Annotated in this window: 41 protein-coding genes; 34 read left to right on the top strand and 7 right to left on the bottom strand. The window is 48.7% G+C overall.

Annotation, left to right across the window (positions count from 1 at the left end):
* Positions 1–154: 154 nt before the first annotated feature.
* The 17 genes from BLV62_RS14735 to BLV62_RS14655 all read left to right on the top strand — a co-directional run bounded on the left by BLV62_RS14735 (position 155) and on the right by BLV62_RS14655 (position 22,626).
* A complete protein-coding gene (locus tag BLV62_RS14735; protein ID WP_089762717.1) occupies positions 155–790 on the top strand; it encodes a GntR family transcriptional regulator in 636 nt (211 codons plus the stop codon).
* A gap of 374 nt (positions 791–1,164) precedes the next feature.
* On the top strand, positions 1,165–4,239 hold the full coding sequence (locus BLV62_RS14730; protein WP_089762716.1) for a SusC/RagA family TonB-linked outer membrane protein: 3,075 nt from the start codon (positions 1,165–1,167) through the stop codon (positions 4,237–4,239).
* 18 nt (positions 4,240–4,257) lie between these two features.
* Positions 4,258–5,712 (top strand): RagB/SusD family nutrient uptake outer membrane protein, encoded by a 1,455-nt coding sequence (locus tag BLV62_RS14725; RefSeq protein WP_089762715.1) that lies wholly within the window; start codon positions 4,258–4,260, stop codon positions 5,710–5,712.
* Positions 5,713–5,776: 64 nt separating this feature from the next.
* Entirely contained in the window at positions 5,777–6,073 is a 297-nt protein-coding gene (locus BLV62_RS14720; RefSeq protein WP_089762714.1) for a hypothetical protein, read from the top strand.
* A 12-nt stretch (positions 6,074–6,085) separates the two neighbouring features.
* Positions 6,086–7,402 carry an aspartate aminotransferase family protein gene (locus BLV62_RS14715; protein ID WP_089762713.1) on the top strand — a complete coding sequence of 439 codons (1,317 nt, stop codon included), beginning with the start codon at positions 6,086–6,088 and terminating at the stop codon, positions 7,400–7,402.
* Positions 7,399–8,577, top strand: coding sequence for a galactonate dehydratase (gene dgoD / locus BLV62_RS14710; RefSeq protein ID WP_089762712.1), 1,179 nt, complete (start codon positions 7,399–7,401; stop codon positions 8,575–8,577). The genes BLV62_RS14715 and dgoD overlap by 4 nt, the downstream gene beginning before the upstream one ends.
* A gap of 19 nt (positions 8,578–8,596) precedes the next feature.
* Positions 8,597–9,364 carry an SDR family NAD(P)-dependent oxidoreductase gene (locus tag BLV62_RS14705; protein WP_089762711.1) on the top strand — a complete coding sequence of 256 codons (768 nt, stop codon included), beginning with the start codon at positions 8,597–8,599 and terminating at the stop codon, positions 9,362–9,364.
* An 11-nt stretch (positions 9,365–9,375) separates the two neighbouring features.
* A complete protein-coding gene (locus tag BLV62_RS14700; protein ID WP_089762710.1) occupies positions 9,376–10,764 on the top strand; it encodes a neutral/alkaline non-lysosomal ceramidase N-terminal domain-containing protein in 1,389 nt (462 codons plus the stop codon).
* Positions 10,761–12,332, top strand: a complete 1,572-nt coding sequence (locus tag BLV62_RS14695) for an SLC5 family protein (protein ID WP_089762709.1) — start codon at positions 10,761–10,763, stop codon at positions 12,330–12,332. Before BLV62_RS14700 ends, BLV62_RS14695 begins: the two co-directional genes overlap by 4 nt.
* A gap of 13 nt (positions 12,333–12,345) precedes the next feature.
* Positions 12,346–13,563, top strand: a complete 1,218-nt coding sequence (locus tag BLV62_RS14690) for an Nramp family divalent metal transporter (RefSeq protein WP_089762708.1) — start codon at positions 12,346–12,348, stop codon at positions 13,561–13,563.
* 17 nt (positions 13,564–13,580) lie between these two features.
* Positions 13,581–15,110 (top strand): PQQ-dependent sugar dehydrogenase, encoded by a 1,530-nt coding sequence (locus BLV62_RS14685; RefSeq protein WP_211117761.1) that lies wholly within the window; start codon positions 13,581–13,583, stop codon positions 15,108–15,110.
* 85 nt (positions 15,111–15,195) lie between these two features.
* The gene (locus tag BLV62_RS14680; RefSeq protein WP_211117763.1) at positions 15,196–16,476 is read left to right on the top strand and encodes a putative oxidoreductase C-terminal domain-containing protein; all 1,281 of its coding nucleotides are present in this window, start codon (positions 15,196–15,198) and stop codon (positions 16,474–16,476) included.
* Positions 16,477–16,493: 17 nt separating this feature from the next.
* Positions 16,494–17,531, top strand: a complete 1,038-nt coding sequence (locus BLV62_RS14675; RefSeq protein WP_089762706.1) for a Gfo/Idh/MocA family protein — start codon at positions 16,494–16,496, stop codon at positions 17,529–17,531.
* Positions 17,532–17,651: 120 nt separating this feature from the next.
* The gene (locus tag BLV62_RS14670) at positions 17,652–18,668 is read left to right on the top strand and encodes an NAD-dependent epimerase/dehydratase family protein (protein ID WP_089762705.1); all 1,017 of its coding nucleotides are present in this window, start codon (positions 17,652–17,654) and stop codon (positions 18,666–18,668) included.
* Positions 18,669–18,689: 21 nt separating this feature from the next.
* Positions 18,690–19,763: a dihydrodipicolinate synthase family protein gene (locus BLV62_RS14665; RefSeq protein WP_089762704.1), complete on the top strand. Its 1,074-nt coding sequence runs from the start codon at positions 18,690–18,692 to the stop codon at positions 19,761–19,763.
* The gene (locus BLV62_RS14660) at positions 19,756–20,943 is read left to right on the top strand and encodes a M20 metallopeptidase family protein (RefSeq protein WP_089762703.1); all 1,188 of its coding nucleotides are present in this window, start codon (positions 19,756–19,758) and stop codon (positions 20,941–20,943) included. The genes BLV62_RS14665 and BLV62_RS14660 overlap by 8 nt, the downstream gene beginning before the upstream one ends.
* 684 nt (positions 20,944–21,627) lie before the next feature.
* Positions 21,628–22,626, top strand: a complete 999-nt coding sequence (locus BLV62_RS14655; RefSeq protein ID WP_089762702.1) for an LLM class flavin-dependent oxidoreductase — start codon at positions 21,628–21,630, stop codon at positions 22,624–22,626.
* Between the two features lie 106 nt (positions 22,627–22,732).
* Here BLV62_RS14655 and BLV62_RS14650 read toward each other — a convergent pair whose 3' ends face one another.
* The gene (locus BLV62_RS14650) at positions 22,733–24,676 is read right to left on the bottom strand and encodes a lectin-like domain-containing protein (RefSeq protein ID WP_089762701.1); all 1,944 of its coding nucleotides are present in this window, start codon (positions 24,674–24,676) and stop codon (positions 22,733–22,735) included.
* Positions 24,677–24,757: 81 nt separating this feature from the next.
* Between BLV62_RS14650 and rluF the strand changes: the two genes are divergently transcribed.
* Together rluF and BLV62_RS14640 are read left to right on the top strand one after the other, a co-directional pair.
* A complete protein-coding gene (rluF, locus tag BLV62_RS14645) occupies positions 24,758–25,546 on the top strand; it encodes a 23S rRNA pseudouridine(2604) synthase RluF (RefSeq protein ID WP_225889586.1) in 789 nt (262 codons plus the stop codon).
* 27 nt (positions 25,547–25,573) lie between these two features.
* Positions 25,574–26,221 carry an ABC transporter permease gene (locus BLV62_RS14640; RefSeq protein ID WP_168927849.1) on the top strand — a complete coding sequence of 216 codons (648 nt, stop codon included), beginning with the start codon at positions 25,574–25,576 and terminating at the stop codon, positions 26,219–26,221.
* Positions 26,222–26,228: 7 nt separating this feature from the next.
* On the opposite strand, the gene BLV62_RS14635 is transcribed toward BLV62_RS14640, so the two are convergent.
* Positions 26,229–27,368, bottom strand: coding sequence for an epoxide hydrolase family protein (locus tag BLV62_RS14635; RefSeq protein ID WP_089762698.1), 1,140 nt, complete (start codon positions 27,366–27,368; stop codon positions 26,229–26,231).
* Positions 27,369–27,776: 408 nt separating this feature from the next.
* Between BLV62_RS14635 and BLV62_RS14630 the strand changes: the two genes are divergently transcribed.
* The 3 genes from BLV62_RS14630 to BLV62_RS14620 are packed head-to-tail and all read left to right on the top strand — an operon-like array spanning position 27,777 to position 33,756.
* Positions 27,777–30,908, top strand: a complete 3,132-nt coding sequence (locus tag BLV62_RS14630; RefSeq protein WP_089762697.1) for a SusC/RagA family TonB-linked outer membrane protein — start codon at positions 27,777–27,779, stop codon at positions 30,906–30,908.
* 10 nt (positions 30,909–30,918) lie between these two features.
* A complete protein-coding gene (locus tag BLV62_RS14625) occupies positions 30,919–32,424 on the top strand; it encodes a RagB/SusD family nutrient uptake outer membrane protein (RefSeq protein WP_089762758.1) in 1,506 nt (501 codons plus the stop codon).
* Between the two features lie 18 nt (positions 32,425–32,442).
* Positions 32,443–33,756, top strand: a complete 1,314-nt coding sequence (locus BLV62_RS14620) for a glucoamylase family protein (protein WP_089762696.1) — start codon at positions 32,443–32,445, stop codon at positions 33,754–33,756.
* Between the two features lie 64 nt (positions 33,757–33,820).
* On the opposite strand, the gene BLV62_RS14615 is transcribed toward BLV62_RS14620, so the two are convergent.
* Positions 33,821–36,244, bottom strand: coding sequence for a TonB-dependent receptor (locus BLV62_RS14615; RefSeq protein ID WP_089762695.1), 2,424 nt, complete (start codon positions 36,242–36,244; stop codon positions 33,821–33,823).
* 248 nt (positions 36,245–36,492) lie between these two features.
* On the opposite strand from BLV62_RS14615, the gene BLV62_RS14605 reads away from it, so the two are divergent.
* Both BLV62_RS14605 and BLV62_RS14600 read left to right on the top strand, forming a co-directional pair.
* The gene (locus BLV62_RS14605) at positions 36,493–37,635 is read left to right on the top strand and encodes a zinc-dependent alcohol dehydrogenase (RefSeq protein ID WP_089762693.1); all 1,143 of its coding nucleotides are present in this window, start codon (positions 36,493–36,495) and stop codon (positions 37,633–37,635) included.
* 16 nt (positions 37,636–37,651) lie between these two features.
* Positions 37,652–38,146 (top strand): hypothetical protein, encoded by a 495-nt coding sequence (locus tag BLV62_RS14600; RefSeq protein WP_089762692.1) that lies wholly within the window; start codon positions 37,652–37,654, stop codon positions 38,144–38,146.
* Between the two features lie 258 nt (positions 38,147–38,404).
* On the opposite strand, the gene BLV62_RS14595 is transcribed toward BLV62_RS14600, so the two are convergent.
* Positions 38,405–39,475 carry a zinc-dependent alcohol dehydrogenase gene (locus BLV62_RS14595; protein WP_225889587.1) on the bottom strand — a complete coding sequence of 357 codons (1,071 nt, stop codon included), beginning with the start codon at positions 39,473–39,475 and terminating at the stop codon, positions 38,405–38,407.
* Between the two features lie 197 nt (positions 39,476–39,672).
* Between BLV62_RS14595 and BLV62_RS14590 the strand changes: the two genes are divergently transcribed.
* Complete coding sequence (locus BLV62_RS14590; RefSeq protein WP_211117765.1) at positions 39,673–41,736, top strand: GxGYxYP domain-containing protein; 2,064 nt, start codon at positions 39,673–39,675, stop codon at positions 41,734–41,736.
* A gap of 27 nt (positions 41,737–41,763) precedes the next feature.
* Here the strand turns inward: BLV62_RS14590 and BLV62_RS14585 are convergent, their stop codons facing one another.
* Both BLV62_RS14585 and BLV62_RS14580 read right to left on the bottom strand, forming a co-directional pair.
* Positions 41,764–42,906 (bottom strand): FAD-dependent oxidoreductase, encoded by a 1,143-nt coding sequence (locus BLV62_RS14585; protein WP_089762691.1) that lies wholly within the window; start codon positions 42,904–42,906, stop codon positions 41,764–41,766.
* 7 nt (positions 42,907–42,913) lie between these two features.
* Positions 42,914–43,510: a TetR/AcrR family transcriptional regulator gene (locus tag BLV62_RS14580; protein ID WP_089762690.1), complete on the bottom strand. Its 597-nt coding sequence runs from the start codon at positions 43,508–43,510 to the stop codon at positions 42,914–42,916.
* A 166-nt stretch (positions 43,511–43,676) separates the two neighbouring features.
* Here BLV62_RS14580 and BLV62_RS14575 point away from each other — a divergent pair, with 166 nt between their 5' ends.
* From BLV62_RS14575 to BLV62_RS14555, 5 genes are all read left to right on the top strand, one after another.
* A complete protein-coding gene (locus BLV62_RS14575) occupies positions 43,677–44,084 on the top strand; it encodes an SRPBCC family protein (RefSeq protein WP_089762689.1) in 408 nt (135 codons plus the stop codon).
* An 81-nt stretch (positions 44,085–44,165) separates the two neighbouring features.
* Positions 44,166–44,744: a dihydrofolate reductase family protein gene (locus tag BLV62_RS14570; RefSeq protein WP_089762688.1), complete on the top strand. Its 579-nt coding sequence runs from the start codon at positions 44,166–44,168 to the stop codon at positions 44,742–44,744.
* A gap of 97 nt (positions 44,745–44,841) precedes the next feature.
* Complete coding sequence (locus BLV62_RS14565; protein ID WP_089762687.1) at positions 44,842–45,240, top strand: BlaI/MecI/CopY family transcriptional regulator; 399 nt, start codon at positions 44,842–44,844, stop codon at positions 45,238–45,240.
* A 9-nt stretch (positions 45,241–45,249) separates the two neighbouring features.
* Positions 45,250–46,728 (top strand): M56 family metallopeptidase, encoded by a 1,479-nt coding sequence (locus BLV62_RS14560; RefSeq protein WP_089762686.1) that lies wholly within the window; start codon positions 45,250–45,252, stop codon positions 46,726–46,728.
* 122 nt (positions 46,729–46,850) lie between these two features.
* Positions 46,851–49,301 (top strand): TonB-dependent receptor, encoded by a 2,451-nt coding sequence (locus tag BLV62_RS14555; RefSeq protein ID WP_168927850.1) that lies wholly within the window; start codon positions 46,851–46,853, stop codon positions 49,299–49,301.
* 41 nt (positions 49,302–49,342) lie between these two features.
* Here BLV62_RS14555 and BLV62_RS14550 read toward each other — a convergent pair whose 3' ends face one another.
* A complete protein-coding gene (locus BLV62_RS14550) occupies positions 49,343–49,873 on the bottom strand; it encodes an RNA polymerase sigma-70 factor (RefSeq protein ID WP_258522430.1) in 531 nt (176 codons plus the stop codon).
* Between the two features lie 233 nt (positions 49,874–50,106).
* Here BLV62_RS14550 and BLV62_RS14545 point away from each other — a divergent pair, with 233 nt between their 5' ends.
* Genes BLV62_RS14545 through BLV62_RS14530 form a run of 4 tightly spaced genes read left to right on the top strand, consistent with a single transcriptional unit; the run spans position 50,107 to position 57,541 of the window.
* Positions 50,107–51,114, top strand: coding sequence for a FecR family protein (locus BLV62_RS14545; RefSeq protein WP_168927851.1), 1,008 nt, complete (start codon positions 50,107–50,109; stop codon positions 51,112–51,114).
* A 20-nt stretch (positions 51,115–51,134) separates the two neighbouring features.
* Positions 51,135–54,434, top strand: coding sequence for a SusC/RagA family TonB-linked outer membrane protein (locus BLV62_RS14540; protein WP_211117767.1), 3,300 nt, complete (start codon positions 51,135–51,137; stop codon positions 54,432–54,434).
* A gap of 19 nt (positions 54,435–54,453) precedes the next feature.
* Positions 54,454–56,187 (top strand): RagB/SusD family nutrient uptake outer membrane protein, encoded by a 1,734-nt coding sequence (locus tag BLV62_RS14535; RefSeq protein WP_089762682.1) that lies wholly within the window; start codon positions 54,454–54,456, stop codon positions 56,185–56,187.
* 16 nt (positions 56,188–56,203) lie between these two features.
* On the top strand, positions 56,204–57,541 hold the full coding sequence (locus BLV62_RS14530) for an alkaline phosphatase family protein (RefSeq protein WP_089762681.1): 1,338 nt from the start codon (positions 56,204–56,206) through the stop codon (positions 57,539–57,541).
* The last annotated feature ends 130 nt before the right edge of the window (positions 57,542–57,671 follow it).

Here is a 57,671-nt window from a genome sequence, read left to right as displayed (position 1 = left end):
TTTTGAATATAAATTTGTTGGGTCAACCGATCCATAGAGACTGAGAAAGAGACCACGTAATTTGTTTGCCAATCATCAGCCTGCTGGTATATATATTATCGGATCTCTAAAAAATGTTTACTTTTGCCAAAAAATTTCGTTTACATAATTAACTATGAAGACAGACTCCTTAGCCAATAAAGTGTACGTAGAACTGCGCCGTAAGATCCTTGCTAATCAACTGGTGCCGGGGATGCGCCTGAAGGAAGATGTATGGGCCAAAAAAATGGAAGTAAGCCGCATGGCCGTGCGGGAAGCGCTTACCCGGTTGCTGGGCGAAAACCTGGTAGTGTTCGGGGAAAAAGGCGGGTATTTTGTCAAGACGATGAATGCCGAAGATATCAAACAGATCCGCCAGTTAAGGGAGCTGCTGGAACTGGGAGCGATCCGGCTGGCCATCCAGCATTGTACCGACGAGCATATCAGTGCCCTGGAGCGGATCTGCGAGGATTTCAGCAATATGGTGAAGAACGGGTACCTGGGCGGCGCCTGCGAAGCAGACGTCAAGTTCCATGAAACCCTGGTTGCCAGCGCCGTTAACCCTAAACTGATGGAACTGTACCAGTTCAGCAATATCCCCCTTTTCCATATGAAACTGGGTAAAATGCTGCAGATGGATGATTATGAACAGACAGATGAAGAACACCGCCAGATCGTTAACGCCCTGAAAGCAAGAGACCTCAGAATGGCTGAAGAAGCCCTGATCAAGCATTTGGTAAGAGGAGAACTTACTACTCTGGAAATCGATTAACCCCTTTTTATCTGCCCGCACACTGACTTAATAATTTCTTCATGTTTTCCTGAAAAATATTTTTTTGTTTACAAAACAACATTATATTTGTAAACATAATGATCAGCGCGCACCTGGTAAATGAAGTTTAGCCTGTAAGCGGTTATCATAACCTTGCTGACTTTTCAGATTTGTTTTACTTCCGGTGAACACGGGTATTTGACAGTTGTAACCTGCAATTGAATTGAATACCTATGCCCGTCAGTACCAGGTTTTTGCCCATTGATTTGCCCTCCATAAAAAGTGAAAATGTAAACAAATTACGGGTACGCCTTTTTTAGTGTATCTGTACACGTGGAAAAACTTATCTAAACATTTTATCTAACCAACGTATTATGAAAGGCAAGAACCTCTACCTTTTCGTATGGCTGTTCTCATTTGCCATCATGCTCTGCAGGCCGTTTCACCTGTTTGCACAGGAGGCGCAGGAAATCAAGGGTACTGTACTGGACGCACAAACGCAGTCGCCGATCCCCGGTGTAACTGTCATGATCAAAGGAAGCAAAACAGGCGCAGCTACCGACGCCAAAGGCCAGTTCTCAATCCGTGCAACGGCAACGGATATACTGGTTTTCTCCTTCATCGGTTACGACAAAGCCGAACAGGCTGCCGGGAACGGTAAACACATCTATATCTCCCTTCAACCATCAAAAACAACCTTGAACGAAACAGTAGTAATTGGTTACGGTACCGTTAAAAAATCGTCTGTTACTGCTGCTGTCGCAAAAGTAGAAAATACAAACCTCGACCAGATGCCGGCCGGCCGGCCGGAAGCCGCATTGGTAGGCCGCCTGGCAGGGGTGAACATTTCCCAGGCGAGAAGCCAGCCGGGCCAGGCTCCCAATATCCGCATCCGCGGCGCCGGCTCTATCAGCGCCGGCAACGAACCGCTGGTAGTGATCGACGGCGTACCCGGCGGCAACCTCGGCAACATCAATATGAACGACGTTCAATCCATCGAAGTGCTGAAAGACGCTTCCAGCGCTGCCATCTATGGCTCCCGCGCCGCCGGCGGCGTAATTATGGTGACCATGAAAAAAGGCGTGGCAGGCAAAACAAAGTTCAACTTCAATGGCTATGCAGGCTTGTCTAAAGCCATCGTACATAACGACTGGATCACCGGACAGGAATATTATGATTATGCAGTGAAATTCCAGAACAGGGAATATACCTGGGCCGGCGGCGATCCGACCATCCCCGTATGGGGCGATCCGAGAAGACCCGCCAGCTACCAGGTGAATGATACCATCATTTCTCCCAATCCCGTGATCTGGCAGGATGCCGTGTTGTCTACCGCCCCTATTCAAAGCTATAACCTGTCTGCCAGCGGAGGTACCGATAAAGTTACTTACTACGTAGCAGGTACCTATAAAGATGAAAAAGGAACCCTGCGCAATACCTGGTTTAAAACCTATGGTCTCCGCGCCAACGTAGACGTAAAAGCCAGCAAAGTAGTGGAACTGGGATTCATGCTCACTCCATCTTATTCTAAACTTCGCTCTCCGTCTGTCGACATTGCCAACTTCTCCAAATACCCAAGCTTCGTGCAAACCCGCCGTGCAGACGGTTCCTATCCTAAAGCACGGGACTACTGGGGCGCCGTTGTCAGCGGGCAGTTAAACCCGCTTGCCACGCTCGACGGTACAGAAAATTTCAGCTCTACTTTTGCCAACATCAGCGATATGTACCTGAAACTGAACCTGGCCAAAGGTTTGAGCTTAAGATCTTCTGTAGGAACAAACATTGCTTACAATACTATTGATAACTACCAGACTTCCTGGGGCAATGCTGCCGGCTCTACAGGCAGCCAGCGCAAGTCTTCCACTATCAATGTGATCAACGAAAACGTTCTAAGCTACAATACTACCTTCCGCGGAGGCCATGATCTCGCCGCTATTGCAGGCATGTCGCTCCAACGCAACTGGGGAGAGGCTTCCGGCATCTATGCCGTAACCGGTTCTTTCAATAATGATATCATTCATACATTAAGCAACGCTACTATAAACGCAGCTGCCAGCACTTTCACCAAATCGAGCTGGGGACTGGTTTCCTACTTCAGCCGCGTAAACTATGCCTACAAAGATAAATACCTGGTTTCCGCTTCCATTAGGACAGACGGCAGCTCCAGGTTTGGTCCGAATTCCAAATGGGGATATTTCCCATCCGCTTCATTGGCATGGAGAGTGAAACAGGAAGAATTCATGCAGGATATCAGGGCTATCAGCGACCTGAAACTCCGCGCCAGCTACGGTGTAACGGGCAACTTCAACATCGGCGACTTTGCCTATCTCGGCAAAATGAAAGATGCGCTGTATTCTCCCAACAATTCTACCGTTAAAGGCCAGGCGCAGGGCAACTACGGAAACCCCGATCTGACCTGGGAAAAAACCGCGGGTATCGACCTGGGCTTCGAACTCGGCGTATTGGATAACCGCATCAATTTGAACTTCGATTACTACAGCAAGAAAACCAAAGACCTGTTATACGAAGTTTCCGTTCCTATCACCACCGGCTTCACTACCGGTTTGTCTAACATCGGTTCTGTGAGCAACAAGGGTATTGAGCTGGAATTAACTACCCGCAACCTGGTAGGTAAATTCAACTGGTCAACCTCCTTCAACTTCTCTAAGAACGTGAACAAGGTAGAAGACCTGGGCGATGTGAAGGAAAGGATAGTGACAGACCAGTTCGGCATGTCGTGGATCCTCAGGGTAGGAGAGCCCATGTTCTCTTACTATGGTTACAAAACTACCGGCGTATTCCAGAATGCTAACCAGATCGCCAATACGCCTGCTTTAGGCAATACCAAACCTGGTCAGCCTATCATATTCGACCGCGACGGCAACAAGACGATCAATTCAGACGATAAAATGATCTTAGGCAATTTCCAGCCTAAGGCAATATTTGGAATGGTGAACAATTTCTCCTGGAAAAGCTTCGATCTGAGCATCGCTATGCAGGCTTCTGTTGGCGCCAGGATCTACAACTTCGAAAATGAATATTACTCAGGCACCCTGTTGGGAGCCATGAGACGTTCGCTGGTCGAAAACCAGTGGTGGTCCGAAGCCAGCCCCGGCAACGGTAAAACACCTGCTATCTCTTTAAACAACATCGCTTCCTGGGGAGCAACTGATGTGCTGGTAGAAGATGCTTCGTTCCTCGCTCTCCGCAACATCAACTTCGGCTACACGATACCTGAATCCTTTACCAGCAAGTTGCGCATGAACTCCTGCCGCGTTTACTTCTCTGTAAGCAATGCCCTTATCCTCACCAAAAAAGGCTTCCACGGTTATAACCCTGAAGGTTATACGAATGGAGAGATCGGGGGAGTGAACAGCAAGCCAGGCTATAACACAGGCTCTGAACCACTGAACCGTTCTTATGCACTGGGCTTCAACTTTAATTTTTAATCCGCAAACAGAAAAGAGATGAAAAAGACAATCATTGCTTCGATGTTACTTTTGTTTGGTGCGGCCAGTTGTACAGACAAACTGCTCAATCTGAAACCTGAAGATACCCTGACCACAGGGAACTACTATAAAACTGCCAATGATATGAACCTGGCGGTGCTGGGCGTATACAACGCGTTGCAGCAACGCAAGCAGACAGATTACCTCATCATGGAACTGCCGTCCGATAACCTTTACCTGGGTAATAATACCGCGGTAGCAGGGGGCTCGGAAATGGATGCCCTGGCAGTGAACCAGGATAACAATATCGTAGCCGACTTTTGGGAAGCTACTTACACGGGTATTGGCAGGGCCAACGCCATCCTGGAAAATATCAACGTGCCTACGGATTACCCGGCCAATATGAAAGACCAGTACACCGGGGAAGCAGAGTTTATGCGGGCATGTTTTTACTTCGACCTGGTACGCCTGTTTGGCGGAGTGCCTAAAGTGACGACATCCCTGTCGATCGCTGAAGCTAAAACCATGGCCAGGTCCAGCGCTGATGATATCTATGCTTTGATCATTTCCGACCTGAAAGATGCGGTAGAGAAACTTCCGAAAACCATTGCAAAGGGCAGGGCTTCCAAAGCCGCCGCCTTGGGGATGCTGGGTAAAGTATATGTATACCGTAAAGACTGGCCAAATGCGAAAACCTGTTTCGAAAGGATCAACAGCGAATTCAGTTTTATCCTTGAGCCTAATTTCTCAACGCTCTGGAGCCTGGCCACTGAAGATAACAATGAAGTGATCTTTACAATGAAATATGTTGAAAGCTCCAACGGGCAGACGCTTTCCACTGCTTATACGCCAAATGGAGGTATCTATGGGCTTGTAGACAGGGGTAACGAAGTGGCATTGCCTTCCTGGAGCCTGAATAAACGATACGAGGCAGGCGATAAACGCAAAGCGTCTACTATTTCAGATATGTATGTTCCTGCAACCGGCGGTACCCCTATCTTTTACCCATACGTTTCAAAATACGCGGTAAAACACCTGATAGGAACATCGGGGTTAGATATCCCGGTACTCCGGTATGCAGACGTGGTGCTCCTGTATGCTGAAACATTATACAATGCAGGCGATAAAGGTAATGCGCTGATCCAGTTGAATAAAGTGCGTGAAAGAGCGTTTGGCGATGCAAGCCACGATTATACGGCGGCGGATATTGCATCCGCAGATGCTTTCCTGGATAAGCTGTTGCTGGAAAGACAACTGGAATTTGCCTACGAAAATGAAAGATGGCTGGACCTGGTGCGTACAGGCAGGATGACCACTGTTATGACAAAAGAAGAACGTTTGTACAACAACGTTACCAACCAACCATTGGTCACTACCTTGTCGCCTAAAGACTACATGAACCTGTTCCCTGTTCCTAAACGCCAGATAGACCTCTATAACCCGGGCGTTTTACAACAGAACACCGGTTATTGATGATGGATAGATTTGAGTAAGAATTAATACGTGGAACATGTTAAGAAGGTCCGGGGTCTCGCTAATGAAAATTAAAATCCTGCTGGCATATGGATTAGTGCTGATGTATAGTGCAGTGAGGTCCCGGGCCCAATTAACAGCGGCCGTTAACTGCGATCCCATCCCGGCTTTAAAAGCTGTGGCTATTTATACTTTCGAAGGTAGAAAAGTGAGCAATATCAAAATAGACGGGGTGCATGGCTACAAAGCATGCGCCTCTGTTTTATTCTGCAGCCTGTTCACTAATATAAAAAATAATCAATACTGGCTTGCAGAGAGAGTAAGGCTGGTGACTATTTCAATCAATAAATTAAAATCTTAACAGTATCATATTATGAACGCATGGCCAAAATCATCAGCGCTGTTGAAGAACAACGAACAGTGGATTCCCGGTGGCGTGGTATCGCTTAACCGGAAGGCAGACCCGAATATTTGTTTTGAAAAAGGTTTGGGAAGCCGCGTGTGGGACCTGGAAGGAAACGAGTATATCGACTACCAGGCGGGGTTTGCAGCAACATTCCTGGGGCATAACGACCCGGATATCAATGCCGCAGTGTTGCAAACATTAAACCAGGACAGCTTGCTGATGAGCGCTGGGCCCACCAACCTGGAAGGCGAATTTGCCAGCCTTTTCTGCAAATGCGTACCCACCGCAGAAAGTGTGCAGATCACTACGACCGGTTCTGAAGCTACCTATCATGCTTTACGTATAGCCCGCGCCGTTACAGGAAAGGATCATATCATTGTAATGCAGGGCGGTTATAACGGATGGCATAACGATGTATCATGTAACGTAATCAGCAGCCTTGGCGATATAGGACCAAGAGTGAGCCCGGGCGAGTACCCCTACGACAGTTTGTCTGCCGGCGTACCCCAGGCGCATAAATCGCTGGTGCATATCGTGAACTACAACGATCTTGCTTCTGTTGAATATATTTTAAAACGTTATCCTGTTGCCGGTATATTGCTGGAACCCATCCTGCAGAATGTGGGTATCCTGAAACCGCAGCCAGGCTACCTCGAAGGGTTGCGCAAACTGGCAGACGAGCATGGCTTCCTGCTGATCTTCGACGAAGTTAAAACAGGCTTCCGCCACGCGTTGGGCGGCTACCAGCAGATCTGCGGCGTCACGCCCGACCTGAGCACTTTCGGGAAAGCTGTTGCCAACGGTTATCCCCTGGGAGTGATCGCAGGTAAGAAGAAGTATATGGATTATTTCGTTCATCCTGAAAAGAGCAGGCGGGTACTCATCGCGGGTACATTTAATGCCCATCCGCTCACTACGGCAGCCGCTATCGCTACATTAAAGAAACTGTCGACCGCCGGGGTGTATGAACATGTAAATAAACTGGGAGAGATGCTGGAGAATGGCTTGAATGATATTTTTGCCGCTACCGGTCGCAAATTCTACGTGGCCCGCCAGGGTTCCGCTTTCTGTGTATATTTCATGGATCACGCGCCGGTTGATTTCCACGATATCGTAGAGAACCACGACTTTGATTACGATAAGCAATACCGGCTGAAACTGATTGAGAGCGGCATCTTCAACTTCCCGCTGCCGATCAAGCAGGGTAGTATTTCCTTTGCCCATACAGTAAACGACATTGAAGAAACATTGGAGAAAACCAAAAATATCGTAGCTCAATTATGAAAATAACCGCGATTGAAACACAGGTATGTCATGCCAGGATGCGTAACTGGATCTTTATTAAAATTGTGACAGATCAACCCGGGTTATGGGGATGGGGAGAAGCTACGCTGGAATGGCATACCCGCGCAGTAGTGGGAGCCGTGGAAGATATCTCCCAGCTTCTTATCGGCGAAGACCCGAGAAGGATCGAATACCTCTGGCAAATGATGTACCGCCAGCACTTCTGGCACGGGAACGGGATTGTGAGAGGAACTGCCATCAGTGGAATTGATATTGCACTTTGGGATATTTTAGGTAAAATACATAATGTTCCCTGTCACCAGTTATGGGGAGGAAGGGTAAGAGATTATATCCGCCTGTACTGTCACCTGGGTGGCGGGAAAATGGAAGATTTTTACGAGACGCGCCCTGACGATGCGGGCCGGTTTGGAGAGCTGGCGCAGAAGGCGGTGGAAGATGGTTTTACCGCTTTCAAATCTATGGCTGTTCCTGAAACTATGCCGCTGGAAGGATTAAAACCTATCCGGTATGCGGAAGCCTGTGTAAAGGCAATGAGAGAGGCGGTAGGAGAAGATATTGATATCATGGTAGATTGTCATGCCCGCCCAAGCCCTTTGATGGGGATGCAGTTTGCAAAAGCATTGGAGCCATATGGCCTCTACTTCTTTGAAGAGCCATGCTGGCCTGAAACAATGGAGGATATAGCCCTTATTCAGCGGGCGGTTAAAACGCCTATTGCCAGCGGCGAAAGATTGGTGGGTATCCATGCGTTCCGCGACCTGCTGGAGAAGCGGGCGGTAAGCGTGATCCAACCGGATATTACTCACTGCGGCGGTTTGAGCGAGGCGCGTAAAATTGCCAACCTTGCAGATGCTTACCGTGTGGCGGTAGCGCCGCATAACCCGCAGGGGCCTGTAAGTACGGCGGCATCCATTGAGCTGGGCTTTGCAACACCATCTTACGCCATCTGTGAAAGCGTACATAATGATGTGCCATGGAGGGAAGAAGTGGTGAGCGAAGGCTTTACTGTTGAAAAGAAAGGAAGGATTGTAAGACCTAATTCAAAACCAGGACTGGGTATCGAGATCAACGAAGCGGAAGTGAAGAAACATCCTTTCCGGCAGGAAGTTTTACAGCGCACCTTCTATAAAGATGGCAGTATAGGAGATTGGTAATTATAAAAAATAAACCGGCATGAAGAAATTATTTGAAGAGAAAACAGTACTGATCAGCGGAGGGCTGGGTGATATCGGAAGCGCCATAGCTATTGCGTTTGCAAAGGAGGGGGCGAATGTAGCCATCGGGGATGTGCAGCCGGCAGCAATGGCGGTTCCTCTGTTGGACGAGTTAAACAGCTTCTCTGTTCGCAGTCATTACACGCAGGTAGATGTTTCGGATGCCGCGGCGGTCGACGCCTGGGTTGCCGCTGCCACTGAGGCCCTGGGTACTGTACATATCGCGGTGGCCAATGCTGCCACGGTAACCATTGCCGGTTTATATAAGATCACTCCCGAACAGTGGTCGAAAGAATTACGGATTAACCTGGATGGCGCTTTTTACGTATCAAGAGCTGTTACCGGTCGCCTGGTAGAGCGGCAGCAATGGGGCAGCGTAGTATTTGTAGGCAGCTGGGCTGCCGAAGCGGTACATGCGCACATCCCCGCATACGCGGTATCTAAAGCCGGTATGCGCATGCTTTGCCAGTGCATGGCGCTGGAACTGGCGCCTCATGGTATCATGGTGAACGAAATAGCGCCGGGCTATGTGGACGCAGGCCTGAGCCGCAGGGTTTGGGAACTGGCGCCTGAACAGAAAGAGGAAGCCAGGAAGAAAGTGCCTGTACAGGCGCTGATCACGCCGGCGGAAATAGCCGCGCAGGTAGTACGCCTGTGCGATCCGGGCAACAAACATATTACAGGCAGCATCCTGCTAATGGATGGTGGTCTTTCACTTGTGAGATAGAAAAAATAACCATGGAGCAGCAAATGTATACGCCGTTTAAAGATCCTTCATTCCGTGGATGGATAGGAACAGGGAGAGAAGACATTACCCCTCCGGTAGGGATCTACGCCCGCAACTGGGGCGCTGCCAAACATGAAGTATCGGCAGGCATACACCGCCCGCTGACGCTGACCTGTTTCTCTTTTCAATCAGCAGCCAACGATACGCCGCTTTTCCTTATCTCCGCCGATCTTGGCTGGTGGAAAAGCGCTGCCGATGAGCGCAACCTGAGGGAAGGCATCCTGGAAGCATTGTCTATACATCCTGATCAGTTGATGTTCTGCCTCACGCATACGCATGCAGGGCCCAGTACCTTCACTGAAGATGCGGGCAAACCAGGCGGGCACTTCATTGCCCCTTACCTGGAAAAGGTGAAGCAGGCGGCTATCTCCGCCTGCAAAAACGCACTCGCAAATGCCCGTACAGCAACCCTCTCCTGGCATTACAGTAAATGCGACCTGGCTAAGAACAGGGAGCTGCCGGAGAAGGAAACAGCAAGGATACTCACAGGTCTTAATTCAACAAAACAGGCAGATGATACGCTGCTCGTGGGAAGGGTAACAAATGAAGAAGGCGCGGTGATAGGCGTTGTGGTCAACTATGCCTGTCATCCAACCACGTTGGGAGCCGACAACCAACTGATCTCGCCCGATTACATCGGGGCGTTGAGAGAAGTGGTGGAAGGCGCTACCCATGCGCCGTGTTTATTCCTCCAGGGAGCCTCCGGCGAACTGGCGCCCGCAGAACAATACAGCGGGGATACTTCCCTGGCAGATCAATATGGTCGCCAGTTAGGGTATGCAACCCTGGCAGCGCTGGAAGCAATGCAATCTCCTGCTACAGCCCTGGAATTTACCGGCGTGGTAGAATCGGGGGCCACGCTGGCAATGTGGAATAAAACAGGTTTCAGTCCTTCGGCTGTAAAGCAGGCGGAAATGCAACCCGTATCTCTTCCATTAAAAGATCTCCCTTCCCTGGCGGCCATAGAAGCCGCCTGGGAAGCCTGCGAAGACCACGTGGTAAAAGAACGTTTATGGCGCCAGCGGGGTATCCGCAAAACCGTTGGGGATGGCGATACTTCAAACATGCCTTTATGGGTATGGCAACTGGGAGACGCTATCCTCGTAGGACAACCCAATGAAGCCTATGCCGCTTTCCAGCAACAGCTAAGGGCTGCACTGGCTCCTGCTGCTGTAGCGGTAATTAATATTGTGAACGGGTATGCAGGCTACCTGCCGCCGGCAGCCTCGTACCACGACCAGAGTTATGCAGTATGGCAAACGCCGTTTGCGCCTGGTTCTCTTGAACTGCTGACAGCCGCAGCTACAGCAATTTCCCAACGAATGATCCTGTCGAAATGAATTTGAACCTAACTGCTTTAGACGCTGCCATTTTTGGGATCTACATCCTGGGTGTAATTGCACTGGGTTTGTATGCTTCCCGCAAAGGGCAGCAAACCAAAAGAGATTATTTCCTGGCGGGCGACAAATTACCCTGGTGGATGATAGGAGGCAGCATCATTGCCGCCAATATCAGCAGTCATCACCTGGTAGGTGCTATGGGCGTTGCCTACAGCCGCGGATTTGTTGCCATAGCTATGGAATGGGGCGCCATTCTTATGGGCTTCAACGCCCTGTTATGGATATTCCTTCCGTTTTATATCCGCAACGGGTTTTATACAGTGCCCGAATTTCTTGAACGGAGGTTCGGCGCCGCTGCAAGAACTACTTACGCAGGTCTGATCCTGTTAACTTATATCCTCGTAGAGATCAGCGCCGTACTATACCTGGGCGCCTTGTCGTTGCACTCTCTGCTGGGCATTTCCGTAATGTCCAGTGTCGTTATCCTGGCCCTCATTACCGGTGTTTACACGATTGCCGGAGGTCTGAGAGCGGTAATATGGACGGAGATGCTGCAGTTGGGCGTACTGGTAATGGGAGGCATTGCGCTTACCATTGCTACCGTGCATGCGGCCGGCGGGGTATCTGCCATTACGGATACCATGAAGGATTGGGATCTTATTCTCCCGGCCAATGATCCCGATTTTCCCTGGACCATGTACCTGGGCGGCGTACTCTGTATCAGCGTTTTTTATTGCGCTACCAACCAGTTTATCGTACAACGGGTAATGGCCTCTAAAAATGAGTGGCATGCCCGGATGGGAGTAGTATTTGGCGATTACCTGAAATTCCTGGTTCCTATCATTATCACCGTTCCCGCCCTCGTTGCACCTAAATTGTTCCCGAACCTGGAGAAACCGGATCTGCTGTTTCCTACGCTGGTAGAGAAATTGCTCCCTTCGGGCCTGGTAGGGCTGGTGATGGCAGGACTGATCGCAGCGGTGATGTCGCACCTCTCGGGCGCCATTAACTCCTGCACTACTATACTCACAGTAGATGTTTACCTGCCGTATTTCCGTAAGCAGGCCACTGAAAAAGAAGCTGTAAGGTTCGGGCGTATAGCCGGGGCCGTGATCATCATGATAGGCATCCTTTGCACAGGTTTATTCCTTACACAATCTAAAAAGCCGGTATTCCTTTACCTCATGAACGCATACGGGTTATTTACGCCCGGTATTGCCGCTATGTTCTTACTCGGTATTTTATGGAAGCGTACCACGCATGCAGGTGCGCTGGCCGCCGGTATTCTTACCATCCCGCTGTCTATCGCCATGGAAATAATGTACCCGGCTATGCCTTTCTTCAACAGGACGGGCATCGTATTCTGGAGCTGCATTGTACTTTGTGTGCTGGTCAGCTTAGTAACAAAACCTAAGCCGGAAGCAGAATTGAAAGGGTTGATCTGGAACAGGTCCAGTCTTTCGTTACCGCCCGGCGAAAAGGCTTTGCAGCAGGGATGGCGCAATCCTACTATCTGGTGGGCGCTGATCACTGCAATCGTACTGTTTTTCTATATCCGTTTCGCTTAAGATATCAACCGCTATGTCAACAAACGCAAAAAAAAGCAGATCATTAGCCTGGCTGCATGCCCTGGGTCCCGGGCTCATTACCGCCGCACTGGTATTTGGTCCGAGTAAGGTAACTATCGCTTCCATCATGGGAGCAGATTACGGGTTCTCCTTACTCTGGCTGGTGGTAGTGGCCATCTTTTTCATGATCATATTTACAACCATGGCTGCCAGGGTAGGTATTGCCACTAACCAGTCGCTGCTCACCACTATTAGCCATAAATACGGGAATATTGCCCGTATTGCTATCGGGGTAGGCGTGTTCCTGGTAACAGCATCCTTCCAGGCGGGCAACTCGATAGGCGCCGGTATCACGCTGGCCGAGGCTACGCATACGCCTAAAGTGATATGGATCATTGTCTGCAACCTTTTAGGGATCGGGATTCTCCTGGTGCGGGGTTTTTATAAGATACTGGAGAAGATAATGATCACCCTCATTATTATGATGCTCTTTGCTTTTATCATAACCATGGTGATGTCTAAACCTTCGGTAGGCGACATCGCTGGCGGATTTGTTCCTGGGGTTCCCAAAGGCTCCATGGGTCTTATCATTGCTTTCACCGCTTCCTGTTTCTCCATCGTTGGCGCCATCTACCAGTCGTACCTGGTGCAGGAGAGAAAACGGATCAACCCTGATGCCAAACTAACGGGTAAAGAATCTATCCCCGGCATGCTGATCCTGGGCTTCATGAGCGCTACAGTAATGATCTGCGCAGCAATGGTCTTGCATCCTGCCGGTATTAAGATCACTACGGCTACGGATATGGCAAAAGCATTGGAGCCTGTTTTCGGCAACGCGGCTGCAGGCCTTTTCCTGGTTGGTTTGTTCGGCGCTTCTTTCTCGTCGCTCCTTGGCAACGCTTCCTTAGGCGGTACCCTGCTGGGCGATGCATTAGGGTTTGGCGGCCACCTGAGCTCCGGCATGGTACGTGTATTCATTGCCGTTATTATGCTGATAGGAGCCACTGTTGCTATCACGTTCGGCAAATTGCCTTTGCAGCTGATCGTATTGGCGCAGGCTGTGACCATCTTCATTGTTCCGTTCATAGGCATTGCCCTGTTCCTGGTAGCCAACGACGAAAAGATAATGGGACCGATGAAGAACGGGCTGTTCGCCAATATAGCTGCAGTACTGGGATTATTGCTGATGCTGGGATTGGCTGTCAATAGCGCTGTTACTTTATTCTTTTAGTCAATATACCTGTAATCATGAAAAAGGAGATCATAGGATCATGTTTAATGTTGATGATGTTTGCCGGCGTTAATATGCAATGCAAACCGGCGGCGCAACAACGTGAACTGCCCGTCGAGGCGGTGTTGGAACTGGATTCTACCCGGGTAGGCGTCTCTACTCTTATTTCCGATCTTAACGTGCCATGGGAGATCGCCTGGGGGCCGGACGACCAGATCTGGTTCACCGAGCAAAGTGGTACCGTCAGTAAAGTAGATCCGAAAACAGGGATAAAGAAACAATTGATCGCTATCCCGGAAGTATACCGGCAACGTAGCCTTGGTCTTCTGGGAATGGCCGTATCCAAAGATCCGGAACAACCCTATGTATTCGTTGATTACACACATATGAACGCTGATTCTTCAATCGTTTCCCGCCTGGTAAGATATACCTATACGGCAGATACGCTGAAAGATCCGTTCACCCTTATCGAACTGCCGGGCAACACTGGCCATAACGGTTCAAGGGTAGCTATAGCGCCCGACGGTAAAGTTTTCCTGTCGACCGGCGACGCCGCCAATGGCTTGAATGCTCCCGATACCGCCAGCATCAACGGCAAAACCCTGCGCTTCAATTTCGATGGCAGCATACCGGCAGATAATCCCTACAGGAACAGTCCTGTTTGGTCTTCCGGCCATCGCAATATCCAGGGACTGGTATTTTCAGATAAAGGACACCTGTTTGCCAGCGAGCATGGAGATGCCATTGAAGATGAAGTGAACTACATACAACGCAGGCATTATTACGGCTGGCCTTTTATTGAAGGACCGGCAGATCTGCCGGCTGAAAAAGCCCATGCAGACTCCTTTGCATTCACTGCGCCAATGCGCTCCTGGACGCCAACAATAGCGCCCGCAGGAGTAGATTATTACGGCAGCAGGCAGATCCCTGAATGGCATAACAGCATATTGCTGGGAACACTGAAAGCGGCAAGTTTGCGGGTGCTCTCCCTGAACGAAGCACAGGACAGTATCCTGAAAGAAGAAATATATTTCGCCGGTAAATTCGGTCGCCTGCGCGATATCTGCGTTGCCCCGAACGGCGATATCTATATTGCCACCAGCAACCGCGACTGGAATCCGGGTAAAGGTTTCCCGTTACCGCACGACGACAGGATCATCCGTTTGTCTGCGCTTCAGCGGGGAACGAAGATACCCGCAACGGCAGAGATACTGAAAGCGGCGGCTCCGCAGGCTGCTGGCATCAGCAAGGGACAATCTCTTTATAAAAACTATTGTGAATCCTGCCATAAACCGGATGGTAAAGGAGTGCCGGGATCTTTCCCGTCGCTTGATCAAAGCGCCGTGGTAAATGGTCCGGCTGCCGCATTGATCAGAACAGTGCTGAATGGCAAGACCGGCGCTAACCCGGGCGAACAAATGCCCGCGTTCGCATTCCTGAAGGATGATGAAATAGCAGCTTTATTAACGTATATCCGTGGCAGTTGGAACAACCGTGCAGATAGCGTTCCTGTTGCTGCAATATCCCGTTTACGTTCATCAAAATAAAGGGAGTACTGATGAGGCAAAATTTTATCTTTAATGGAATAGCGATGACAATACTGTCATGTTCCCATTCACTAAAAAATCATCTATGCAGTTGATAGCTTTAGACCCGGGACATTTCCATGCTTCATTAGTACAACAGGAACAATACCCGGGTGTGGATACTACCATCAAAGTATTTGCGCCGGCAGGAAAAGAGGTCGAACAATATCTCCAACAGGTAGCTAATTATAACCAGAAGGATAGCCCGAAAGTTTACTGGGCAACGGATGTATACACCGGGCCCGGTTACCTGCAGCGCATGTTGCAATGCGAACGGGGAAGTATCGTGATACTGGCAGGAAACAACCGGTTGAAGCCTGCTTATATCCAGGCGGCAACAAGGGCAGGAATGCACGTATTGGCAGATAAGCCTATGGCTATTGATGCGGCAGGTTTTGATTCGCTGAAGGCGGCATTCGCAACAGCGGCGGCTAATCATACACAGCTTTATGATATCATGACAGAACGTTATGAAATTCATAACGTGTTGCAGAAAGCCTTATCGCAGATCCCTGCAATTTTTGGAACACCGGAAAAAGGCGAACCAGGCAACCCGGCTGTGATCAAAAAAAGTATACATCACTTCAAAAAAACAGTAGCAGGCAAACCGCTGGTAAGACCCGCCTGGTACATGGATACAAGAGAACAGGGAGAAGGGATCACAGATGTAACCACTCACCTGGTAGACCTGGTGCAATGGACCTGCTTCCCGGAACAGGAGCTTGATTATTTGAAAGATATTTCCATCAACAGCGCCCGGGCCTGGCCTACGATGCTGAATAAAACACAATATGCCGCGATAACAGGCGAAACGGAGTACAACGCTGCTTTGCAGTCGGTGGTAGGAAAAGATGGTTTGCTGCCGGTTTACGCGAACGGGTCTTTTGATTATAACATTCGGGGCCTGCATGCCAGGATCACTGTACAATGGGATTATGAAGCGCCGGAAGGCGGAGGCGATACGCACTACTCCCTGCTCAAAGGCAGCAAGGCTGCCCTCCTGGTCCTGCAGGATAAAGAACAACAATACCGGCCAACACTTTACATACAACCAGTAGAGAACAGCGCCGCATACACGAAAATATTGCACGAACAGTTTGCGCTGCTGAATAAACAATACCCCGGCGTCGCCCTGCGGGAAGCAGGAGATAAATGGGAGGTAATAGTACCAGCGGCACTGATAGAAGTACACGAGCAATTATTTGCCAGGGTAATGAAGCGGTTCCTTCAATATGTACAGGCTGGAGAAATGCCGGCCTGGGAAATTAGCGCTATGCTGGCAAAATATTATACCACCACGCAGGCCCGTGAAAAGGCTGGCAGGTGAACTAAAACCAGGAAGCTATGACAGATCTTAAGCGACGTAAATTTATCCGTAATTCAGCGCTGGCCGGTATAGGAATGGGCGTAATGTCCGGTCTGCGCCCGCTGTATGCCGCAGAAAAACGTGTATCCGATATGGTTATTAAGATCGGCATCATTGGTTTGGATACAACCCATGCCATTGCATTTACAAAAGCATTTAACAGCGCCACGCCGGTTGCGGGGCTGGAAGGTATGAAAGTAGTGGCCGCATTTCCGCAGGCCAGTCCCGACATTGCCCTGAACCAGCAACGCCTGCCAGGTTTCACCGAACAGGTAAGAAATATGGGCGTGGAGATAGTAGACAGCATTGATGCGTTATTGGCGAAAGTTGATGTGGTATTGCTGGAATCCAATGATGGAAGACCGCACCTGGCCCAGACCTTACCGGTTTTAAAAGCAGGCAAAAAGATATTTATAGACAAACCTTTGGCAGCTTCATTGGCAGATGGGATGCGCATTTTTGAGGCTGCAAAGAAATATAATACCCCTGTTTTTTCCGCCTCCTCGCTGCGTTTCATGGAAAGTGCGCAGAAAGTGGCAAAAGAGCAGGTAATAGGCGCTGTATTGGGCGCCGATACCTTCAGTCCGGCCGCGCTGGAAAAAACACATCCTGATCTTTTCTGGTATGGGATACACGGAGTAGAAACACTGTTTACCGTAATGGGCGTTGGCTGCCAGTCGGTAACCCGCTTCTTCAGCCCGGATGCGGATGTAGTAGTAGGCCGCTGGGCCGGCGAAAGAATAGGCACGTTCAGGGGAACGCGCAAGGGGCCTGATGATTTTGGCGGGAGGGTATTCGGCGAAAAAGGGAATATGGTGTTGGGCCCTTTCAAAGGATATGAACCGTTGCTGCAACAGATAGCAGCCTTTTTTAGAACAGGCGAGTCGCCGGTCCGGCCGGAGGAAACGCTGGAGATACTGGCATTCATGGAAGCCGCAGAAGAAAGCAAACGAAGGAACGGGGCAACGGTAAAGCTGTCTGAGATCTATAAACGGGCGCATAAGCAACTGAAATAATCATTTTGTTCACTGGTAAAAAGACCAGGCCGGCGTTGGAAAGGATGATGATATCGTTGTATCGTACCGTGATCGCAGGCGGCAAACAGTAGTTAACAGATACTTGTAAATAAACTCAATATGACGCAACTGGAACAATTGGTTGACAGCCTGCTGCAACCTTCTGAGGCATTGATTGCTGATGTAACTAAACTGGACGGGGATTTTCTGATCCTGGGCATTGGGGGTAAAGTGGGTCCCAGCCTTGCTAAATTATTAAAACAGGCGATAGATCGCGCGGGCCTGAAGAAACGCGTGATAGGCGTATCCAGGTTAACAGAACCAGGGCTGAAAGAAGAACTGGAAAGCAATGGAGTAGAAACCATTGCCGCCGACCTGTTGAACGACGCCGATTTGCAGTCTTTGCCTGATGTAAAGAATGTATTGTACCTGGCAGGTACCAAATTCGGTACTACTGGGAAAGAAGCTTTCACCTGGGCGATGAACGCTTATCTTCCGGGCCGTGTAGCTGAGAAGTATAAGAACTCCCGTATTGTTGTTTATTCTACCGGCAACGTATACCCGTTAACGCCGGTGTTTGCAGGCGGAGCAGATGAAAGCGTAGCGCCTTCGCCGGTTGGCGAATACGGCCAGTCCTGCCTGGGAAGGGAAAGAATGTTCCAGCACTTCAGCAATCAATACCAGACGCCGGTCCTCATTTATCGCTTAAACTATGCGAATGATCTGCGTTACGGCGTATTGCTGGAAATAGCAAAAGCAGTAAGGGAAGAAAGGGAGCTGGATCTGCGTATGGGCCATGTGAACGTGATCTGGCAGGGCGATGCAAACGAGTATGCCATCCGCAGTTTGCTGCATGCCAGTGCGCCGGCTAAGTTCTTAAACATTACAGGTCCTGAAACCGCCTCCGTGAGATGGATCGCATCCGAATTCGGGAAGATATTCGGTAAGCAACCCCGCTTTGTGGGAGAAGAACAGTCTACCGCCTTGCTGAGCAATGCAGCAGAGAGCTTCCGCCTGTTCGGTTATCCGAAAGTGCCGTTGCTGCAAATGATCCGTTTAACCGCCGCATGGATGGAAGAAGGCGGCAAAACTATCTCGAAAGATACGCACTTCCAGGAGAGAGAAGGCAAATTTTAATTACATATTAAAGTATGAACAATGGAAACAGCAGTAGAACAGTTACTATATAAAGGCACTATCATTCCCGCCCATCCGCTGGCCATTACTGAACAAAAAAAACTGGATGAGAAAAGGCAGCGGTTACTCACCAGGTATTACATAGCAAGCGGAGTAGGAGGCGTAGCAGTAGGCGTACACACTACTCAATTTGCCATCCGCCATCCCGAATTTAACCTGCTGGAAACAGTGCTGCGTTTGGCTGCAGAAGAAATTGAAGCGGCAAAGCTGGACAAACCTTTCATAAAGGTGGCAGGGATCTGCGGACCAACAGCCCAGGCCTTGTCGGAAGCCCGGCTGGCGCTGAAATACGGATATCATTTAGGGCTGGTAAGCCTGGGAGGATTGAAGGACTTATCAGAAGACCAGTTGTTGGATCATGTGCGCCAGGTGGCTGCAGTGATCCCGGTTTTCGGATTTTATCTGCAACCTTCAGTAGGAGGCCGTATCTTTAGCTACCGTTTCTGGGAACAGTTTGTTGAAATACCGGGTGTGAAAGCCATTAAAACGGCGCCTTTTAACCGTTACCAGACCCTGGATGTAGTAAGGGCAGTTGCCTGTTCTTCCAGGAAAGACGATATTGCGCTGTATACAGGAAATGACGATAATATAGTGGCAGATCTGCTCACTACTTATCGTTTCAATGTAAATGGCCGTGTAGTGGAAAAACAATATGCAGGAGGTTTACTGGGTCACTGGGCTGTATGGACGCAAAAAGTAGCCGGCCTGTTCAGCAGGGTAAAAGCCTGTATTAACGATAATTACAAAGGGGCGGGAGAGTTGCTCACAGAAGGGATAGCCGTTACAGATATGAATGCGGCCATCTTTGATCCGGCCAACGCATTCCGTGGGTCTATTGCCGGTATACACGAAGTACTGAAAAGGCAGGGCTTACTGGAAGGCGCCTGGTGCCTGGAAGACCATGAGGTATTATCTCCTGGCCAGGCGGAAGAGATCACCCGTGTTGCAGCCGCTTACCCGCACCTGACAGATGATAGTTTTGTAAAAGAATTTTTGTCAGAAGACCGCAATCAAAAATTATTGCAACATGCTTAAAGAGAGGATCCGGCAGTTGGCCAAAGTTGTCAGGGAAAATGCAATTGCAAATCGCAGGCATCTGCATATGCATCCTGAACTTTCGTACCAGGAATATAACACCGCTATATTTATCGAAGATAAACTGAAAGCGTTGGGTATCCCTTATGAAAGAATGGCCAATACCGGTGTGGTGGCTTTGCTGCAAGGCAAGGCTGCACCATCCGACCAGGTGATCGCCCTGCGTGCAGATATAGATGCATTGCCCATTACTGAACTGAACGCGGTACCTTACCGTTCAACCAACGACGGTGTTATGCATGCCTGCGGGCACGACGTACATACCGCTTCGCTGCTGGGTGTGGCAGAGATTCTCGCACAGATGCAATCTGAATTTTCGGGTACGGTGAAATTTGTATTTCAACCGGCAGAGGAAGTGATCCCTGGCGGCGCCAGTTTAATGATTGCAGCCGGCGTATTGGAAAATCCAAGGCCCCGGTACATGATTGGGCAGCATGTGATGCCTGAACTGGAAGCCGGAAAAGTGGGTTTCAGGTCGGGTCGTTATATGGCAAGCAACGACGAGATCAATATTACCGTAAAAGGAAAAGGAGGTCATGGCGCTATGCCGCACCTGGGAGTGGATCCTATCCTCATTGCTTCACATATAGTAGTGGCGTTGCAGCAGATAGTGAGCCGCCGTGCCAATCCTTCCCTGCCTTCTGTATTATCTTTTGGTAAAATTATTGCAAACGGCGCCAGGAATGTAATTCCTGATGAAGTGAAGCTGGAAGGCACTTTCAGGTCGATGGACGAAACCTGGAGAAATAAAGCGCATGAAAAAATTAAGAAACTGGCCGTATCCCTTGCAGAAAGTATGGATGGCAGTTGCGAAATAGAGATCGAAAGAGGGTATCCCGTGCTGGTCAATGAAGAGGTGCTGACAGCCAACACCCGGGCGTATGCAGTGGAATACCTGGGCGAAGAGCAGGTAGTAGATCTCGACATCTGGATGGCGGCGGAAGATTTCGCCTCTTATTCCCAGGTAGCAGATGCCTGCTTTTATCGACTGGGCGTGGCAAACGAGGATCGTGGCATTACCTCCGGTTTGCATACCGCTACATTTGATGCAGATGAAACTTCCCTTGAAACAGGGCCTGGGCTGATGGCATTCATCGCGTTAAAAACTTTAGGCAATTAAAAAAATATGGCGCCACACCTATTTTTGTTAATTGAAGGTTAACAGCCATCTATTTGCGTCATTCACGGAAAATAATGATGCATTCACCAAAAAAAGGTTTTGACCTAACGCAGATGAATATACCTTTGGTTCAGGTTTTTCATAGGATATGGTTAAAATATTAAAGGGAGGTAGTCTTGCCACCCTTTTTTTGTTTTTATACTGGCAGATGTTTGTACAAGATAATTTCATTTAACACCCGCAATTAGTCAAGATTCATTGACCTTACAGCCGTAAGATTAGTTTTGCTTACACGGCTTCTCACGCTTGTTTCAGCATTCATATTATTTCTGCACTTTGGTTTTCATATATTTTTGTAAAACATTATTCGGATAAAATAACTACTGAGGTCCTGAATTCAGCATACTGTTGTTTCATAGTAACAGGTATATGGGTTATCCTAAGCATGCCGGTTCGCTCAACCAAATTGCTTTATTGGTGAAAATATATATATAATTTATGTTTAGATGTATTTTCCTGAAAACAGGCCATTTTAGAAAGAAGGCTGTTTAGTAACATTATTAATTTTGCTACTCTTTCGGGAAAATACTGAATGCTTCACTTCTGCTTACCTAAAGGTAATCGGGCCGTTAGCCACCAGGCATTGTCGTACCTTTGCACGAACTAAAAACTAACAGATCAGCTATGAATACGACAGGAATAAACCGACCTTTATCTGTACTGGACCTGGCTACCGTGCTGGAAGGACAGACACCTGCAGATGCTTTTCACAATAGTTTGAGACTTGCACAGCATGTAGAGAAACTGGGATATAAGAGATTCTGGATGGCAGAACATCACAGTATGATCAGCGTGGCCAGTTCCGCTACAGCCGTGTTATTAGGATATATTGCCGGCGGTACTAAAACCATCCGGGTAGGATCGGGAGGAGTCATGCTTCCCAATCATGCGCCCCTGGTAGTAGCAGAACAATTTGGCACGCTGGAATCGCTGTACCCTGGCCGGATCGACCTGGGGCTGGGACGCGCTCCCGGTACCGACCAGATCACCGCCCGCGCCCTGCGCCGTGATCATGTGGCGGCAGCGCATGAATTTCCTGAACAGATCCAGGAACTGCAACACTACCTCTCCGCCGATAATACAGGTCCTGTCAGGGCGGTTCCCGGCGAAGGCCTGGACATCCCGATCTGGATATTAGGTTCCAGCACCGACAGCGCCTACCTGGCGGCCGTTATGGGTTTGCCTTATGCATTCGCCAGTCATTTTGCACCGGCGCAGCTGCATGCCGCCTTAAAGATCTACCGGCAACAGTTCAAACCATCTGAATACCTGGATAAGCCTTATACCATGGCTTGTGTAAACGTGATCGCCGCCGATACGGATGCAGAAGCCAACAGGCTTGCCACTTCGTTTTACCAGATGTTCCTGGGAGTGATCAGGGGAAAACTTCGCAAACTTCCGCCGCCTGTCGATAGTATGGACGGTATCTGGAATGAATACGAATACGCGCATCTTCAACAAATGCTTACCTGTACTTTTATAGGAAGCAAAGCGACTGTTGATACGCAAATCCGCCAGTTTATTGATGTTACGGCGGTTGATGAAATTATTGTTACTGCAAACGTGTATGACCAGGATGCCCGCCTGAAATCATACGAGCTTTTACGCAGCTTGTTTGCTTAGATGTCGTTCAAAGAAGTGAGAAGAGACGTTGTATAACGAGGCAGAAAAAAATAAAATTTTTATTCCAAATTGCAATAGCAGCCCGGTTTCTACCGGGTTGCTTTTTTTACCGGATCAAGGTCACAAAACCCTTCCTGCTGAATTTCCTTCCCGTATAATCCACTCCCTGCACCATCCAGACATAGGTATCTGCCGGCGCTGGTTGTCCCTGGATCTTGCCATCCCATCCGCCTGGCAGGTCGTTAGACCTGTAAATTTCCTGTCCCCACCTGTTCCAGATGCAGAAGAAGTCCAGTTTCGGGACGCCGGGCGCTATTACGCGGAACACATCATTTTTTCCGTCGCCATTGGGAGTAAAGGCATTGGGCACATAAAATTCGGGGCCTTTATAAACTTTAACGGTAACATCGTCAGTATCCGTACATCCTTCGGGCGAAATGAGGGTAAGGCGGTAGGTTTGGTCGCGTTGCAGCACTGCCACGGGATGATCGCTGAACGGGTCGTTTAACCCCGTAGCCGGCGACCACTGGTATGTTACCCGGTCGTTCAGCCAGCCGGCCTGTAGTTGCAATGGTTGTCCGGCTGCTATAATGGTATCTTTCCCTGCGCGTGCATGAACGCTGGTTACCCGTACAGGAACATCTACAACGGGCGACAGGCAACCTTCGGTGCTGATCCCATACAGGCTGGCGTGGTATACGCCCGTATCTGCATATATGTGACTGGCTGTTTGTCCCAGGCTGCTCCCGCCATCTCCAAAATCCCATTTCCAGGCAGAAAGATGGATGTTGGAAGTTTGATTGGTGCCGCGGAAAGCATTGGGAGTGCCCAGGCAGGCGTCTATACCGGCGCCGGTAACATCGGGTGTGCTGCTGAAGAGGATATTCCTGACAGCAGAACCGCTGCATCCGCGGTCGGAAGTTACGGTTAGCTGGATAGACCGCGGGCCGGGTATGGTGTATGGCGGTGCAGGATCGCTGCCGGTGCTGGTTGTACCATCACCCCATTCCCATAACCATTGCTGGGCGGCGCCTACTGCTATACGTGTTTTATTTTCCATCGCCTGGTTGGTGCCCAGGCAAAAGGGAGTAGGGCCAAAATCCACTTCCGGGTAGGAGCCTATGGTAAAGGGAGCTTTAAGCGTATCGGAAATGCAACCGCTGTTATCTTCGATGACCAGCTTCACTGTGTAATTGCCGGCGCCCGGGTAGGTGTGCGGGGCAGGCTGGGGGGCAGTGGTTTGGGTACCATCGCCGAAATCCCACCACCAGCGGGTGATATCGCCGAAGGAGCTGGATTTGTCCAGGAATTGAATAGGAATACCATCGCAGTATATCTGCCTTGGATTAAAGCCGAAGTCGGGCCGCAGGGCGGCGCAGAACTGCTGGAGGTTAGACGAGCCGCCGGTGCTGCCGGCGAAGCCCCAGAAAACTTCCGGGTCCCCGCCGAAAATATCATTTACAATATCCTTGTCAAGTGTGAGCCTGACCTGGTTATCCACGCTTACTTCCATATGTTTGGCAGTAGCATCCCAGTTGATCCTGAAAAGGTGCCATTGGCAGTCTTCGATGTTATCGCTGTTTACCAGGGCGGTAACAGGGCCGGCGAGGTTCCCGCTGCTAAGATGGTCCGACATCCCGTTCATCTGGATGGCGATATGGTCGTAGGCCGGATCATTTTCGTCGTTGTTCTGGTAGGTATCGATCAATACGCCCAAAGAGGGAGAGATGCCTTTAAAACCAAGACCCTGGCCTGTAGCGCCCAGGTTAGTGCCTTTAGTTTGCAGGATAAAGCCGATACCATCCGCCCCGTTAGCATCTTTACAGCCCAGGTATACATCAAAAACATAATTAAAAGACTGGTTCAGGTTGATCTTGTTCTTATTCCAGGCCGTACCGCTGGTAGTGTTGGCGTCGGGCGTCAGTACATAGCAGTTGCAACTGGTTTGAGTAGCAGACCCGTTCAAAATATAGGGGAGAAGTCCCTGACCATAAAGTGGAACAGCCATGAACGCGAGCATAAAGCTGGCCAGGATGTATATAATTTTCATATCAGCGGGTCATACCCCCGGATTTGCTGTTGGTTACTTATAACAAGTTACGGTGTTGATCTGTAACATCAAAACAGTTTTATGCCCCGATTTAACTATTTTGCGGGTGATTTTAAGAGAAATATGGACATCAGTATCAACAAATATATCAGTGAAACAGGTTTCTGCAGCCGCAGGGAGGCCGATAAATATATAGAGCAGGGTAGGGTGACAATCAACGACAACATCGCTTCCAAAGGTAATCGGGTGAAAGCAGGGGATGTTGTTGAAATTGACGGGGAGCCATTAAAAAAGAAGAAATCAACTGTTTACATTGCCCTCAATAAACCCAAGGGAGTTACCTGCACTACAGATCTGAAGGACAAGACAAATATCATCGATTACATGAACTACCCCTCCCGCATCTTCCCGATCGGGCGGCTGGATAAAAGATCGGAAGGTCTTATCTTCCTCACCAACGATGGCGATATCGTGAATAAGATACTGAGAGCGGGCAACAACCACGAGAAAGAATACATAGTAACGGTAGATAAACCTATAGACCTGGAATTTGTTAAAGCCATGCGTAACGGCGTACGTATACTCGGCACCGTTACCCAGAAATGTTTCGTGCAGCAGGAAGGCTCCAACAGGTTCAGGATCATCCTGACCCAGGGACTGAACCGCCAGATCAGGCGGATGTGCGAAGCGCTGGGCTACGATGTTGTAACGTTGAAGCGCGTACGAATCATGAATATGACCCTGAAAGATCTTGCCCCCGGAAAGTGGAGATATTTTACCAAAGAAGAGATCAACAGCATGAACGCGCTCGTTGCCAACAGCAGTAAAACAGAGAAAGGCAACCAGGATGCAGGCGGAATGGACGAATAGAAGACAATGCAACATAAATCCTGTGCTATGAAAACAATATTCCCTATCCTTTTTTTCGGGCTAATTAAAGACATGGTAATGGAATCTCCCTACGAACCAGCAAAACCATCGGTATTTATGCTGAACAGGGAGAAAGGGAATTTCGTGGTATTAAAACTTAACCCTGCCATTCCTGCTTCCGGGGCGCTTGCTAAAATTGAAGCCGTGATGAAGAACTATAATGCCAATGAGCCGTTTGAATATAGTTTTGTCAGCCAGGAGTATGACAAGAAATTCGGGAATGAAGAACGTATGGGGAAACTATCTGGTTACTGGGCCATGCTGGCAATTTTTATCAGTTGCATCGGCTTATTCGGGATGGCTTCTTTTGCGGTTGAACAACGTGTAAAGGAAATAGGGGTAAGGAAAGTATTGGGAGCTTCGGTATTAACTCTCTGGCGTTTGCTGACCAAACAGTTTGTAGTGCTGATCCTGGTTGCTGCCGGTATTGCAACGCCTGTCGCTTATTTCGCCATGCAAAACTGGTTGTCGCATTACCCATACCATGCGCCGATACCCTGGTGGCTTTTCCCCGTTGTATACATGGGAGCCTTGCTGGTTGCATTGGGGACAGTAAGTTTCCAGGCAATCCGTGCTTCTACCATCAACCCGGTTAAAAGCCTGCGGGCTGAATAACAGGCGGCTATAATACCTTTTTCACAAAGCTCCGTATATCCGCTGCCAGCAATTCCGGTGCTTCCATCGCGGCAAAGTGACCGCCCTTATCAAATTCTGTCCAATGCCGGATATTGAAAAAACGATCCGCATAGGCCCTGGGTGCAGGAATAAGATCTTTAGGGAAGATAGCTGCTCCTGCAGGCGTTTCCAGCCTGGATGTCTGGCCGCGTTGGGATGTAAACATGCTCTGTGCATATTCGTAATAGAGCCGGTTGGCTGAATTGATAGTTCCCGTTGCCCAGTAAATAGTCAGGTTGGTAAGCAGTTCGTCTTTGCTGAAAGCGCTTTCCAGGTCGCCTTTGTTATCGCTCCAACGATAAAATTTTTCAATGATCCATGCTGCTAATCCGGCTGGCGAATCATTGAGCCCATATCCCAGCGTTTGTGGCTTGGTGCTTTGGATCATTGCATAAGCTCCTTCCTGTTGCTGCCATTGTTTGCCTCTATCAAGGTAGTCTTTTTCTTCCTGTGATAATTCACCCTCCGGGATTTCGAAGAGATGAATAAAAGGAATATCAGTCAGGTGAATGGCCGACACAATCTCCTGTTCGTTCCTTGCCAGTGTTTCCGTGATCGTACTTCCCCAGTCGCCGCCCTGTGCCACAAATTTCTCATAACCCAATTCATTCGTCATCAGCCGGGCAAACAGTTCCGCAATCTTAGCCGGGTTCATGCCCGGAGTTGTTGGGATACCGGAAAAACCATAACCTGGTATGGATGGCACTACAACATCAAAGGAAAAACCGTCTTCGTCTGCCGCTACCAACAGCGGGATCAGTTTAAGAAATCGTACAAAGCTATCGGGGTAACCATGAGTGAGCAAGATAGGGAAGGAAGACCGGCCCTGTCCTTTTTCATGGATGAAATGAATAGTTTGATCCCGGATCTCCGTGATATAATGATGAAAGCTATTGAGATACTCCTGTTGCTTAGCCCAATCGAAATCTTTCTGCCAGTAATCGCAAAGTTGTTGCAGGTATGCTTTGTTGGTTCCTGCTTTCCAGTCGGCATTCGCGACTTCATTGATCCAGCGGGTAGCTGCCAGTCGTTGATGAAGTTCGTCGAGGAGCGATTGATCGATGTTAATAGTGAATGGTTGACTCATTTTTTTGAAATTGAGGGTTTAACATTGATGGCGGAACGACTATTAGCAACAAAAGGCATGCAATAAAGTATAGCCTGGAATATTAAATCCTGGGTTCGATAACTCTCAAGCGGCAACGAGAGATGTGATTATAAACCCGCTAAAAAATTGCAGAGCCCAGTTGAATGATCATCTCTCACCAATCAACCTTCTGAAACGCTTCTAACACAAAACCATACACGCAATCGGGCCATCTCATTACTGCAATGAAGCGGCCTAATACGTAACAAAAGACAAATTTCCATTGTTAACTATTGATTTTAACCTGAAACCATTGGATACAAAAGACCTGCTGAATGTGTAGCCGTTATTGTAGAAGAGCGTATCGATCGTTGCCGGAATGAATAACCCAAAAATAGAACTTCAGTTATGAAAGTTACAGTTACGAAGCTGTGTGGTACTGTTCTGTGCCTCGTGCTGACCATCATTGTTTCGGCACGCAACAAAGACATCGCAAGTACATCGACATCCAGTTATGCCGAACCACGGCAAACAGAGCCCATCCGTGGAACCGTGAAGGACTCTGCCTCCGCGGAACCGCTGATCGGTGTTACCATCCGCGTAAAAGGTACCAGCCTTGGCACCACTACCGGACCGGATGGCAGTTTTACCCTGCGGCTGCAGGGGCAAAACGCAACGCTGGTCATCACTTACCTGGGATATGTTACGAAGGAAGTGCCGGTGACCGGTGCCCAAACGAACCTGAATATCACGCTCAGCACTTCTCAAAGCCAGTTGGAACAGGTTGTGGTTGTAGGATATGGTACCCAGCGGAAAAGAGATCTAACCGGTTCCATTGCTACAGTAAAAGGGGAAGACCTCGCTAAACAACCGGTGCTGACGGCTACACAGGCCATGCAGGGAAAGGTAGCAGGTGTGCAGATCATTAATTCAGGTCAACCCAATACGCAACCACAGGTGAGGGTACGTGGTACCGGTTCTGTAATGGGAGGCGCCAACCCATTATACGTGGTAGATGGAGTGCTTACCGATGATATCCGCAATATCAACAACGCGGATATTGTAAGCATGGACGTACTGAAAGACGCTTCCGCCGCTATCTATGGTGTTCGTGCAGCCAATGGCGTTGTGATCATCACTACCCGTAAAGGAAGGTCAGGTAAAATGGAGATCCGCTACGATGGACAGGCTGGTTTCAGGGAAGCCGCTCACCTGGTGAAAATGGCCGACAGGAACCAATATATATCCTATCTTAAAGAAGCAGCTCCCAGCAAAGATCCGGACAATGATGCAGCGACCTATAAAGGGTCTACCAACTGGTACGATGCTGTACTCCGCAAGGCTTTCCAGATGAATCACAACCTGTCCATGTCGGGAGGTACAGATAAGTATACTTACTTCTATAGCGCCGGTTTTCTGCAAGACGACGGTATAGTGAAAACCAACACCTTCAGGCGGTTTACATTCAGGGCGAACAACGATTTCAACATATCCGATAAATGGAAGCTGACCTCTCAATTGTCGTATTCCCGCGGCGGCGGTCAAAACGTTTCGCTCTTCGATATTTACGGTAACATCTACCGGGCGGCGCCGGTAGTGCCGGTAGAAGAAAACGGCCGTTATGGCAATACTTCTGCCTGGGGTAACGTAGCCAACCCGTTGTTACAGATCGATAAAAGGAATTACCTGCAACAGGATAACCGCCTGCAGGGCAACCTGGCGCTGGAATTTTCTCCCATCAAGTCCCTGAAACTGCGTTCCGCTTTCAACGCAGATCTCCGCTGGGGATACGACAGGGTTTACAATTACAAGTACCTCAACGATGAAAAGACCTTCCTTTCGGCGGGTGGTAACCAACGCCAGGATAACAGCAAACTGGCGATCAACGATTCCCGGCAACAGGGCTGGGTTTGGGATAACACCATTACCTTCGACCAGACTTTTGGCAAACATTCGCTCACGATCCTTGGAGGTTCTGTGACAGAAGGATTTTACAGCACCTTCCTGTTAGGACAACGTATTAACGTGCCTGAGAACAAAGATCTCTGGTACCTCGATCTCGGCGATCCCAACGTGCAATCGACCCTTTATAACAGGGGCGATAAATACGCCAGGCAATCGTTTGTCGGACGCGTCAATTACGGGTACGATGAAAAGTACCTGGTCAGCGCCTCTATCCGCGCAGATGGCAGCTCCAAATTCAGGGAACGTTGGGGATACTTTCCAACAGTAGGTGTAGGCTGGGTGATCAGCCAGGAAGAATTTATGAAGAACCAGAAGTTTTTCAACTTCCTGAAACTGCGTGGCAGCTGGGGACAGCTGGGTAACGACAATATCCCGACGAATGCCTACATCAACACTGCTACCGTCAATCTTCCATACTTCTTCGACAACAGCATTACACAGGGAATCGCGCTGCAGGATACAAAAGACAACAACCTCAAATGGGAAACTACTATGCAGTTTGATGTAGGTTTTGAATTCAGTTTGCTGGATGAAAGACTGCGTGGTGAGATGGATTACTATAACAAGAAGACAAAGGACGCATTGATCGTTGTGAATATTCCAAGTATCCTGGGCGACCCGGACAATACCTATATCACCAACGCCGCATCGTTCAGGAATACAGGCTTTGAATTTTCACTGAACTGGAAAGATAAGATCACTGATGACCTGAGCTATTCAGTAGGCGGCAACATCACATTCAATAAGAATGAAGTTACTAACCTGAGCGGAGGACAAGCCCTCCTTGGTGGAGGCGTTGGCAATCAAAGCTATGTTACGAGAACAGATAACGGGCAGCCTGTGGCGAGCTTCTATATGCTGGAATCGTTAGGCGTATACCGCGACCAGGGAGAGATCGATTCAGACCCTAATATCGCCAACGATCCGCGGAAATCCAGTATCCGGCCCGGAGATCTGCGGTATAAGGATATAACGGGAGATGGGGTGATCAATGCAGACGACCGGCAGTTTGTAGGCTCTTACCAACCCAAAATGTATTATGGATTCAACCTCGGACTAAATTACAAAGGTTTTGACCTGTCGGCCGATTTCTATGGAAGCAGCGGAGCCAAGATCTATAACGGTAAGAAAGCATACCGGTTCGCGAATACGGATAATATAGAATCCGGCTATGCAAATAGCCGCTGGACCAGCGAGCGCCCTTCATCTACTGATCCAAGGCTTATTACTACTGATCTTCCGGCTTCCACTTATTTCCTGGAGTCAGGAAACTTCCTTCGTTGCAATAACCTGACTATTGGCTATACGTTGCCGGATAAAACATTGAAATCTATCGGCTTCACCAGGCTAAGGGTTTATTTCACCTCGCAGAACTTATTTACCCTGATGAGGTTCAGCGGCTTTAGCCCTGAATTGCCAGGCGGTACCATCGACTTTGACAATACCATCAGCAACAGGGTCAATACTGCAACCAATCTGACCAACAATTCCAGCGGCATACTGGATGCAGGTATTGAACTGAATGCTTACCCGATCACCCGTACGTTTGCCTTTGGCGTCAATGTTTCATTCTAAAAAAACAGTTATGAGAAAGATATATGCAGTAACAGGCGCCATGTTGATTGCAGGAATGTTTGCCTGCAACAGGTACCTGGATGTAAAACCGCAAGGACAAATTGATGAAGAAGCTGCAGCCGACGACCCTGGTTCTGCACAAAACCTGGTAACCGGCGTGTATAATAACATGTGGCTGGGGAAGGTGCATGGTTTCCCGTTTATCGGGGTAACCAACATTGCATCAGACGATGCCGACAAAGGAAGCTTTGAGGATGATGCTGCACCAACACAGGGACAACTCGATAATCTCACCATGGATGCGAATAACACTGTGTTCAACGACATCTGGTCCGGCTATTACCAGGCGATTTCCAGGGCCAACAGGGCGCTGCAGGCGCTGGAATCTTCTACTTCGCTGGACCAGGATATGAAATCGCACCTCTTGGGTGAAGCGCATTTCCTGAGAGGATATTTTTATTTTAACCTTGTAAGGATATTTGGAGGAGTGCCGAAGGTAGATAAAGTGCTTACCCCGCCCGAGGCAGCGTCGGACCAGTACCAGACCCGTGCGGGCGCCGACGAGATCTACCAGCTGATCATTTCGGACCTGGAGTTTGCATTGACCAATCTGCCGCCTAAAGGAGGCAGCGGCAGCCAGGTTGGAAGGGCTACAAAGGGCGCCGCAGCAGGCATGCTGGCGAAAGTATTTTTGTACCGCCAGAACTGGCAGCGGGCATATAGTCTTTCTGATTCGGTTATAACAGGCAAAGTGGGCAGCTACAGCCTCGCAGATGATTATGCATCGATATGGCGGCAATCAGGGGCCAACAATGCAGAATCTATTTTTGAAGTGCAAACAGGCATAAATGCTACTTGCGACGCGGCTATAGAGGTATACAGCAACAGCCAGGGGCCAAGAGCGGGCGGTAAAGGCGGATGGGCTGACCTGGGATGGGGATTTGGCGGGCCTTCGCAGAGCCTGGTGGATGAATACGAACCGGGAGATAAAAGAGAGGCTGCAACTATTATCTTTATAACCCGGGCCGGAACCGTGTTATGGGATGGTTTTCGTGTGCCCGGCAAAGATAGTGTGCAAAATGACCGCTATAATTACAAAGCATACCATAGCCGGACCCGGGAGCAGTTCTGCGGCAACCTGGACCGCCTGCCTAAAAACCTGCGGGTATTGAGGTTGGGCGAAATACTGCTTATACATGCGGAAGCTGCCCTGGCGCTGGGAAATGCCAATGCAGCCGTCGCAGATATCAACGCACTTCGGGAACGGGCGGGGCTCACTGGTAAAAACAGCGTAACAAGAGCGGATATATGGCATGAAAGGCGCGTGGAAATGGCGATGGAACATGACCGCTACTTTGAGCTGGTAAGAGAGGATAAACTGGCGCCAGGTACGGCGGCTGCAGCTTTCCGCAAACACGGTAAAACATTTGTGGCCGGCAAGCATGAAGTATTTCCTATTCCTTTCACCCAGATACAGTTCAGCGAAGGAAAACTGCAACAGAACCCGGGATATTGACGGATAATTTGAGTACAAATGAATATACAGAGAATTATTATTACAGGGATTTGCTTCCTTATTTTCATAACCGAGGCGCCTGCACAACGCAAGCGCCTGGCGGCACGGCCACAGTTAGGCGATTCGGCACTGCTAACGGAAGTGCAGAAACGAACATTCAATTACTTCTGGAAATTTGCGCACCCGGTATCCGGTTTGACCCGCGAACGAAGCACCACGCCCGATACAGTTACGATCGGGGGCTCGGGGTTTGGCGTAATGGCCATACTGGTTGGCATCGAGCGGGGTTTTATTACAAGGGAAGAAGGATTGGACAGGTTGCTTAAGATCGTGAACTTCCTCTGGAGGGCCGACAGCTACCACGGTATGTGGCCTCATTGGATGAATGGCGCCACAGGGAAAACTATTCCCTTCAGCCGAAAAGACGATGGCGCCGACGTAGTAGAAAGCGCATTTATGTTCCAGGGACTGTTGGCAGTACGCCAGTATTTCAACCAGGATACTCCGAAAGAAAGAGAACTCCGCGACAAGATCGGATGGATGTGGAACGATGCGGAATGGAGCTGGTTCACCCAGGGCGGACAGAATGTACTGTACTGGCACTGGTCGCCCAATAATGGCTGGGGTATGAACCACCAGATCCATGGCTGGAACGAATGCCTGATCGCTTACATACTTGCTGTGGCTTCTCCCAATTACCCTGTATCCCCGAAGGTTTATCACCAGGGCTGGGCAATGAGCAATTACTTCAATAACGGGAAAGAATACTTTGGTATCAAACTACCACTCGGTTTCGAATATGGCGGCCCCCTGTTCTTTGCCCATTATTCCTTCCTGGGGCTGGACCCCAATGGATTGAAAGACCGGTATGCCGATTATTGGGAACAAAATAAGAACCATACGCTGATCAACCGCCAGTATTGTATAGAGAACCCGAAGAAATTCAAGGGCTATAGTGCTGATTGCTGGGGATTAACAGCCAGTGATAGTCATAATTCCTATGATGCGCATTCGCCAACCAACGACCTGGGAGTGATCACGCCCAGCGCAGCGCTTTCATCTTTCCCCTATACGCCTGAATATTCTATGCAGGCGCTTCGCTACTTTTACAACAGGGTAGGAGATAGGCTCTGGGGAGAATATGGTTTTTATGACGCCTTCAGCGAAACTACCAATTGGTATGACAACCAATACGTGGCTATTGACCAGGGACCCATCGTTGTGATGATAGAAAATTACCGCAGCGGTTTACTCTGGAAATTGTTCATGTCGAATCCCGACATCCAGCGGGCATTAAAGCAGCTTGATTTCAGCAGCCCATGGCTGAAGTAGCGAAAAAAATACGAAGGGCGTCCCGGAACCAACCAGGACGCCCTTATTTTATAGCAGCTTACTTCTAAAACTTAAATGCCGCACTTGCCACAAAGTTCCTTGGTTTCTGGGGGTTGACAGACCAATAACCGGTGTAGTATTGCTTGTTGTTGATATTGTTTAGGTTGAATGATAACCTGAAATGCTTTGCATTATAAAACAGGCCGGCGTTTAACAAGGCATAGCTTGGAAGATAAAATACCCCTGTTACACTGTTATCGATTACCTTGTACCTGCCGGCATAATTCCCGCCTGCTCCAATACCCAGGTTTTTAAACGTTCCACCCAATATTTTATAAGTGGCCCAGAAATTAGCAAGGCTCGAAGGGCCTTGTCCTCCCGGTGTTCTGCCCGGTTCGCTATAAAAATCTGTTCCATAGCCTTCCAGGATTTCAATATGGTTATATGCATAACCTGCAATAATGTTCAGTTGGGGAATGGGGTGAGCGTTCAGCTCTATTTCAAACCCGCGGCTGCCCACTTTACCGCCTTGCGTGGAGTTGCGTGGATTGCGGGCATCGGGTATTACTTTATTGCCGACTTTAATATCGTACACTGAAACAGTTGCATATAATTTCTCCGCCAGGATATCTGCTTTCACTCCTAACTCCCATTGGTTTGCATGTTCTGGTTTGAATACAGCTGTGTATTCCAGTTTTCCTGTTGTATCGTAATGCGGAGAAGGCGCTACATTCAGGAAAGCATTCATATAACTTGCAAAGACAGATACTTTTTCAGGCACTACCTGGTATACCAACCCGAACTTCGGTGATAAGGCAAACTGGTTGTAGCCTTTGTCTTCCTTTGCATTTTTATCTCCTTTTGTATGAAAGTAATCGGCCCGCAGGCTCGCCATGACAAGGAAGTTCGGCGTAATGTTCAATACATCCGAAACATATGCGCTGTAATAACCATTGGTGATATTTGAGTTGCTGCCTTCTGTACCCGCCAGTGCGCCGTATATTGCATCTTTCGTCAGCGGCAGGGCAGGTTGAATGACTTCGTGGGTCTCAGGATCTGTAACATCAGCAACACCGCCCTGTGGATTTACATTTCTGCCGATGATCCATCCGGATCCTTTATCAACTGCATTTCGCCTGAAGAAGTCAAGTCCTGCCACCAGGCGGTTGCGCAGGTTGCCTATTTTGAAATCGCCATTGAAGTTCTGTTGAATGTCGATGGTGCTGGTTGTGGCATTTTCTTTATGGAAATCCTGACCGAACCAGTTGTTGCCGGGATCTTCATCCCATATATAGGTGTATATGCCGTCGGACCTGGTACGGCCATAGGAGAATACGGTCTGCGAACTCCAGTTGCCGGACAACTTATACAGGGCCTCGGCCTTTACATTGATGCGGGGATTTTTGATAGTAAGATCGTTGCTGGTAAATGACTCTTTTACGTTCAGGTTAAGTTCTTCGATGTTCTTAAAGTCTAATGGCGCACTGCGGTTGTTATGGAAGAATACAGGAGGAACAGCCCTCTTTTCTTCCAGTATTTCCGCCATTACCTGTAAGGTAAGGCGATTGTTCACTTCGTAGGAAACCGAAGGAGCTACAAAGAATGATTTCCTGAAGCCTGCGTTCTGGAATGAATTCTCCGTAGTATATGCAGCATTTAAGCGCATTGCAATTTTCTGCTTTTTGCTGAGCAGTGTATTAACGTCGGCGGTTACACGGTTCAGGCCGAAGCTTCCGATATTATAAGCTACCTCTCCGCCAAACCCGTAATAAGGTTTTTTAGTGATGGTATTGATAATGCCTCCATAACTGAGGAAACTGCCGCCGAATAAGGTTCCTGAGGGTCCTTTCATCACCTGTACAGATTCGATATCTGATGGATCCAGGTTGCCGCTGGTCAGGCCCGGAAGACCATTCATCAGTACCGGCTGTGCCTCAAAACCGCGGAGAGCGAAGTAAGAAGCGCCATCGCCTTCGCGGCCTGTCGATTGCCAGGTTTGAGACAATCCGGGAACATTACGCATAATATCATCGTAATTGGTAATGCCCTGTTGTTTCATGAGTTCGGCAGATACAGTAGTATAGACCTGCGGGTTCTCCAGGTTCTTTAGAGGCATCTTGGCAACACTCTTATCCTCTTTATTCATCTGGCGGGAAGATATTGTGATCTCGTTCAGCTGGGCGGCGCTTTCATTTAATGTAAAGTTCAGTTCCTGTACCTGGCCGGAAGATACCGTTACCTGTTTCAACTGGGTAGCAGCGCCCACGGAAGTGATGCGCAAGGTCCAGTTACCTGGCTTGATATTCTTAATGCTATACTCACCTTTTTCATTACTGATACCACCGAGTTTCGTATGCTCGATACTGATGGTTACATTGATGGCCGGCTGGCCATCGCTGGTTGTGACAGTACCCGTAATGGTACCGTTTTGGGCGTATGCTGCTGCCGTGCAGAAAAGAGCGGTCAGCAAAAACAGGAATCTGGACATCGGATTGCGACTGGTTGATTAAACTTTGCAAAGGTCTGCCGACGAAAAGGGAAAAGTTTACGCAATCCGGAATTTTTTCGGGCCTCGTCAACATGGTTAGGAACGTCAACGAACCTGAATATCAGTGTGCCTCAAAGCCGCTGCCGGCAGGCTGTACATTGTTATTTGGCACGATAATCTTACAGCAAACGGAGAAATACGGCGCCATTAAAGACGCAGCCATACTCTAATTTTTAAAAAAGGGAAATATGCTAGCGATGAACTACCGCGGTCCCTACCGCGTACGTGCGGATCATAATATGCCGTACCCCGAGATACAGCATCCGGGCGATGCGATAGTAAAAGTAACAAGGTCCTGCATCTGCGGATCAGATCTTCATCTTTATCATGGCCTGGTACCTGACACGCGTATAGGCTCCACGTTTGGTCACGAATTCACCGGGATCGTTATGGATGTGGGGCGCGACGTTACGAGGTTGAAAGAGGGCGACCGGGTATTGGTGCCCTTCAATATTGCCTGCGGAGTATGTCCGTTCTGCAAACAGGAGTTGTATGGAAACTGCCATGAATCCAATCCTGAAGCTACAGCTGTTGGAGGGATATTCGGGTATTCGCATACAGCCGGCGGCCATAGCGGCGGCCAGGCAGAGTATGTTCGCGTGCCGTTTGCGGATGTAGGCCCTTATGTGATCCCCGAGTGGATGGATACAGAAGATGCCGTAATGCTGACAGATGTATTCCCTACCGGTTACCAGGCTGCCGAAATGGGAGGCATTAAAACCGGCGATACTGTTGTTGTGTTTGGGGCAGGTCCCATTGGTATTATGGCTGCCAGGTGCGCCTGGTTTTTTGGCGCTGCAAGGGTGATCATTATCGACCATATTGAATACCGCCTGGAATTTGCCCGGGAGTTTGCGCACTGTGAAGCGTACAATTTCAAATCCATGCAGGACCCGGTACTATTCATCAAGAAAACAACGGATTACTTCGGCGCCGATGTATGTATCGATGCGGTAGGCTGCGAAGCGGAAGGAAGCGCCCTGCAAACACTGACAGGCCGGAACCTGCTGTTGCAGGCGGGTGCAGCTACGGCCCTGCAATGGGCTATCAATTCAGTGAAAAAAGGAGGCATTATATCCATAGTTGGCGTATATGGTCCTACGTTTAACATGGTGCCTATCGGTAATGTAGTGAATAAAGGACTGACCATCCGCGCCAACCAGGCATCTGTGATCAGGCTGTTGCCAAAACTGATAGAGCATATACAGCAGGGGCATATAGAACCCAAAGCCCTGATCACACATCGTATTCCATTGGCGGAAGTTTCGGATGCCTATCGGATATTTTCTTCCAAACTCGATAATTGCATCAAAACAGTATTAATTCCATAAAATAAAATACCTGATCATGGAAAATAATGAATTGCACAACAATATTAAAGGTTGGAATTCAGACGCCAACCCTGCCAATGAACCAACCTACCCGATAAAGAAATATACCGGAGATGACCATCGTCGCCTCAATTACCGGCGGCCCCAATTGCAGCGGGAAAGCGTGGAGGTACTACATTCGAATGAACGGCCGGGCCTCACCGCGGTATTCGGAACAGGACAGCCGCCTGCAGGCCTCAGCGGCGCAATCAGGCGTTACGCTTTCCGCTATAGTGAAGGCAGCTTTGGCCATTGGCTGCCATTAATACTGGCCGACAGGATACAAATGATAGAAGGATTGATACAGGACATCGGCAATGGGCACTTTCCCGATTTCTATCGTGAACGTGGTTACCCCGCAGAATGGAAGTATAACCGTATGGCAATGATCCGTAAAGGATTGATATACGCAGCTATCGGCGCCGCAGTGATCTTCACGGTTACAAAGGCGCGTAAACGAAAACACAGATAATAAAATAGCCCGGCATAACCGGGCTATTTACTATTCACACATCGTCGTGTTCCACTCAAAAATATATCGTCGTAGTACGCCTTATCAACCTGCCACAATCCTTCTTCTTCAGAAAGCGCCAAATCCGTCAAAAATTTGGGTCTTTGTCTTATCAACCTACCACAATCCTTCTTCTTCCCCTTCTTATAATCCAATTCACTCCTTAAAATCTTAGCCTCTTTGCCAACCTTGCGCCTTTGCGAGAAACATTGCGTGCCATCAAACTTCGAGGGCGATGAAGATGGCGCCGGTCTTCTCCTTATTGAAATCGACGTCAAATGCTTGGTTGATGTCATCCAGCTTATACCGGTGAGTGATCAGTTTTTTTGCATTCAGCTTACCTTTTGCAAGCAAGTCGAGCGACATCTGCATTTCAGGATAGATGCCCCAGAACGAGTAGCTCGCACTAGGGATCAGTTTGATCTCCGCTTTCTGGATCTCCTGCCATTTAAGATCAATTGAGGTGTCTTCATCAAACCCTCCAACTATTAATACTTTACCACCAATTCGGGCAAACGATGTGGCCTGCGGTAGGGTAGCAGGCATCGAAGCGCCGCCTGCGCATTCGAACACTACATCCGCGCCTCTGCCATTGGTGAACTCCTTCACGGCTTTCAGCACATCTTCGTTTGTTTTCGCATTCACCACTTCGTCGGCGCCTAGCTCTTTTGCAACCTGCAGGGAGTGGTCTACCACATCTGTTACGAGAACATCTGCACCGCAGATCTTAGCCAGTTGAAGTTGCCCCAAGCCGATAGGCCCGGCGCCGATTACCACTACTTTATCGTTCAGTTTTAAACCGCTGAGTTGAATGGCATGCATGCAAACGGAAAAAGTATCTAACAGTGTCGCCTCTTCGTAGCTGACATGATCGGGCAGCTTATAGAATTTGTTGGATGGACCGGCAACATATCCCGCAAAGGCCTGCGAAATAGTTTTCATACGCACTTCATAGAGATTGGGACAGAGATTGTATTGCTGGATGCGGCACCAGTCGCAAGTTCCGTCGCCCAGCAGGGTTTCGATCACTACCCGGTCGCCGGGTTTAACGTTCTTAACCGCTTCGCCAACTTTTACTACTTCTCCCGCCAGTTCATGCCCCATGATTTTTCCTTCCAGGCTGGGTTCTTTTTTCTTCCAGTGACGAAGATCTGTTCCACAGATCCCCGCTACCTTCACTCTTGCCAATACCCAGTCGGGCTGGCTTAGTTGCGGTATGTCCACTTCGCACATTTCAAATTCTCCGTCGGCTGTCTTTACTGCCGCTTTCATCTTTTCTTCCATGATCATAATTTTTGGGTTAGCATTGATGGAATTACAGGTAAATATGAGCAACCGGCCTGTTTGACAGGCTTGTTTCTTACAGTTGCAGGTATGGCAGGTATTTGGCTACAATCGTTCCGATTCGCTTAATATCTGGTCTGCGGCGGAGAAAAGCCTTTGCAAACCCTTACCCATAAAGAGCTTCAGGGAGTGAATGGATAGAGATGCCGGCAGGGCTGCCTGCGCTTTGGTGTAGAGAGCCGGAAACAGCTGCTACTGCTGCGATCCCCAACCTGGCAAGGCTGGCAGAACCGCAATCGGCCTTAATTAATCAGCAAATCAAAAATGAAATTATTATTATTACACCTGGCCTTACCAAAGAGTCGTACATGAAAAGAAAATTCCTCGTTACCGGGCTATGGTTGATCAGCGCCTTTTATGCTGCTGCACAAAGCAAACAACTGTTAGGCGTTTTGGACATGAGCTATACAGTGAAATACAATCTTCGCGATCCGGACAGTACCAGGATAGCCTGGGACCATACTCATGCCATCGCTACCCTGCAAGGGATAGTGAACAGGACACATCCGCAGCTATATATCTTCCTGGTAGAAAATGAAGGAAAGAATATCGACAGGTATTGGTGGGATAAATACAGGCAGCAGGGTAAATGGCTGGCCAACAGGGACACGGTACGGTACAACGATGTTGTTGCAGTGCTCACTGCATACCGGAACCAGGTTAAGGGCGCGGTAGTATATGATCCGGCAGTGGCGGCAACCAGCAATATCGCTTCCTGTGTAGCAGGAGTGGAAGACCTGGTGGCTATCCGGTACGACACTGCTCCCGGCAGCCTCTACTCGCGCGTGGTGTTGTCGGGCCCCCGTTTGCCGGTAAAAGTATGGCTGCTGAATAAGAACGGTACATCACTGTTTACCGGCCAGGGTATGATACCAGGCGCTAAACGGTCTTCTACCGGCTCGGCAAAGAACGATGCCTATATATGGTTGCTCACACATTACCTGGCTAAAGGGAAATGCAACACTGCTTACGGCGCTTATTATATCGACCAGGCATGGATGAAACATCCGGGCATTGCGGCAAGGAACCATCATACGCTGACTAACCATGATTTCTTTGTAAGCCGGAGGGGTTTCTTCTTCGACCTAAGTCCATGGGGGGATGAACCGGCCACCGACGATCCGGGGCAGCAGCAAGGCAGAGACCTGCAAACTATGAAAGAAATCCTGCTGACAGCCTATAAACAGAACAAAGGAAAGAAATATGCCTATATCGGCGGATTTCCGCCATGGGCTTTCAAATACACAAAGCATGCAAATGGAGCGCATGAAGATGTGGCAACGGAATGGGAGTACTCGCGGATCATCAGCGCTTACAATGCGTTTAAAGATGCTGACGCTATTAACTACGGCGCATTGGCCAATGCTTCCTTCTGGCAACATTTCCCGTTAAAGGATAAATATCCGCAGTCCTGGATAAATGCAGATTCGCTGAAAGCCCGCGGTTACCTTACCGGCGAGGGACGGGTGAATATTAACAAGCGAAATTTTATCATCTTCTACGTTGGCGATTATGACGCCTCGTCCTGGGTGTATCAAACTACGCCTGTGATCTGGGATCATCCTATGCGGGGCAAAGTTCCCCTGATGTGGAGTATCAGCCCTGTATTGGAAGAACGGGTTCCTATGGCGCTGGATTACCGCCGGGAAACAGCAACAGCCAATGATTATTTTGCAGCAGCGGATAATGGCGCCGGTTACCTGATGCCGGGAATGTTGCAGGCGCCGCGTCCTGTTTCCGGTTTGCCCGATGGGCTGGATGCATGGGCGGCGCATAACAAACCCTATTATAAACGTTGGGGCGTTACCGTTACAGGATTTATTATCGACGGCCTGGCGCCTGGCCTGAACGCTAAAGGACTGGATGCTTACGCATCTTTCAGCCCTAACGGCATCATTCCCCAGAAATCTCCACTCACTTTACTGCATAACAATATGCCGGTATTAAGATCGGATGATGATGTGAATGAAGAAGATCCGCATGCCGCTGCCAGGCACATATTGGCGCGGGTACAGCAACGGAAAGCATTGCTTCCATTTCACTGGTTCAGGAATATCCTGAAGAGTCCCGCCTGGTACGTAAGTGTGGTAGAAGAGTTGAAGAAACTGGATCCATCCATCGAGCTGCTGGATGCCCCGACATTCTTTGAGCTTTATCGTATTTATTTAAAGGAAACACCGGCTGCCGCAACCGGTAAAATTCAGTAACCGCGTAACAAAGAACGGGGTATAAACCTACCGGAATATACCGAGCATCCACTCTATTGCCTCCTGTGAATGCAGGGCTATCGTTGAATCCATCGACATTTGCGCGGCTGCAGATGCCCGGGCTCTCATTTGATTTTCATAGCCACTGATAGCGGTTTCCAGGTCTGCTATGCCTTCTTTGGTCAGCCATTCATACAGTTCTGCGGCATCCTGCATTGCCATATTAACGCCTTCGCCGGCGTAAGGGGGCATCAAATGAGCGGCGTCTCCCAAAAGCGTGAGGTTGGAAGAGGCCTTCCAATATTGATCAAACGGCATACAGTATTGCGGGCGTGGAACAAAAGGAAGGGTTGCTTTTTCGAAAAGCGATTGCCAGATAGGGTCCCATGCTGCATATTCTTCTTTAAACCAGGCCAGTACCTGTTGTTGATCGCCGAAATCTATACCGCTTTCCTTGTACCAGTTCTCTGTTTTACGGCCGCCGGTGTAAAACACCAGGCTGCCATCTCCTTTGGAACTTACGATCAGGCTTTGGCTGTTCCCCAATGCAAATATCTTCCCGTTTTTCAGCAAGGCGCTGATCCGGGGAATCTGTTGCGCTGCATCTTTCACCGTTCCTTCCACCATAGTGAAGCCTGAATAGAATGGCTTTATAGGGGTTAAATAGGGGCGGACCCTGGAGTTGGCCCCGTCGGCGCCGATAACCAGGTCGGCATATGTTGTACTGCCGTCTTTGAACGTAATAGTCCAGCCCTTATCTTGTGGGGCGAGTGAAACAAATTGCTTGTTCCAGTGAACAGAGCCTTCCTTTAACGATGTTAATAATAACTTCAGCAGCGGTCCCCGGTCGATTTCCGGGCGTAACCGGTCTTCGCCTTCATTGGTATGATCATCGAATTTGATTTGCGCATGGATGTCGACCAGCCGCATTCTGTCGGCGCCGGGCCGGTGATCTCTCCAGAATTCATTTATCAGGCCGGCCATTTCCAGGGCTTTGAGTCCTGACTCTTCATGCAGGTCGAGCGTTGCACCTTTAGGCCTGGCATTTTCATGTTCGTCGCGTTCCCAGATGGCAACATTTGCTCCTGCGTTTTGCAGCAACCGGGCCAGCGTTAAACCTCCTGGTCCTCCGCCTATAATGGCGATCTTCTTATTGTTTAAAATATTCATTTGTCATTTATTTTAAGATGCCTTTGATAACCATTTCACAGCATTCATCCACTACTTTTTTAGTAATGATCTGTTTGGGCCTTTCCAGGTAATCGAAGTACTCGTTCAGCAGGTTGAATAGCGGCGCAAAAAGAAGCGCCCTGTAAATATCCGGCGGGTAATTGCGTATATGCCCTTTCGTTATATGTGCTTTTAAAAATGCCAGGAATGGTTTGAAGTAGTCGCCCTCTTTGATGCCCCGTTCTGCATAAGCTTTGTTGAGGAGGGGAGAAGACTGACCATAACGCAGCAACGAAAATTCATGGCGATGCTTTGTCATGTACGTGAAGACGTTTGACCAGAGGGTTTTGATGCCCGTGGCAAAATCCATTTTATCATCAAATCCCGCCATAGCCGCTTTTTCGAAGTTAACGAGCACCTCTTCAATAAAGAGTTTGATCAGCAGGTCTTCTTTGTCTCTGTATTTTATGTAGATAGTACGGGGAGAAATGTTGGCTGCTGCGGCCAGTTTCTGCATCGAGAGGTTTTCCAGTCCTTCTTCGGCAATGATCTGCAATGCAACCGCGCGTATGGCCTTTTCCTTTTCTAAATTTTTTGGTCTCATAACCTTGTTTTCTAAACTATGAGGCAAAGGTAGTAAAAATAGTAAGTAAACGTTTATATACTAATAAAAATTTCACGAATTTGCTTTTTTACAGGCTGAGCCGCCGTCTTTCCGCTGCCCATTTTTTGTTAACTTACAGTAATTGATAACCATAATACGCTCCCAGATGGAAAACCAGTATATCCAGAAAAGGATTGAAATAAATGCGCCTATCCAGCAGGTGTGGAAGGTATTCACCGACCCGGAGATCACCAAACAGTTAGGCGGTTATTATGAAACTGATTGGAAGGTTGGCAGTTCATTTGGTTTCAGGCGGCCCGACGGCACAGTTGTAACGAACGGGAAGTTGCTGGAATTTCAACCTATGCGCATCATCAGGCATAGTTTGTTCGATGAGGCAACAGCTGAGGCGATTTCGGAGGTCACTTATACCTTTGAGGAAGATGGAACGCAGACGGTGCTGACTGGCCGCGAAGACATGGCCCAGCCATTGGATGATGCCGCCTATGATGATGCAGTAACTGGATGGGAAGAGGCGCTGAGCGAAGTAAAACGGATTGCGGAGGAAGTGTAGCAGTTACACCCCTTGATTGTCTTAATTGCCCCATTATTTTTACCAGCGGCGTTTTACTTTTAAGAAACCAACAAATTTTTTATGAGTAAGATAATTGCCATTGAACATTTGAGCCTGGATGGCGTATACCAGGGGCCTGCAAGGCCGGATGAAGATACGCGGGATGGATTTGCTCACGGAGGATGGGCATCGGCAGGTAACGCACCGGAAATGCAACAGGTAATTGGCGAGGCTATGGGAGGGCCATGGTCGCTGCTGACAGGCCGCATTACCTATGAAGATCTGTATGGTTTTTGGCCAAATCAGCCACCTAACCCGATGACCGACGCACTGAACAAGGTGACCAAGTTCGTGGTGTCCAGGTCTTCCGCTCACCTGCCCTGGAGTAATTCGGTACTGCTGGAAGGCGAGGCGACGGATACCGTCGCACAGTTGAAGAAGGAACACGATAAAACACTGATCATCTTTGGCAGCGGTGAATTGGTACAAGCGCTGAAAGAATACAACCTGGTAGATGAATTTGTACTCATGATACATCCGGTAGTGTTAGGAGAGGGCCGCCGGTTCTTTACTGGCGATCGCCGCTACGCCAGGCTGAAACTGCAAACGTCGTTAACCACAGCCGGTGGAGTACTAATTACCCGGTATCAATATGCCTGAGTTTACTTACCCATTTTGTAACTATTTGATTTGTAACATTTAAAATTTTTTATATCCTAATACTTGTTTCGTACGAAAAGTTTCATACCTTTGAATTATGAAGCACTACGAAAACGATTCCATGGTATTAAGACCCACAAACGGGGAGCTGGAGATCTTACAGGTGCTCTGGCAATATGGTCCATCCACTGTCCGGTTTATCAATGATAAACTGAACGAGGCGAAACAGGTCGTTTATACGTCTACGTTAAAACTTATGCAGTTGATGGCCGAAAAAGGAATGTTGGAAAAAGATGAATCGGGCATGAAGCATATATACACCGCCTGCCTGGATGAAACGGCCACTAAAAGTTACCTGCTCAACTGTTTCGTCAACACTACTTTTAACGGCTCTGCGGGCAAGCTGATATTGCAATTGCTGGCAGATAAGAATACTGCTAAGGAGGAACTGGAAATGGTGAAAGACATGCTTGGTAAACTCGATGGATTCAAATAAACCCGGCTTATGGAAATGCTATTAGTAAATGCAGGATGGGGAGAGTCAGTGCTGAAGGCGCTTTGCTGGACTTTCATTCATTCCCTTTGGCAGGGATTGGGATACTCACTGGCCGCTGGCGCCGTTCTGTTGCTTACCAGGCGTTCGGCTCCCGCACTGCGTTATAATCTCATCGCCTTAATACTTCTTTGTTTTGTTGCTACAACAGGCGTAACCATGTACCTGTTGTTCCCTGGTACAACAGCGCCTGCAGCAGCTGCGCCGCTGGTTACCGGCCAGGCTGCAACCGTGGCTGCCAGCTTCCGGCAACAGTTTGCGGCATATTGCGACAGCAATGCTCCCTTGCTTGTGTTGTGCTGGTTTATCATATTTATGATCAAGTTCCTCAAGATGATAGCAGGTTTGGCATATATCAGGCGCATACGGAGTTATGGCGTATATCCGCCGGGCGATCACTGGAATAATAAAGTAAAAGAGCTGGCCGGAAAACTTCAGATCAGCGCCCCGGTAAAGTTGCTCGAATCCATGTTGGTTAAAGTACCTGTAGTTACCGGGTGGCTAAAACCTGTGATCATGCTTCCGTTAGGGCTAATGGCCGAATTGCCTGAAGACCAGGTGGAAGCTATCCTGTTGCATGAGTTGGCGCATATACGCCGTAAAGATTATTTCGTCAACCTGCTGCAAAGCTTTGTTGAGATATTTTTCTTCTTTAATCCTGCTGTCTACTGGCTTTCTGCCTTGTTGCGGGAAGAAAGGGAACATTGTTGCGACGACCTGGCAGTGCATGGCAGCAACAATAAAGCAACCTATATCAAAGCATTGGTAGCATTCCAGGAATACCGGTTAGGGGTAAACGATAACCCGGCAGCCCTGGCTTTTGCAGAGAGCAAACACCAGTTGCTGGAGAGGGTTAAGAGGATGGTTTATAATCACAATAAGAACTTAAATATCAAAGAAAAACTTTTCCTGGCAACGGGTGTATTCATTCTTGCAGCCATTGCATTGGCGCCTGTTGCTAAAACACAGGCGCAGAAACACGGCATATGGCCCCCCGCCGATACCATTAAAGGCGTTATTCAACCCATCAGGTACCAGGTTCCCGCCATCAAGCCAGACAACAGGCAACAACATATAACGGAAGGCAGCGTTACTCCTGCGCACACCCGTGGGAATGATACCATGCTGCTTCGCCGGCAACAGGAACAGGCGATGCGTGAACTGCAACAGCAGGAGAGGGATAAACTGCAACAGGTGCATGAACAACAGCAGCAGGAACGCAACCGGCTTGATAGCATCAGGTATGCTACAGGTCTTGCCAGACAGGCTGCAGATGCCAAACGCGAACGCGAAGTCCTGCAACGGGAAGAAGAGATCCGGCAACGAAGCGGCGACACCAGCCGGAATGTATCGCGCGATGTTCCTCCCACCAAACCTGTAAACGCCATAGCTCCTGTTTCTCCGGTTAAACCGCGCAGCACTAACAATTAGGCTTACACGATAAACAATATTTTCCTTTTACAATAACACGCTGGTACAGCGACGATCCCTTTTTTCTCATCCGATCATGAGGAACGGCCATGTCGTGCCCCTGCGATCCAAAATTAATTACGATGAAACGTTTTATACTTTTAATCACCTGCCTTGTCGCCACGTTTCCCGTGCTGGCCCAGGAAATAAGGGGAAGAATAACAGATATGCAGAAAGCTCCTGTTCCCGGCGCCAGTATCTTATTGGTAAAAGCTGGCGATACTGTTATCGTAAAAACAGCGGTCTCCGGGCCGGATGGCCGATTCTCTATATCCTTTTCCCGGCCCGGCGACTGGCAGTTGCTTATTAACATGCTGGGGTACGAACCTTATCAAAGCAAGCCGTTTACGCTGGATACACAGCACATCAATACCAGCTTGCCGGATCTTCAACTAAGAGTTGCCGACGCCAGGGAGCTTAGAACCATTTCTGTTACAGCAAAGAAACCTTTGATAGAACAGCAGGTAGACAGGATCGTGGTAAACGTGGATGCAATGATCTCCGGCGCTGCTTCCAACGCCCTGGAAGTATTGTCAAGATCGCCCGGCGTAATGGTAACAGGCAATGGTGCAATCAGTTTAAATGGAAAAGAGGGGGTGCTGGTGCTGATCAATGGCCGTTCTACTTACCTGGCCGGCAATGACCTGGCCAATTACCTCAAATCCCTGCCCGGCAGCACTCTTGAGAAGATTGAATTAATGACCAATCCACCCGCTAAATACGAGGCTTCAGGCAATGCAGGCGTGATCAACATCCGCATGAAAAAAAGCACTGTCAAAGGTTTCAATGGCAACCTGAGCCTGGGTTACACACAGGCTGTATACTGGAAATCGAACAACGCAGTGAATTTCAACTACCGTAATAATAAGATCAACTTCTTCGGCAACCTGGGATATTCCGGAGATCGCAATTATGTACGGACAGATATATCCAGGCGCTATGAAAAACCGGATGGCGCATTGTCTTCAGGCGTTCAGATGAACATCTTCAATAAAAATACCAGCGATGGCGTTAATCTCCGGTTAGGGTTAGACTACCTGGTTACGGAAAAAACCACTTTGGGCATTGTAGTGAACGGGTTAACCCGGCCAAATGGCGAAAAGAAATATACCAACAGCAGGTTGTACGATGCGGCGGAAATAACCGATTCTGCAGTTGCAGGGTATCTTGATGGCAGGTATAAATGGAAGAACGGAGGTATAAACCTGAATCTTCAGCAACGCTTCGACAGCACCGGCAGGGAGCTGACAGCCGACCTGGATTATATCAGGTACAGCTCCAACGGCTTTCAGCAATTCCAGAATACGGTATACCTGCCGGGAAACGTTTTCAAAAACCAGGATAACTTGTTGGGCCGCTTACCCGGGAACTTCGACGTATACAGCGCAAAAGCGGATTATGTACATCCCCTGAAAAATAAAGCAAGGGTCGACTTTGGCGCAAAAGCGAGTTACGTGAGAACCGATAACGCTGCCGAATATTTTAATGTCAGCAACGGAATAGCGCTGCCGGATTATGATAAAACCAACAGGTTCAGGTACCAGGAAAATATTAATGCGGCGTATATCAGTTTCCGTAAGGAGTTCCCCAAATGGGGCATGCAGGCAGGTTTAAGGGCAGAAAATACTGTTGCCAAAGGGCGCCAGTTGGGAAATCCTACGCATCCCGATTCCTCGTTCCGCCGGAAATATACAGACCTGTTTCCTACTGCTTATCTTACCTATAAGTTGGACTCTGCAGGACATAATACCCTGGTTTTATCTTATGGCCGGCGGATCGACCGGCCAGCTTATAATAACCTGAATCCTTTCCTGTTCTTTAGTGATAAATTCTCCTATCGCGCCGGTAACCCTTTCCTGAAACCACAGTATGCCAATAACCTTGAATTGTCTTACAGGTATAAAAGCATATTCTCCGCAACCTTTTTATACAATGTTACAAGAGGGGAGATCAGGGAGACTATAGAACAGGAAGGAAATATTTTTATTTCCCGCAGCTCTAATATAGGCAGGAATACCGGTACAGGGATTATTATAAACAGTTCGCTTGACCTTACCGCCTGGTGGAGGGCAACGCTCTATATGCAGGATATTTACAGGACTTACAAATCAACGCTGCCGGATGAAGGAAACCTGAATACTTCCATGAATACCTGGGGCGGCTCCCTGTACAATGAATTCCAGTTTAAACATGGATGGAGTGCAGAACTGTTTGCCATGTATATTGGCGATAACCTCCTGGCGCAGTTTACCCGGGACCCGCTGTGGCAGCTTGATGTTAGTGTCAGGAAGAAGATATTGAAAGAAAAAGGGACGGTGAGGCTGGGCGTCAATGATATCTTTCATACACTAAAAATAGGCGGAGATATCACCAATGTGAAGCAAACCCAGGTTACATACTTGAATGTATTTGATACCCGGAATATCGCTATTGCATTTACTTATAAATTCGGGAAAGAGAATAATGCAGCCAGGCGTAACAGGCAAACCGGGGGGGCAGACACTGAACAGCAACGTGTAGGCAGCAATAAATAGGAATCAGTATCACTTTTTATTCTCAGCACAGACCCGGTTATTCAAGATATACCACAATACTGCATTGTCAGGGTAACTACCATCAAGCCGGCAACATGTTCTTCTTTCAGGTCGCGGCGGAGGGCCTGCAATGCCTTGCTCATATGCTTTTCGACAGTTTTTACGGAAATGCCCATTTCCTTGGCAATGGCCTTGTACCCCAGGTTGCCGTAATAACTAAGCATAAATACTTCCCTGCATTTCTGTGGCAGGGTATGTATGCTTTTGTCTATTTCTCTCCGCAGCGCCGAACGCTCGGGCGCCATAGGCTGTGCGGCTTCCTGCCGGTGCGCATGCAGTAATAAGGCCTGGTGATGCGCATCCTTTACCATCGCGTTGCGCAGTGCATTGGAAGTCTGGTATTTGACGGCATTGGTTAAATAACCAAGGATATTAATATCCGCGCCCAGCGTCTCGCGTTTCAGGTAAAGGCTTACAAATACATCCTGTAAGATATCCTTTGCCAGCTCGCGATCCTTCAATACACGGAATGCCTGGTTAGCAAGGAATGCTGCCGTGCTGGTGTATAGCAGTTCGAAGGATTTATCGTCGCCCTGTTTCGAAAGCTGCCATAAGTTATTGCATGTATGGTTACAAGGTGTGATGATGGGACTGGCTCTTTGTGGTGCAAAAATAACCTGACAGTTTTTTTTTCTGTGTTAACTTCTTGTAAACAAAATCCTCCAATGTTAACTTAATATGAATTCAAAAAAAGGAGTGGGGGAATTTTTCCGTTCAGGTGATATACTGGTAAATGGGCAATAAAATGACGGATGAACGACTTCGTTACCTGCTCGGGAAATATCTTGATCAGACAGCAACACCGGAAGAACTGAAAGAATATAACGGGTGGTACCAGCAAACTTACTCGCAGGGGGCCGATATGGAGCCTGAGCTGACGCCTGCCGAAATGAATTCAATATATAACAATATATACAGGAAGGTACGTAAACCCCGTATATATCGCATTGGTTATTGGATTGCGGCGGCAATATTCACAGGCCTGGCAGCTACTGCTGCATTCTTCTTCCTGGAACAGTCAACTCCTGCTGCAAGGCCCGTTGCCGCCGTTTCTCCTGTTGTTCCATCCAACATCGTAATAAACAATACCCATGCAGCGCCTAAAGGCGTAAGACTCCCGGATGGCAGCCAGGCGATCCTCTACGCTCAATCAACGTTGCGCTTTGACACCGGCTTCGGTAAAGATCATCGCGCCGTCTACCTGGAAGGCAAAGGCTTTTTTAATGTAGCGAAGAATGCGACCCTCGCATTTACAGTTTATAACCACGACCTCTCTGTTACCGCCCTGGGAACAACCTTTACAATCACCGGGAACAGGAACAGTGATAATGTAAATGTGGAACTGCATACAGGTAAAGTGGTAGTAAAACAGGTAAGGGCAAAAATGAAGGATGTTTACCTGTTGCCCGGTCAGCAACTGGTGTATAACGTAGCCAGGTCGAACGCCGTGACCAGTGGGCCGGCTACCAAAACTGCGGTGGCGCAACGGGCGGAGAAACCCGTATCATACGGCTCGCGTACCGGGTTCACTGCAAGCTTCGAGTCGCAGCCGCTCGACAGCGTGCTGATGACCATCGCAAAAGGATACCATGTTCAGATCAATATTAAAAACGGGTTACCATCGGATGTCGTATACACAGGCCAGATCAGGGAAGTGGATTCACTCGGCAAAGTATTGTCGCGTATCGCGATCCTGCACAACCTGGTAATCAAAGCAACTGCTAAAGGATATTCAATAGAAAAAAATCAGTAATTAAATAAATCGTTCAACTTATGACACATCGCTACAAAGTAGTGAAGGGCGGAGCCTTGCCCCTGATCAACGGAAAATGGAACGCTTTTCTGAGCCTATTCCTCCTGGTGATGATCTGCCATATTTCAGCATTCGCACAAAAGAAAACCTGGGTCAAAGGTTTGATTGAAGATGAAAAAGGAATGCCTGTACCGGGTGTTACCGTTCAGCTGAAAAGTGAAAGCGACTCTACCCATAAACGTGTAGCCATTACCGATGGGAGTGGCGTATTTACATTTGACTATACAGGCCAGACGGGTCCTTATGTTTTTACCTTCAGCTCCATGGGCTACCTTACCCAAACCCTGCGGAAAGCAGACCTGGACCCGGCTAAAGAACAATCAATATCTGTTATCCTGAAAGAAAATACGGCAGGACTTACCGAAGTCGTGGTGGTTGGATATGGCACCCAGAAAAAGATCAACCTGACCGGCGCCGTAGACCAGGTAGGCAGGGAAGTGTTCGAGAACCGCCCTATGGTGAACGCCACCCGCGGATTGCAAGGCGTATTGCCTAACCTGAACATCCGGATGACCGATGGTAAACCTATCCGCGGCGCTACCTATAATGTGCGCGGCACTACCAGTATCGGCGCCGGCGGTTCGGCCCTGGTGTTGATAGACGGGGTGCCCGGCGATCCCAACCTTCTCAACCCTAACGATATTGAAAGCGTAACCGTACTTAAAGACGCCGCATCAGCCGCCATCTATGGCGCCCGGGGAAGCTTTGGCGTAGTGTTGATCACTACCCGCCAGCCGGTAAAAGATAAAGCGCAGATCAACTTCGCCAGCAGCATTTCGCTGAACGACCATACCGTAAAACCTAAATTTGTTACCAACGGTTACGAATGGGCCAGGAACTTCGACGAAGCATTCAATGCCTGGAACGATTACAAATCGCATCCCCAGAAAGCCAACAGCGTATTCCCGTTCTCGTTAGACTACCTGGACGAGCTGAAACGCAGGAACGATGATCCTTCCCTGCCTAAATACGATATCGACCCTGCAACCGGTAACTACGTGTATTACGGCAATACCGACTGGTTCAAGGAACTGTACGCCGACCGGAACCCTTCTACGGAGCAGGCTTTGACCGTATCCGGCGCCGGCGCTAAAACCGAGTATTATGTGTCGGGCCGTTACAACAGCCAGGCTGGTATCTTCCGTTACAATCCAGATAAGTTCAAAATGTATAACGTACGCGCCAAAGGTGCGGTAAAGCCTTATGAATGGCTGCGTATTGAAAACAACTTCGACTATTCGCAGAGGAAATATTTCTTCCCTATCCTCAACCATCCCGGCAATACCCCGGTGTGGAGAAGGATCTCAGACGAAGCATTCCCTATTGCCATGTTGAGGAACCCGGATGGTACGTTAACAGAGAACGCGGCTATCGTATTCGGCAGCTTCATTTCAGGGAACAACTATTCCGACTGGAACGAAATGCTGATCCGCAATACCTCGAAGTTCACCACTTCCTTCTTTCAGAACAAATTGCATGTGAACGGTGATTTTACCTTTGCATATACCAATAACGTAGATCAGCGCCTGTATACTCCCGTACCTTACAGCAAAACGCCTGGCGTAATGCTGGAAAGAGGTGAAAGCAAAATGAACGAGAACAATGGAAAAACCAATTACACAGGCGCTAACCTCTACGCAGACTTTGAACACACCATCCGCAAAAACTACTTTAAAATCCTGGTAGGATATAACTACGAATACCAGTTATTCAAATCCCGTTTCTACCAGCGCGATGGCCTGATTAACCCATCGTTGCCCGATTTCAGCCTGATGAACGGTATCAACTATACGCTGACAGGAGGAGGGAATGAATGGCGGACTATGGGAGGCTTCTTCCGTTTCAACTATAATTTCGACGAGCGGTACCTGCTGGAAGTGAACGGCCGTTACGACGGTTCTTCCAAATTCCCGTCAGACCAGCAGTTTGGCTTCTTCCCATCTATGAGCGCCGGCTGGAGACTGTCTAAGGAAGCATTCTGGCATGTAGATCCCAAGCTGATCACAGATGTGAAGATCAGGGCTTCCTATGGCGCATTGGGTAACGGGAACGTAGATCCTTACCAGTTCCTTGAAACAATGGGCGTAAAGAAAACTACCCGTATTGTGAACGGTGCGCTGGTTGATTACACCAGCAATCCTAACGTAATCCCTGACGGCCTTACCTGGGAAAAGTCTACCACGCTTAACTTCGGCGTTGACCTGGCTTTGCTGAACAATCGTTTCAAAGCCACTTTCGATAAATATACCCGCAACACTACCAATATGTTCACCGTTGGGTTGCCTGTTCCCGCAGTGTTTGGAGCCAGCATTCCCAAAGGCAACTATGCCGACCTGAGAACCAAAGGCTGGGAATTGTCGTTGAACTGGTCCGACCAGTTTAACGTAGGAAGTCACCCGCTGCAGTATACTATTGGTGGCGTACTATCCGACTACGTATCAACAGTTACGAAGTTCAACAACCCGCAGAAAATACTGGATACCTACTATGAAGGAATGACCATCGGGGATATGTGGGGATTTGTGAACGACGGCTATTTCCAGAGCGAGGACGAGATCCGGAAATATGCTGTAGATCAGTCGTTCATTCGTGTATCCAACTCTAACATCCTGATGCCGGGAGATATCAAATTCAAGGATCTCGATCACAACAATAAGATCGACCAGGGTACTAACACCCTGGATAACCCCGGCGACCGTACGATCGTCGGAAATACGGAACCACGTTATGCTTATGGAGTTACCGGGTCGGCTACCTGGAATAATGTTTTCCTGAGCTTTTTCTTCCAGGGGATCGGCAAACGCGACTGGTGGCCGGGAACAGACGCCTCCCTGTTCTGGGGCCAATATAACCGTCCTTACAGCTGGATGCCAGAAGCGATCATGGACAACCGCTGGTCGCCCGAGCACCCCGACGCTTATTTCCCGCGTTTCAGGGGATACACTGCGCTTAACTCCAACGCCGAGTTAGTAGTACAGCAATCCAAATACGTACAGAACGCAGCCTACATCCGCCTTAAAAACCTGACAATAGGGTATGACCTGCACACGAGATGGATGCAACGCGCTAACATTAAGGCCGCAAAAGTATATTTCACAGGACAAAACCTCTGGACCTGGAGCCCTATGTATAAGATCATGAGAACAGTTGATCCGGAAGTGATCGAAGGCGCAGACCCTGAACTGAGCGTGAATGCCGGTAAGGGAATGGCCTATCCTATGCTGAAAACTTATACACTCGGTGTAAACCTTACGTTCTAACGACTTTAAAACAGCAAGAATGAAAAAGAAGATACTGCCTTTGTTGATGCTCGCATTTTGCGCATGTAATAAAGACCTGAACTTAAAACCTTTCGATAAACTCAGTCCTGGTAATGCTTTCAATACAGAGGCTGACCTGCAGCTCTATGCAAACTCTTTTTATAACATGCTGCCAACGGGCAATGATATTATAAGGGGAGATGTAATGAGCGATTATGTAGCAGGGAAAGATGTAAATAATTATATCCGTGAGAATGCTTATACTGCCGTGAATTCCAGCGGCTGGAGCTGGGGTGACCTGAGGAATGTGAACTATTTCCTGGAGCATTTCGGGCAGGCAAAGATCACGGACGAAGCGCGCAGGCATTTCGAAGGACTGGCGCGTTTCTTCAGGGCCTATTTCTATTTCGAAAAAGTAAAACGCTTTGGTGATGTGCCTTTTTACAACAAAACATTGGGCATAGGAGATGCGGAACTATATAAGCCGCGGGACAAGCGCACGTTGGTTATGGACAGCGTGTTGGCCGACCTGAACTTTGCCTGCGCCAATATCCGCGATAAAAAAGATAATACAGCATCTACGATCACCCGTGCAGTAGCGCTGGCATTTAAATCCCGCGTTTGCCTGTTTGAAGGCACGCTCAGGAAGTACAGGGCCGATCTGAACCTGCCGGACGCGCAGAAATGGCTGGAAGAAGCAGCCGGCGCGGCGGAAGCGGTGCGCAAGGGAGGACAGTATGGACTGAATATGGCAGGGGACAGCGCTACCTGGTATCGCAACTTATTTATAAGCGAGGCGGCTAACAGTACAGAAGTGATGCTGGCATATGTAGGCAATAAATCGCTTCGCGTGTTCAATGATGCCAACTGGTTTTATACCAGCGCTACGTATGGCAACCGTGCGAGTCTTACGAAAACCTTTACAGATACTTACCTGAATGCAGATGGCTCGCGGTTTACGGATAAACCCGGGTTCGATACCATTCATTTTGATGTGGAAGTGCAGGGCCGCGACAAACGTTTGCAGCAAACCATCCGCATGGGTAAATATACCCGCGAGGGCGTGATTGCACCGCCGGATTTTACGTATACCTATACAGGTTACCAGCCGCTTAAATTTACACTGGATAGCAAGGCGACAGACGGAGTGGCAGAGAACTGGAATTCTATTCCCATGATCCGTTATGCAGAAGTATTGTTAAATGAAGCTGAGGCGAAAGCGGAGTTAGGAAAACTATCGGTCGACGACTGGAACAAGACCATTAAGCCGCTTCGCCAGCGTGCGGGCATACAAAAGACAGACTGGCCCCTAACCGCAGATCCGTACCTGCAGCAGGAGTACTTCCCGGGGATCAGCGATCCTGTTATCCTGGAAATACGCAGGGAGCGGGGTATAGAGCTGGTGCTGGAAGGTTTCCGGTTTGCAGACCTGATCAGGTGGAATGCCGGTAAATTACTGGAGAAATCATATAAGGGCATTTACGTGCCGGCCATGGATCAGCTGATCGATCTGAACGGCGATAATAAACCGGATGTTGCCTTTGTTAAACAAACACCTGCTACGAAGGTGCCTGGCGTGTATTACTTTATTATCGATAATGACCAGGCTAAATTATCAGGAGGCGCTAAAGGGAATCTTATCTGGTTGGATAATATAGACCGCAAATGGGAAGACTATAAGTACGTTTACCCGATCCCGTATAATGAAACTGTATTGAACCCGGCGCTTGAACAAAATAAAGGCTGGAAATAAGCAAACTGACTGAGCGATGAAGAAACTGCTTTTTTTATTATGCTGCGCCGCCTCTTTTACAGCATCGGCACAGCGGGCGAAATATGTTGTCCTGATCACCATTGATGGGTTCAGACCGGATTTTTACATGGAACAGGGTTGGGGAACGCCCAATTTAATGAAGATGAAAGATAGTGGGGTAGCGGCAGATGGCGTCTATGGCGTATTTCCTACCGTCACATATCCTAACCACACTTCTATTATTACAGGTGTTAAGCCAGCAAAGCACGGCGTATATTATAATGCGCCGTTCGAACCGACAGGCGGTAGCGGCAAATGGTATTGGGATTATAAATCCATCAATGTACCAACCCTTTATACCGCGGTGAAAGCAGCGGGGAAGACCAGTGCAAACGTTATCTGGCCCGTAACGGTTAACGCGCCTGTTGATTATAATATTCCCGACATCTGGCCTATAGGAAAGGGAAATGATCGTTTGGCCGCTACTGCTGCGGTGACCAGTCCTGCCGCTTTATGGAAAGAAGTCCAGGAATTTGCAACAGGCAAACTGTTGCCCGATGATTTTAGCATGGTGAGAGAAGAAATGATCATGGATGAAAACGTTGCCAGGATGGGAGCATACATGATCTCGAAATACAAGCCTGCCTTTACGACCCTGCACCTTGCCTGCACTGATCATTATGAACATATGCAGGGAAGGGACGGGTACCTGGTGAGAAAAGCGATTGCCGGGGCAGACCGCGCAATCGGTACCATACTGGATGCCCTGGTAAGAGCAGGAATACAGGACAGTACCGCCGTTATTGTTACAGGAGATCATGGATTCGTGAACATCGAAACTTCTTTTGCACCGAATGTTTTGCTGGCGAAGGCAGGGTTAATGAATGATATCAGCAAAGGCGACTGGAAAGCGCAGTTCCATTCTGCAGGCGGATCGGCTTTCCTGCACCTGAAAGATCCTAACGATGCCGCTACGCTGAAAGCAGTTGAAAAATTGCTGGCCGGGTTGCCTGTGGCCCAGCGTCGTTTGTTTAAGATCATTCCCAAAAAACAATTGCAGGAAGTGGGCGCCGATCCTGCTGCTGCACTGGCCCTGGCTGCGGCGCCAGGTACTACTATCAGTGGCAGCGCAAAGGGCGAACTGGTGAAAACTGCCAAAGGAGGCACCCATGGCTATTATCCTGACTTCAGGGAGATCCAGACAGGCTTTATTGCTTATGGAGCAGGTATTGCAAAGGGAGGAAGGATAAAAGAAATGCAGTTGATAGATGTGGCGCCGGTTATTGCGGAGCTGTTGTCAATTGATTTTAAGACGGCGGAAGGACATATCCCCGCCGGTATATTGTTACCCTAATTGCAGCGAAGGCATTTTTTGAACAGCAAAGATTATACAACACAGTGTTTTCTTCGTTCGTTCAGGAAATGCCTTCCTGTTTTGAAGAAAATATTTTTTGCGGGAAAAATATTTATCGTAATATTGCGAT

This window comes from Chitinophaga terrae (ex Kim and Jung 2007) (assembly GCF_900107795.1).
Lineage (GTDB): Bacteria > Bacteroidota > Bacteroidia > Chitinophagales > Chitinophagaceae > Chitinophaga > Chitinophaga terrae.
This window is presented reverse-complemented; position numbering and strand designations above follow the sequence as displayed.

Bases quoted from the DNA above. Each gene is read 5' to 3' on its own strand.
- BLV62_RS14605 (WP_089762693.1), top strand. From the start codon at position 36,493: ATGCTAGCGATGAACTACCGCGGTCCCTACCGCGTACGTGCGGATCAT.
- BLV62_RS14730 (WP_089762716.1), top strand. From the start codon at position 1,165: ATGAAAGGCAAGAACCTCTACCTTTTCGTATGGCTGTTCTCATTTGCC.
- BLV62_RS14735 (WP_089762717.1), top strand. From the start codon at position 155: ATGAAGACAGACTCCTTAGCCAATAAAGTGTACGTAGAACTGCGCCGT.
- BLV62_RS14535 (WP_089762682.1), top strand. From the start codon at position 54,454: ATGAAAAAGAAGATACTGCCTTTGTTGATGCTCGCATTTTGCGCATGT.
- BLV62_RS14630 (WP_089762697.1), top strand. From the start codon at position 27,777: ATGAAAGTTACAGTTACGAAGCTGTGTGGTACTGTTCTGTGCCTCGTG.
- BLV62_RS14720 (WP_089762714.1), top strand. From the start codon at position 5,777: ATGAAAATTAAAATCCTGCTGGCATATGGATTAGTGCTGATGTATAGT.
- BLV62_RS14555 (WP_168927850.1), top strand. From the start codon at position 46,851: ATGAAACGTTTTATACTTTTAATCACCTGCCTTGTCGCCACGTTTCCC.
- BLV62_RS14725 (WP_089762715.1), top strand. From the start codon at position 4,258: ATGAAAAAGACAATCATTGCTTCGATGTTACTTTTGTTTGGTGCGGCC.
- BLV62_RS14660 (WP_089762703.1), top strand. From the start codon at position 19,756: ATGCTTAAAGAGAGGATCCGGCAGTTGGCCAAAGTTGTCAGGGAAAAT.
- BLV62_RS14620 (WP_089762696.1), top strand. From the start codon at position 32,443: ATGAATATACAGAGAATTATTATTACAGGGATTTGCTTCCTTATTTTC.
- BLV62_RS14685 (WP_211117761.1), top strand. From the start codon at position 13,581: ATGAAAAAGGAGATCATAGGATCATGTTTAATGTTGATGATGTTTGCC.
- BLV62_RS14715 (WP_089762713.1), top strand. From the start codon at position 6,086: ATGAACGCATGGCCAAAATCATCAGCGCTGTTGAAGAACAACGAACAG.
- BLV62_RS14570 (WP_089762688.1), top strand. From the start codon at position 44,166: ATGAGTAAGATAATTGCCATTGAACATTTGAGCCTGGATGGCGTATAC.
- rluF (WP_225889586.1), top strand. From the start codon at position 24,758: ATGCCCCGATTTAACTATTTTGCGGGTGATTTTAAGAGAAATATGGAC.
- BLV62_RS14675 (WP_089762706.1), top strand. From the start codon at position 16,494: ATGACAGATCTTAAGCGACGTAAATTTATCCGTAATTCAGCGCTGGCC.
- BLV62_RS14655 (WP_089762702.1), top strand. From the start codon at position 21,628: ATGAATACGACAGGAATAAACCGACCTTTATCTGTACTGGACCTGGCT.
- BLV62_RS14670 (WP_089762705.1), top strand. From the start codon at position 17,652: ATGACGCAACTGGAACAATTGGTTGACAGCCTGCTGCAACCTTCTGAG.
- BLV62_RS14705 (WP_089762711.1), top strand. From the start codon at position 8,597: ATGAAGAAATTATTTGAAGAGAAAACAGTACTGATCAGCGGAGGGCTG.
- BLV62_RS14540 (WP_211117767.1), top strand. From the start codon at position 51,135: ATGACACATCGCTACAAAGTAGTGAAGGGCGGAGCCTTGCCCCTGATC.
- BLV62_RS14640 (WP_168927849.1), top strand. From the start codon at position 25,574: ATGAAAACAATATTCCCTATCCTTTTTTTCGGGCTAATTAAAGACATG.
- BLV62_RS14580 (WP_089762690.1), bottom strand. From the start codon at position 43,510: ATGAGACCAAAAAATTTAGAAAAGGAAAAGGCCATACGCGCGGTTGCA.
- BLV62_RS14565 (WP_089762687.1), top strand. From the start codon at position 44,842: ATGAAGCACTACGAAAACGATTCCATGGTATTAAGACCCACAAACGGG.
- BLV62_RS14695 (WP_089762709.1), top strand. From the start codon at position 10,761: ATGAATTTGAACCTAACTGCTTTAGACGCTGCCATTTTTGGGATCTAC.
- BLV62_RS14690 (WP_089762708.1), top strand. From the start codon at position 12,346: ATGTCAACAAACGCAAAAAAAAGCAGATCATTAGCCTGGCTGCATGCC.
- BLV62_RS14595 (WP_225889587.1), bottom strand. From the start codon at position 39,475: ATGATCATGGAAGAAAAGATGAAAGCGGCAGTAAAGACAGCCGACGGA.
- BLV62_RS14590 (WP_211117765.1), top strand. From the start codon at position 39,673: ATGCCGGCAGGGCTGCCTGCGCTTTGGTGTAGAGAGCCGGAAACAGCT.
- BLV62_RS14635 (WP_089762698.1), bottom strand. From the start codon at position 27,368: ATGAGTCAACCATTCACTATTAACATCGATCAATCGCTCCTCGACGAA.
- BLV62_RS14665 (WP_089762704.1), top strand. From the start codon at position 18,690: ATGGAAACAGCAGTAGAACAGTTACTATATAAAGGCACTATCATTCCC.
- BLV62_RS14600 (WP_089762692.1), top strand. From the start codon at position 37,652: ATGGAAAATAATGAATTGCACAACAATATTAAAGGTTGGAATTCAGAC.
- BLV62_RS14650 (WP_089762701.1), bottom strand. From the start codon at position 24,676: ATGAAAATTATATACATCCTGGCCAGCTTTATGCTCGCGTTCATGGCT.
- BLV62_RS14560 (WP_089762686.1), top strand. From the start codon at position 45,250: ATGGAAATGCTATTAGTAAATGCAGGATGGGGAGAGTCAGTGCTGAAG.
- BLV62_RS14680 (WP_211117763.1), top strand. From the start codon at position 15,196: ATGCAGTTGATAGCTTTAGACCCGGGACATTTCCATGCTTCATTAGTA.
- BLV62_RS14575 (WP_089762689.1), top strand. From the start codon at position 43,677: ATGGAAAACCAGTATATCCAGAAAAGGATTGAAATAAATGCGCCTATC.
- BLV62_RS14545 (WP_168927851.1), top strand. From the start codon at position 50,107: ATGACGGATGAACGACTTCGTTACCTGCTCGGGAAATATCTTGATCAG.
- dgoD (WP_089762712.1), top strand. From the start codon at position 7,399: ATGAAAATAACCGCGATTGAAACACAGGTATGTCATGCCAGGATGCGT.
- BLV62_RS14625 (WP_089762758.1), top strand. From the start codon at position 30,919: ATGAGAAAGATATATGCAGTAACAGGCGCCATGTTGATTGCAGGAATG.
- BLV62_RS14585 (WP_089762691.1), bottom strand. From the start codon at position 42,906: ATGAATATTTTAAACAATAAGAAGATCGCCATTATAGGCGGAGGACCA.
- BLV62_RS14700 (WP_089762710.1), top strand. From the start codon at position 9,376: ATGGAGCAGCAAATGTATACGCCGTTTAAAGATCCTTCATTCCGTGGA.
- BLV62_RS14615 (WP_089762695.1), bottom strand. From the start codon at position 36,244: ATGTCCAGATTCCTGTTTTTGCTGACCGCTCTTTTCTGCACGGCAGCA.
- BLV62_RS14530 (WP_089762681.1), top strand. From the start codon at position 56,204: ATGAAGAAACTGCTTTTTTTATTATGCTGCGCCGCCTCTTTTACAGCA.